52 protein-coding genes (2 of these 52 only partly in view) are annotated in these 54,820 nt (G+C 69.3%); 31 read left to right on the plus strand and 21 right to left on the minus strand.

Going from position 1 to position 54,820, the window contains the following annotated elements:
* Nucleotides 1–401 carry the 3' portion of a glutathione S-transferase N-terminal domain-containing protein gene (locus tag SGCZBJ_RS08785; RefSeq protein ID WP_101717624.1) on the plus strand. Its footprint begins 325 nt before the window's first position, so 401 of the gene's 726 nt are visible here — the last part of the coding sequence; the start codon falls outside the window, past its left edge; it ends in the stop codon at nucleotides 399–401.
* Nucleotides 402–575: 174 nt separating this feature from the next.
* Nucleotides 576–854: an SEL1-like repeat protein gene (locus SGCZBJ_RS08790; protein WP_101717625.1), complete on the plus strand. Its 279-nt coding sequence runs from the start codon at nucleotides 576–578 to the stop codon at nucleotides 852–854.
* A 65-nt stretch (nucleotides 855–919) separates the two neighbouring features.
* On the opposite strand, the gene SGCZBJ_RS08795 is transcribed toward SGCZBJ_RS08790, so the two are convergent.
* Nucleotides 920–1,660 carry a polysaccharide biosynthesis/export family protein gene (locus SGCZBJ_RS08795; protein ID WP_101717626.1) on the minus strand — a complete coding sequence of 247 codons (741 nt, stop codon included), beginning with the start codon at nucleotides 1,658–1,660 and terminating at the stop codon, nucleotides 920–922.
* 86 nt (nucleotides 1,661–1,746) lie between these two features.
* Here SGCZBJ_RS08795 and SGCZBJ_RS08800 point away from each other — a divergent pair, with 86 nt between their 5' ends.
* The 3 genes from SGCZBJ_RS08800 to SGCZBJ_RS08810 all read left to right on the plus strand — a co-directional run bounded on the left by SGCZBJ_RS08800 (nucleotide 1,747) and on the right by SGCZBJ_RS08810 (nucleotide 5,445).
* The gene (locus SGCZBJ_RS08800; RefSeq protein WP_101717627.1) at nucleotides 1,747–3,249 is read left to right on the plus strand and encodes a GumC family protein; all 1,503 of its coding nucleotides are present in this window, start codon (nucleotides 1,747–1,749) and stop codon (nucleotides 3,247–3,249) included.
* Nucleotides 3,250–3,484: 235 nt separating this feature from the next.
* A complete protein-coding gene (locus SGCZBJ_RS08805) occupies nucleotides 3,485–4,186 on the plus strand; it encodes a P-loop NTPase family protein (protein ID WP_101717628.1) in 702 nt (233 codons plus the stop codon).
* A 44-nt stretch (nucleotides 4,187–4,230) separates the two neighbouring features.
* Nucleotides 4,231–5,445 carry an O-antigen ligase family protein gene (locus tag SGCZBJ_RS08810; protein ID WP_101717680.1) on the plus strand — a complete coding sequence of 405 codons (1,215 nt, stop codon included), beginning with the start codon at nucleotides 4,231–4,233 and terminating at the stop codon, nucleotides 5,443–5,445.
* A gap of 107 nt (nucleotides 5,446–5,552) precedes the next feature.
* On the opposite strand, the gene SGCZBJ_RS08815 is transcribed toward SGCZBJ_RS08810, so the two are convergent.
* The 3 genes from SGCZBJ_RS08815 to crtY are packed head-to-tail and all read right to left on the minus strand — an operon-like array spanning nucleotide 5,553 to nucleotide 9,213.
* Nucleotides 5,553–6,509 (minus strand): phytoene/squalene synthase family protein, encoded by a 957-nt coding sequence (locus tag SGCZBJ_RS08815; protein ID WP_101717629.1) that lies wholly within the window; start codon nucleotides 6,507–6,509, stop codon nucleotides 5,553–5,555.
* Nucleotides 6,506–8,029: a phytoene desaturase gene (locus tag SGCZBJ_RS08820; protein WP_101717630.1), complete on the minus strand. Its 1,524-nt coding sequence runs from the start codon at nucleotides 8,027–8,029 to the stop codon at nucleotides 6,506–6,508. The genes SGCZBJ_RS08815 and SGCZBJ_RS08820 overlap by 4 nt, the downstream gene beginning before the upstream one ends.
* Nucleotides 8,026–9,213, minus strand: coding sequence for a lycopene beta-cyclase CrtY (gene crtY, locus SGCZBJ_RS08825; protein ID WP_101717631.1), 1,188 nt, complete (start codon nucleotides 9,211–9,213; stop codon nucleotides 8,026–8,028). Before crtY ends, SGCZBJ_RS08820 begins: the two co-directional genes overlap by 4 nt.
* Nucleotides 9,214–9,336: 123 nt before the next feature.
* Between crtY and folD the strand changes: the two genes are divergently transcribed.
* Complete coding sequence (folD, locus tag SGCZBJ_RS08830; RefSeq protein WP_101717632.1) at nucleotides 9,337–10,215, plus strand: bifunctional methylenetetrahydrofolate dehydrogenase/methenyltetrahydrofolate cyclohydrolase FolD; 879 nt, start codon at nucleotides 9,337–9,339, stop codon at nucleotides 10,213–10,215.
* 216 nt (nucleotides 10,216–10,431) lie between these two features.
* Here folD and SGCZBJ_RS08835 read toward each other — a convergent pair whose 3' ends face one another.
* From SGCZBJ_RS08835 to SGCZBJ_RS08850, 4 genes are all read right to left on the minus strand, one after another.
* Nucleotides 10,432–10,911 carry an Hpt domain-containing protein gene (locus SGCZBJ_RS08835; protein WP_101717633.1) on the minus strand — a complete coding sequence of 160 codons (480 nt, stop codon included), beginning with the start codon at nucleotides 10,909–10,911 and terminating at the stop codon, nucleotides 10,432–10,434.
* A 113-nt stretch (nucleotides 10,912–11,024) separates the two neighbouring features.
* Complete coding sequence (locus tag SGCZBJ_RS08840; RefSeq protein ID WP_101717634.1) at nucleotides 11,025–11,804, minus strand: NAD kinase; 780 nt, start codon at nucleotides 11,802–11,804, stop codon at nucleotides 11,025–11,027.
* A gap of 59 nt (nucleotides 11,805–11,863) precedes the next feature.
* Nucleotides 11,864–12,184 carry a hypothetical protein gene (locus tag SGCZBJ_RS08845; protein ID WP_101717635.1) on the minus strand — a complete coding sequence of 107 codons (321 nt, stop codon included), beginning with the start codon at nucleotides 12,182–12,184 and terminating at the stop codon, nucleotides 11,864–11,866.
* 2 nt (nucleotides 12,185–12,186) lie between these two features.
* Nucleotides 12,187–13,308 carry a DUF2336 domain-containing protein gene (locus SGCZBJ_RS08850; RefSeq protein ID WP_101717636.1) on the minus strand — a complete coding sequence of 374 codons (1,122 nt, stop codon included), beginning with the start codon at nucleotides 13,306–13,308 and terminating at the stop codon, nucleotides 12,187–12,189.
* Nucleotides 13,309–13,451: 143 nt separating this feature from the next.
* Here SGCZBJ_RS08850 and glpK point away from each other — a divergent pair, with 143 nt between their 5' ends.
* The 5 genes from glpK (at nucleotide 13,452) to SGCZBJ_RS08875 (ending at nucleotide 19,175) form a co-directional block, all read left to right on the plus strand.
* Nucleotides 13,452–14,945 carry a glycerol kinase GlpK gene (gene glpK, locus SGCZBJ_RS08855; protein ID WP_101717637.1) on the plus strand — a complete coding sequence of 498 codons (1,494 nt, stop codon included), beginning with the start codon at nucleotides 13,452–13,454 and terminating at the stop codon, nucleotides 14,943–14,945.
* 177 nt (nucleotides 14,946–15,122) lie between these two features.
* Nucleotides 15,123–16,085 (plus strand): SMP-30/gluconolactonase/LRE family protein, encoded by a 963-nt coding sequence (locus tag SGCZBJ_RS08860; RefSeq protein ID WP_101717682.1) that lies wholly within the window; start codon nucleotides 15,123–15,125, stop codon nucleotides 16,083–16,085.
* Complete coding sequence (locus SGCZBJ_RS08865) at nucleotides 15,992–17,212, plus strand: Gfo/Idh/MocA family protein (protein WP_101717681.1); 1,221 nt, start codon at nucleotides 15,992–15,994, stop codon at nucleotides 17,210–17,212. Before SGCZBJ_RS08860 ends, SGCZBJ_RS08865 begins: the two co-directional genes overlap by 94 nt.
* Nucleotides 17,212–18,054 carry an alpha/beta hydrolase gene (locus SGCZBJ_RS08870; protein ID WP_101717638.1) on the plus strand — a complete coding sequence of 281 codons (843 nt, stop codon included), beginning with the start codon at nucleotides 17,212–17,214 and terminating at the stop codon, nucleotides 18,052–18,054. Before SGCZBJ_RS08865 ends, SGCZBJ_RS08870 begins: the two co-directional genes overlap by 1 nt.
* Nucleotides 18,055–18,233: 179 nt before the next feature.
* The gene (locus tag SGCZBJ_RS08875; RefSeq protein ID WP_205685346.1) at nucleotides 18,234–19,175 is read left to right on the plus strand and encodes a hypothetical protein; all 942 of its coding nucleotides are present in this window, start codon (nucleotides 18,234–18,236) and stop codon (nucleotides 19,173–19,175) included.
* On the opposite strand, the gene SGCZBJ_RS08880 is transcribed toward SGCZBJ_RS08875, so the two are convergent.
* Both SGCZBJ_RS08880 and SGCZBJ_RS08885 read right to left on the minus strand, forming a co-directional pair.
* Nucleotides 19,172–19,846, minus strand: a complete 675-nt coding sequence (locus SGCZBJ_RS08880; RefSeq protein WP_101717640.1) for a uracil-DNA glycosylase — start codon at nucleotides 19,844–19,846, stop codon at nucleotides 19,172–19,174. The two genes, SGCZBJ_RS08875 and SGCZBJ_RS08880, sit on opposite strands and share 4 nt — an antisense overlap.
* Nucleotides 19,847–19,857: 11 nt before the next feature.
* Nucleotides 19,858–20,460, minus strand: a complete 603-nt coding sequence (locus tag SGCZBJ_RS08885) for a LabA-like NYN domain-containing protein (protein ID WP_101717641.1) — start codon at nucleotides 20,458–20,460, stop codon at nucleotides 19,858–19,860.
* Between the two features lie 51 nt (nucleotides 20,461–20,511).
* Here SGCZBJ_RS08885 and folK point away from each other — a divergent pair, with 51 nt between their 5' ends.
* From folK to SGCZBJ_RS08900, 3 genes are all read left to right on the plus strand, one after another.
* Nucleotides 20,512–20,994, plus strand: a complete 483-nt coding sequence (folK, locus tag SGCZBJ_RS08890) for a 2-amino-4-hydroxy-6-hydroxymethyldihydropteridine diphosphokinase (protein WP_101717642.1) — start codon at nucleotides 20,512–20,514, stop codon at nucleotides 20,992–20,994.
* A gap of 150 nt (nucleotides 20,995–21,144) precedes the next feature.
* Nucleotides 21,145–21,504, plus strand: coding sequence for a DNA-directed RNA polymerase subunit omega (gene rpoZ / locus SGCZBJ_RS08895; protein ID WP_058350513.1), 360 nt, complete (start codon nucleotides 21,145–21,147; stop codon nucleotides 21,502–21,504).
* Nucleotides 21,505–21,758: 254 nt separating this feature from the next.
* Nucleotides 21,759–23,837, plus strand: a complete 2,079-nt coding sequence (locus SGCZBJ_RS08900; RefSeq protein WP_240621458.1) for a RelA/SpoT family protein — start codon at nucleotides 21,759–21,761, stop codon at nucleotides 23,835–23,837.
* Nucleotides 23,838–23,952: 115 nt separating this feature from the next.
* On the opposite strand, the gene SGCZBJ_RS08905 is transcribed toward SGCZBJ_RS08900, so the two are convergent.
* On the minus strand, nucleotides 23,953–24,408 hold the full coding sequence (locus SGCZBJ_RS08905; protein WP_101717644.1) for a carboxymuconolactone decarboxylase family protein: 456 nt from the start codon (nucleotides 24,406–24,408) through the stop codon (nucleotides 23,953–23,955).
* Nucleotides 24,409–24,486: 78 nt separating this feature from the next.
* Nucleotides 24,487–24,897, minus strand: coding sequence for an NUDIX domain-containing protein (locus SGCZBJ_RS08910; RefSeq protein ID WP_101717645.1), 411 nt, complete (start codon nucleotides 24,895–24,897; stop codon nucleotides 24,487–24,489).
* Nucleotides 24,898–24,964: 67 nt separating this feature from the next.
* Here SGCZBJ_RS08910 and pyrE point away from each other — a divergent pair, with 67 nt between their 5' ends.
* The 3 genes from pyrE to acpS are packed head-to-tail and all read left to right on the plus strand — an operon-like array spanning nucleotide 24,965 to nucleotide 26,708.
* Nucleotides 24,965–25,549: an orotate phosphoribosyltransferase gene (gene pyrE / locus SGCZBJ_RS08915; RefSeq protein ID WP_101717646.1), complete on the plus strand. Its 585-nt coding sequence runs from the start codon at nucleotides 24,965–24,967 to the stop codon at nucleotides 25,547–25,549.
* Between the two features lie 5 nt (nucleotides 25,550–25,554).
* The gene (locus SGCZBJ_RS08920) at nucleotides 25,555–26,307 is read left to right on the plus strand and encodes a pyridoxine 5'-phosphate synthase (RefSeq protein WP_101717647.1); all 753 of its coding nucleotides are present in this window, start codon (nucleotides 25,555–25,557) and stop codon (nucleotides 26,305–26,307) included.
* A complete protein-coding gene (gene acpS / locus SGCZBJ_RS08925; RefSeq protein WP_101717648.1) occupies nucleotides 26,307–26,708 on the plus strand; it encodes a holo-ACP synthase in 402 nt (133 codons plus the stop codon). The genes SGCZBJ_RS08920 and acpS overlap by 1 nt, the downstream gene beginning before the upstream one ends.
* Here acpS and SGCZBJ_RS08930 read toward each other — a convergent pair.
* Complete coding sequence (locus tag SGCZBJ_RS08930) at nucleotides 26,705–28,018, minus strand: S41 family peptidase (protein ID WP_101717649.1); 1,314 nt, start codon at nucleotides 28,016–28,018, stop codon at nucleotides 26,705–26,707. The two genes, acpS and SGCZBJ_RS08930, sit on opposite strands and share 4 nt — an antisense overlap.
* A 210-nt stretch (nucleotides 28,019–28,228) precedes the next feature.
* On the opposite strand from SGCZBJ_RS08930, the gene lepB reads away from it, so the two are divergent.
* The 5 genes from lepB to recO all read left to right on the plus strand — a co-directional run bounded on the left by lepB (nucleotide 28,229) and on the right by recO (nucleotide 32,493).
* Nucleotides 28,229–29,086 carry a signal peptidase I gene (gene lepB / locus SGCZBJ_RS08935; RefSeq protein WP_101717650.1) on the plus strand — a complete coding sequence of 286 codons (858 nt, stop codon included), beginning with the start codon at nucleotides 28,229–28,231 and terminating at the stop codon, nucleotides 29,084–29,086.
* 3 nt (nucleotides 29,087–29,089) lie between these two features.
* Nucleotides 29,090–29,797 carry a ribonuclease III gene (gene rnc, locus SGCZBJ_RS08940; RefSeq protein WP_101717651.1) on the plus strand — a complete coding sequence of 236 codons (708 nt, stop codon included), beginning with the start codon at nucleotides 29,090–29,092 and terminating at the stop codon, nucleotides 29,795–29,797.
* 150 nt (nucleotides 29,798–29,947) lie between these two features.
* The gene (era, locus tag SGCZBJ_RS08945) at nucleotides 29,948–30,898 is read left to right on the plus strand and encodes a GTPase Era (RefSeq protein ID WP_101717652.1); all 951 of its coding nucleotides are present in this window, start codon (nucleotides 29,948–29,950) and stop codon (nucleotides 30,896–30,898) included.
* Nucleotides 30,891–31,745, plus strand: a complete 855-nt coding sequence (locus SGCZBJ_RS08950) for an arylamine N-acetyltransferase family protein (RefSeq protein ID WP_101717653.1) — start codon at nucleotides 30,891–30,893, stop codon at nucleotides 31,743–31,745. Before era ends, SGCZBJ_RS08950 begins: the two co-directional genes overlap by 8 nt.
* Before the next feature lie 13 nt (nucleotides 31,746–31,758).
* Nucleotides 31,759–32,493 (plus strand): DNA repair protein RecO, encoded by a 735-nt coding sequence (gene recO, locus SGCZBJ_RS08955; protein ID WP_101717654.1) that lies wholly within the window; start codon nucleotides 31,759–31,761, stop codon nucleotides 32,491–32,493.
* A 36-nt stretch (nucleotides 32,494–32,529) separates the two neighbouring features.
* On the opposite strand, the gene SGCZBJ_RS08960 is transcribed toward recO, so the two are convergent.
* Entirely contained in the window at nucleotides 32,530–35,364 is a 2,835-nt protein-coding gene (locus SGCZBJ_RS08960; RefSeq protein ID WP_133149216.1) for a TonB-dependent receptor, read from the minus strand.
* A 120-nt stretch (nucleotides 35,365–35,484) separates the two neighbouring features.
* On the opposite strand from SGCZBJ_RS08960, the gene SGCZBJ_RS08965 reads away from it, so the two are divergent.
* The 9 genes from SGCZBJ_RS08965 (at nucleotide 35,485) to SGCZBJ_RS09005 (ending at nucleotide 44,028) form a co-directional block, all read left to right on the plus strand.
* On the plus strand, nucleotides 35,485–36,150 hold the full coding sequence (locus SGCZBJ_RS08965; protein WP_058350497.1) for a response regulator transcription factor: 666 nt from the start codon (nucleotides 35,485–35,487) through the stop codon (nucleotides 36,148–36,150).
* Nucleotides 36,151–36,155: 5 nt separating this feature from the next.
* Nucleotides 36,156–37,568: an ATP-binding protein gene (locus tag SGCZBJ_RS08970; protein WP_205685348.1), complete on the plus strand. Its 1,413-nt coding sequence runs from the start codon at nucleotides 36,156–36,158 to the stop codon at nucleotides 37,566–37,568.
* A gap of 88 nt (nucleotides 37,569–37,656) precedes the next feature.
* A complete protein-coding gene (locus SGCZBJ_RS08975; RefSeq protein WP_133149217.1) occupies nucleotides 37,657–37,869 on the plus strand; it encodes a hypothetical protein in 213 nt (70 codons plus the stop codon).
* Between the two features lie 77 nt (nucleotides 37,870–37,946).
* Nucleotides 37,947–40,226 carry a DNA topoisomerase IV subunit A gene (gene parC / locus SGCZBJ_RS08980; RefSeq protein ID WP_101717658.1) on the plus strand — a complete coding sequence of 760 codons (2,280 nt, stop codon included), beginning with the start codon at nucleotides 37,947–37,949 and terminating at the stop codon, nucleotides 40,224–40,226.
* Nucleotides 40,227–40,295: 69 nt separating this feature from the next.
* Nucleotides 40,296–41,711: a serine hydrolase domain-containing protein gene (locus SGCZBJ_RS08985; protein ID WP_101717659.1), complete on the plus strand. Its 1,416-nt coding sequence runs from the start codon at nucleotides 40,296–40,298 to the stop codon at nucleotides 41,709–41,711.
* Between the two features lie 95 nt (nucleotides 41,712–41,806).
* Entirely contained in the window at nucleotides 41,807–42,061 is a 255-nt protein-coding gene (locus tag SGCZBJ_RS08990) for a DUF3297 family protein (RefSeq protein WP_101717660.1), read from the plus strand.
* A gap of 31 nt (nucleotides 42,062–42,092) precedes the next feature.
* On the plus strand, nucleotides 42,093–42,332 hold the full coding sequence (locus SGCZBJ_RS08995) for a hypothetical protein (RefSeq protein WP_101717683.1): 240 nt from the start codon (nucleotides 42,093–42,095) through the stop codon (nucleotides 42,330–42,332).
* A gap of 82 nt (nucleotides 42,333–42,414) precedes the next feature.
* A complete protein-coding gene (locus SGCZBJ_RS09000) occupies nucleotides 42,415–43,287 on the plus strand; it encodes a hypothetical protein (RefSeq protein ID WP_101717661.1) in 873 nt (290 codons plus the stop codon).
* 213 nt (nucleotides 43,288–43,500) lie between these two features.
* A complete protein-coding gene (locus tag SGCZBJ_RS09005) occupies nucleotides 43,501–44,028 on the plus strand; it encodes a MarR family winged helix-turn-helix transcriptional regulator (RefSeq protein WP_101717662.1) in 528 nt (175 codons plus the stop codon).
* On the opposite strand, the gene SGCZBJ_RS09010 is transcribed toward SGCZBJ_RS09005, so the two are convergent.
* The 7 genes from SGCZBJ_RS09010 to SGCZBJ_RS09040 form a co-directional block, all read right to left on the minus strand.
* Nucleotides 43,980–45,029, minus strand: coding sequence for a P1 family peptidase (locus SGCZBJ_RS09010; protein WP_101717663.1), 1,050 nt, complete (start codon nucleotides 45,027–45,029; stop codon nucleotides 43,980–43,982). The two genes, SGCZBJ_RS09005 and SGCZBJ_RS09010, sit on opposite strands and share 49 nt — an antisense overlap.
* Nucleotides 45,030–45,174: 145 nt before the next feature.
* A complete protein-coding gene (locus tag SGCZBJ_RS09015) occupies nucleotides 45,175–46,155 on the minus strand; it encodes a sensor histidine kinase (RefSeq protein WP_101717664.1) in 981 nt (326 codons plus the stop codon).
* 172 nt (nucleotides 46,156–46,327) lie between these two features.
* Nucleotides 46,328–49,618, minus strand: a complete 3,291-nt coding sequence (locus SGCZBJ_RS09020) for a TonB-dependent receptor (protein WP_101717665.1) — start codon at nucleotides 49,616–49,618, stop codon at nucleotides 46,328–46,330.
* 948 nt (nucleotides 49,619–50,566) lie between these two features.
* A complete protein-coding gene (locus SGCZBJ_RS09025) occupies nucleotides 50,567–51,526 on the minus strand; it encodes a FecR family protein (protein WP_240621459.1) in 960 nt (319 codons plus the stop codon).
* Entirely contained in the window at nucleotides 51,523–52,116 is a 594-nt protein-coding gene (locus tag SGCZBJ_RS09030; RefSeq protein WP_101717667.1) for an RNA polymerase sigma factor, read from the minus strand. Before SGCZBJ_RS09030 ends, SGCZBJ_RS09025 begins: the two co-directional genes overlap by 4 nt.
* Before the next feature lie 210 nt (nucleotides 52,117–52,326).
* A complete protein-coding gene (locus tag SGCZBJ_RS09035) occupies nucleotides 52,327–53,838 on the minus strand; it encodes a UdgX family uracil-DNA binding protein (protein WP_101717668.1) in 1,512 nt (503 codons plus the stop codon).
* Nucleotides 53,838–54,820, minus strand: the 3' portion of a protein-coding gene (locus tag SGCZBJ_RS09040) for a putative DNA modification/repair radical SAM protein (protein ID WP_101717669.1). The gene runs 238 nt beyond the window's last position; the window shows 983 of its 1,221 coding nt (coding positions 239–1,221); its start codon lies off the right edge, out of view — the gene reads right to left on this strand; the stop codon is at nucleotides 53,838–53,840. The genes SGCZBJ_RS09035 and SGCZBJ_RS09040 overlap by 1 nt, the downstream gene beginning before the upstream one ends.

Raw genomic sequence — 54,820 nt, forward strand, 5'->3', positions numbered from 1 at the left:
GCCTTGGCCCCATGGCCGGCCAGACGCACCACTTCCGCCAGTACGCGCCTGCGATCATCGCCGATCAGCGCCAGCTGGCCTACGGCGCGATCCGCTACACCAACGAGACCCATCGCCTCTACGGCGTGCTGGAAAAGCAGCTGGCGGGCAGGGATTTCGTCTGCGGCCAATTGTCCATCGCCGACTTCGCCATCTGGCCCTGGGTCGTGCCGTGGAAGAACCAGGGCATCCAGATCGAGGAGTTCCCGAACATCAAGGCCTGGTTCGAGCGGCTGAACGGGCGTGACGCCGTGCAAAAGGGCTTCAAGCTTGGGGCGGAGCTGCGTTCCAGCGGCCTGCAAGCGTCTGGAAAAGCTGCCGAAGAGGCGCGCAAGGTTCTGTTCGGCCAGCGCGCCCGTTAACCACCCGTATACCCGTGTTTATCGGGTGTTACTTCAATGATCGAGGCGTGTTGTCGCGCCTCGATTCATGATCTCTGCGCGCTTAACTATATGTTCAGCGAGCAAGGTTTTCTCTGTGTTCATGGCCGAGCTGGACCACTGGGGACCGGCCGGAAGGACTGGGGAATTGAAGTCATGATGATGAGCATCGAACCGCCCGCCGCCGTGATGGGCCTGCCGCTGCCTAGCGCCGAATCCACCGGCGACGAGCTGTTCCGCATGGGCATGCTGTATTCGACTGGCCAGGGCGGGGCGCCGCTGGACTACGTCTCGGCCCACATGCTGTTCAACCTGGCCGCCATGCGCGGTTCGGTCGAAGCCAAGGTCTATCGCAAGGAACTGTCGCAGGAGATGGCCAGCGAAGACGTCGCCGAAGCCCAGCGCCAGGCGCGCCAATGGCTGGCTCACGGCTGAACCACGGTTCAGCCGTTTCTACTCTCGGGCCGGACGCTCTCTGGATCCGGCCGTGACTTTCAGGGTCAGTTGCTGAAGCCGTTGATGGCGTAGCTGAAGCTGATCGGCAGCAGGTCTCGGAAGTACTGCTGCATGAACAGGCCCGTCTCCGCCGCCCCGCTGCGCGGCACGTAGACGATGTCGAAGCGGCGAAGCGGCACCAGGTCCGCGCCGCGCGGGTCGGTCAGGCCCTTCAGAAGATCCGCTGTCCGCATCATGGCCCGCCCGTCGGGGCCGCGCCGGATGATGATCACCTGGCTGCGCTTGGACGAGCTCTTGAAGCCCCCGGCCTGGATCACGGCCCGCAGGGCGTCGCCGTCGCCGGCCATGTCGTAGACGCCGGGATTGCCGACCTCGCCGCCGACGAACACCTTCAGAGGCGCCGTCGCCTTCACCGCCACCTGCACCTGAGGGCGCAGCAGCTGCTGGCCGTAGGCCTGGGTCAGCGAGTCCTCGAGTTCCTCGATCGTGCGGTCGGCGGCCATCACCGGCCCGACCAGCGGCAAAGCGACGCGGCCGTCGGGCTGAACCACCACCGACTTATTAAGCTCCGTGGCCGAAGGTACGGTCACCTCCAGCTCGTCGCCCGGATAGAAGCGATAGGCGGGCTCGCTCTCGCTCCAGTTGGCATAGCCGATATTGGGGAACTGGCCGGTAGGCCGGGGGGCGGGCGTCAGCGGCTCGCCGTCGACGTGGCCGCAGGCCGAGAGGCCGGTGCTCGCGAGCACCAGGGCCAGGGCGGTGGAGAGAGCGATGCGCCGATCCATGCGACGACTCTTACCAAACATAGGTAACCAAACCTTAAGCCCGGAAGCCCCAGGGTCGTGTGGAAGTTTGGACCCATTGGATTCGCATGTCGACGAGCGCCTGGACAAGCGTGCCGCACGACCCGCCGTCGCGACGCGACTGGGCGGCGCGGGCTCGCTATGCGCCGACGGACTTTATCACCCTGCTGTGGCGTGAACGCTGGCTGATGCTGGGCGTGTTCCTGGTGATCCTGTTCCTGGGGGCGGCCTTCGCCTTCACGCTCAAGAAGTCCTACACCGCCAGCTCCAGCCTGTTCGTCCGCCTGGGCCAGGAATATGTCTACGAGCCGCGCGCCGGCGACGCCGCCCGCGGCGCAGTGCCCGACGTCGACCAGGTGATCCAGTCGGAAAGCGAGATCCTGGGCAGCGGCGAGCTGCGCGAGCGGGTGATCCGCAAGCTGGGCTTCGCCACCGTGTTCCCGGAAGGCGCGGCCAAGTACGCCGCGGCCAATCCCGAGCAGAAGCGCAAGATGATCGCCCAGGGGCGCGACAGCGTCGGCCGCAGCCTGAAGATCGAGACCGCGCCCGACAACTCGATCATCCGCCTGTCATACCAGCACCAGGACCCGGAAACGGCCGAGAAGGTGCTCAATATGCTGCTGGAAGAGTACCTGATCTATCGCCGCAGCCTGCTGATCAACGACGACGACAAGGTGCTGTCGCGCCAGCGCGACAGCTTCGAGCAGCGCCTGGCCGAGACCGACACCGCCTATCAGGCCTTCCTGCAAACCAACGATATCGGCGACTTCACCGCCCAGAAGACCGCCCTGACCCAGCTGCAGGCCCAGGTCGAGGCCCAGAAGTATTCGATCGACGCCCAGCTTCAGGATCGCCAGGGACGCCTTGCCGCCGTTCAGGCCGAGCTGGCCCGCACCCCGTCCGAAGCCGTGCTCTATCGCGACCAGGACATGTCGGCCTCGACGAAGCTTGCCCAGCTGAAGCTCGACCGCGAGGGGCTCTTGGCCCGCTACCTGCCCAACGCCCAGCCGGTGCGCGACATCGACGCCCAGATCGCCCAGCTGGAGCAGGGCGTGGCCAGTGGTCGCACCAACGGCGAGGGCGCGCGCCGCAGCGGCCCCAACCCGATCTGGCAGACCCTGCAGTCGACCCGCAACGACCTGTCGGCGGAAGTCGCGGCCCTGCGCGAGTCGCAAGGCGCCTACGCCATGCAGGTGCAGGAAGTGAACGAGCGCCTGCTGCGCCTGGCTCAGCTGGAACCGCAGTTCAACCAGCTGACCCGTGACCGCGACGTGCTGTCGGCCAATGTCCGCGACTTCACCGTCAAGGAGCAGCAGGACGAGGCCCAGCGCCAGATGTCGGCCGAAAGCAGCGACAATATCCGCATCGTCCAGCGCGCCGTCGCGCCGTCGGAGGGCAAGAGCCTGAAGAAGCCGGTGCTGGTGCTGGCCTTCCTGTTCGCGGCCTTCACCGCCGCCTGCGCGGGCCTGGTGCGGATGCTGCTGCGTCCGGGCCTTCAGACCCCGGCCTCGGCCTCCCGCACGCTTGGCCTGCCGGTCCTGGCGACCGCCGGCGTCAAGCGCGCGGCTTGAGCGTTCATCATTGGAATTCTGAGACGAAAACCTCGTCCTTCGACAGGCTCAGGATGAGGTTTTTCTACTGAACGGGCCTGGGAAATGGGCCTCATCCTGAGCTTGTCGAAGGACGAGGGCCACGCACTGAGCTTGAATGCCCGACCCCATGCACAGTGGGCGATTTGGTCGCCTTTCGCGCGAACATGGTTAGGCATTAGTTTCAACGGTCTTCAACGCGCGGCGATTCGGGCGAATGGTGGATTTGAACGTGGAAATGGCGGAACTGTGGGGGTCGCTCGGCGCTCCTGCGGCCGGCCGTGCGCACGTCGTCCAGTTCGTGTCGGCCCGGCGCGGGGAGGGGACCTCGACGGTCGCCCGTGAGTTCGCCCGCTTCGCCTCCAGGCGCGCCGGTCGCCGGACCTGGCTGATCGACCTGGATCTCACCACCTCGCCGCAATACCAGGCCATCGCCGCCGACCCCGAACGCTACGGCCCGCTGGGCTCGGGCGCGGCGGCCAGCCCCGACGGCTCGATGTTCTTCACGGTGCAGCCGCCGGCTCCCCGTCCCGACGGCGGGGTGTGGCCCGACGCCAAGTATGTCGCCGCCCACAGCGTCGGCGGGCCGCGCCTGTGGGTCACCCGCTTCAAGCGCGAGGCCCTGCGCGGCCGCCAGAAGGCCCACATCCTGCCGGGTGTCGAATACTGGGCCGCCCTGCGCCGTCACGCCGAGATCATTGTCGTCGACTGCCCGTCGGCCGACAGCTCGCAGGCGGCCCTGACCATCGCCCAGCACATGGACCAGACTGTCCTCGTGGTCAGCGCCCAGGAGGCCGACGTGCGGCCGCCGGGCCTGCTGCGCGACGCCCTGGCCTCGGCGGGCGGCCGCTGCGCCGGGGTGTTCTTCAACCAGGCCTCGGTGACGCCGCCGAGCTTCCTGCGGGCCATCCTGCCGTGACCTCGTCCTACGGCGGACCGGTCAGCGTCGCGCCGCCGAGGCTCCTGTTTCCCCAGATCGCCATCTTCACCGCAGCGGTGTTCCTGCTGCTGCTCTACAGCGGCGGCTGGGAGCTGCCGCTGGTGGGCGAGAACGCCGACGAGGCCGGCTCGGCCATCCTGCGCGTCGCCTACCTGCCGGCCTATGCGGCGGGTTTCGGCCTGATCGCCCTGGACCCGCGCAACAGCTTCCGGGCCAGCATCCGCCAGCCGTTCCTGTTCGCCCTGATCGGCATCGTCTGCCTGTCGACCTTCTGGTCGATCGCGCCGGACGTCACCACCCGCCGCGCCTTCGCGGTGACCTGCACGACACTGGGCGGTGTCGCCCTGGCCGCGCGCTTCCGCTGGCGCGAACTGGCCGAGGTGTTCGCCGCCACCTTCGCTGTGCTGATCATCGCCTCCTACGTGGTCTGCATCGCCGTACCGCGCATCGGGGTGATGACCGAGCTGTTCCCTGGCGCCTGGCGCGGCCTGTGGCGCGAGAAGAACGGCCTCGGCGGCATGATGGCCTTCGGCTTCTGCATCGTCTCGGCCGCCGCCCTCCTTAACCCCAAGCGGGCCAGGCTGTGGTGGGGCTTCGCCGTGCTGGCGATCGGCCTGGTCCTGATGTCGACCTCCAAGACCTCGCTGGTGTCGCTGATGCTGGGCGTGGCGGCCCTGGGCTTCGTCCTGATCGCCCGGCGCGGACCGGCGGCGGGCACGGCGGCGACCTGGACGGCGGTGACGGGCTTTGGCCTGTTGATCGCCTTCGTCGTGCTGGCCTCGGACGTGTTCTTCGCCATCCTCGGCAAGGACGCCACGCTGACGGGGCGGACCAAGATCTGGAGCGCGGCCTTGGTCGAGATCCAGGAGCGGCCGTGGCTGGGCTTCGGCTACCACGCCATCTGGGGCGACAAGAGCGGCTGGGGGCCCTTCGCCTGGATCAGCAAGAACGCCGGCTTCCAGGCACAGCACGCGCACAATTCCTGGCTGGAGCAGTGGCTGGGCATGGGCCTGTTCGGCATGGCCGCCTGGGGCCTGTTCTACATCCAGACCATGACCCTGGCCCTGATCGCCGTGTTCCGCGACCGAGGCGCCTTGCTCGCCTTCCCGTTCCTGGTCGTCTACAGCCTCGTGGCCCTGACCGAGAGCATCGCGGTGGCCTATAACGACTTCCGCTGGGTGCTGTTCGTGGCCCTGGCGGTGAAGCTGGCGTTTCCGGACCGGGAGCTGGAGCGGTAGGGGCGTGGCCCTCGTCCTTCGACAGGCTCAGGATGAGGACCATTTCCGGCGCTGAGATTCAGTAGAAAGCCTCATCCTGAGCTTGTCGAAGGGCGAGGTTTCGCAGCTCAGATCTTCGACCACATCGCCGGCCGCTCAGGCACTGCGCCCAGCCGGTCCAGCGTCGCCGAGCGCAGGGCGACGATCCCGCCTTCCAGCGCGCGCCAGGCCTTCATCCGGCCGCTGACGACCACGCGTTCGTCCCAGGCCGCAGGGCCGGCCGAGACCACGTCCAGGCCGATCTGGCGATAGACGCCGCGCGCCGCCGCGATCGCCCAGGCCGAGCGGACGGGCAGGTCGCGCAGGCCCCAGCGGGCCGAGGCGTAGTAGGGCTCGGCGGCTTCCACCAGGCGGCGGGCGAGGGCGGCGACGTCGGCGCGGCGGGCCGGGTCGGTCAACTGCTCGACCGGCAGGTTCAGTTCGGCGAGCCAGGCGCGGGGGACGTAGACCCGGTCGTTGCGGGCGTCCTCGACGATGTCGCGGGCGATGTTGGTCAGCTGGAAGCCCAGGCCCAGATCCTGGGCGCGGCGCAGTGTGGCGAGATCCGAGGCCGGCACGCCCATGACGATGGCCATCATCGCGCCGACCACGCCCGCCACGCCCCAGCAGTAGGCCAGCAGGTCTTCCAGCGTTTCGTAGGTGCGGCCTTCGACGTCCATTGAGAAGCCGTCGATCATGTCGAGGGCGTAGCGCTCGGGTATGCCGCGCCGCAGGGCCACGGTTTGGAAGGCGGCGAATACCGGATCGGTTGGCGTCTCGCCGGCCAGGGCGCTGCGGGTCTGGGCGTAGAGGGCGGCCAGCCGCGCCGGCGCGTCGGCCACCGGGCTCATGCCGTGGCCCAGGGTCTGGCCGTCGATGACGTCGTCGCAGTGCCGGCACCAGGCGTAGAGCATCTCGGCGTCGGCCCGGGTCTGGGCGTCGAACAGGGCGGCGGCCGCGGCGAAGCTCTTGCTGCCCTTCTGGATCGCTTCCCGGCTTTGGGCCTCGAGATCGGGGGCCTCGATGTCGGCTTCCAGCGCGCTCATTCGGCGGCCGGGGCCAGGGTGGCGAAGTCGTCGATCATCAGCCCGGCCGTGGCCTTGGCGCTGCCGACCACGCCGGGAATGCCCGCGCCCGGATGGGTGCCGGCCCCGACGAAGTAGAGGTTGGGGATCACGTCGTCGCGGTTGTGGGTGCGGAAGAAGGCGCTTTGGGTGAGGATCGGCTCCAGCGAGAAGGCCGCGCCCTTCCAGGCGTTGAGGTCCTTCACGAAGTCGTCGGGCGTGATGAAGCGGCTGGTGACCAGGTCGGCGGTCAGGCCCGGAATGTAGTGCTTTTCCAGATAGGCTAGGATCCGGTCGCGGTACTTGGGCCCCTCGACCGACCAGTCGATGTCGGCGGTCTCGAGGTTGGGCACGGGCGACAGGGCGTAGAAGGTCGAGCAGCCTTCCGGGGCCATGGCCGGGTCGCTGGCGGTCGGATGGTGCAGGTAGAGCGAGAAGTCCTCGGCCAGGGCGTTCTTGCCGTAGATCTCGCCGATCAGCTCCCGGTATCGATTTCCGAAGCAGATGGTGTGGTGGCGGATCTCGGGATGCTGGGTCTTGAGGCCGAAATAGACCACGAATAGCGACGGGCTCCAGCGCTTGTTCTCCAGCGCCTTGCCGACCTTCTGGCCGCGCGGCTCCTCGCGCAGCAGGTGGCGGTAGGTGTGCATGACGTCGGCGTTGGAGGCGACGGTGTCGAAGGCCTCGAAGCCTTCCTTGGTCACCACGCCCGTGACCCGGCCCTCGCGCACGGCGATGCGCTCGACGGGGTGCGAGAGATGCAGCTTGCCGCCCAGGTCGGTGAACAGCTTGGCCAGGGCCCGCACCAGGGCGTGGGTGCCGCCGCGCGGGAACCAGACGCCGCCGCGGCGCTCCAGGGCGTGGATCAGCGCATAGATCGACGAGGTGGCGAACGGGCTGCCGCCGACCAGCAGGCTGTGGAACGACAGGGCCTGGCGGACGTGCTCGTCCTTCACGAAGCCGGCGACCTTGTCATAGACGCTGCGCCAGGCCTGAAGCTTCATCAGCGCCGGAGCCGAGGCGATCATCGAGCCGAAGTCGAGGAAAGGCACGGCGCCCAGCTCGACATAGCCCTTCTGGTACAGCTCTTCGGAGTAGGCGTGGAAGCGGCGGTAGCCGTCGACATCGGCCGGGTTGCGGGCGGCGATCTGGCGATCCAGGCCCTCCTGGTCGTTGACGTAGTCGAAGACGTCGCCGTCTTCCCACAGCAGACGGTAGAAGGGGTCGATCGGCAGCAGGTCGACATAGTCCTCGATGCGCTTGCCCGAGAGCTCGAACAGTTCCTTCAGGCAATCAGGGTCGGTGACGACGGTGGGGCCGGCGTCGAAGGTGAAGCCTTCCTGCTCCCAGACGTAGGCGCGACCGCCCGGCTTCTCGCGACCCTCGTAGAGCGTGACGTCGAAGCCCTGCGATTGCAGGCGCACCGCGAGCGACAGGCCGCCGAAGCCGGCGCCGATGACGGCCGCCTTGGGACGGGGCGGAACCGGGGCGTGGGCGTTCATGCGTCTTGTCCTCCGAACACGGAACTCTCGCTTATGCACTTCATGGCGGCCGGGATGGGCACCGGCGGCTTGCCGATCAACACCCGCGCCTTGTCGCGCCAGGTCAGGCGCGCCGCATAGAAGCGCTGAATGAGCGGGACCGATAGTCGGTAGAACCGCTCCAGCACCCGATAGCGCTCTTCCGGCGCGCAGGCGCGGAACAGCATGCGGTTGAGCAGGCGCAGGAAGCTACGCTTGCGCCAGGTCGCCTTGGAATGGGCCTCGACGCAGGCGCGGACGCTGGCGCTGGTGATGCGGGGCAGGGCGGCGATCTTGTCGGCCAGCCGGGCGGCGTCGGGCAGGGAATAGCCGGTGGTCGGCTGGAAGAGGGCGGCGCGCAGGCCAACCTCCGCCACCTGCGGACGGGCTTCGCGCCAATAGGCGTCGATGTCGCCGCCCAGGGCGATGGGCAGCACGCCGTGCTCCTCGCGCTCGACCGCCTCGATGGTCCAGCCCTGGGCCTTGGCGTAGTCGGCGATGGCCGCGCCCAGCGAGGCCCGGTCCAGGCCGGGGCCGTCGCTGTAGCGGGTGTCCTCGATCAGCAGGCGGTGGGCGTCCAGCGGCAGGACGTAGACGAAGCGGTAGCCGTCGGTCTGCGGCACCGTGGCGTCCATGATGATGGGCGCGGAAAGGCCGTGCGGCGCGGAAAGGCGCAGGTCCTGGCCGACGAACTTCTGCCAGCCCAGGGCCAGGCGCTTGCTGCGGCGGGCGCCGCGGCCGTCGATCACCGCGCCGGCGACGATGCGGCGGCCGTCGGCCAGGGTGACCTGGTGCGGATTGACGTCGACGACGGCGATGCTCGTCCATGCATCGGCGCCCAGGGTGCGGCTCACCACCTCGTGCAGGCGCTTGGAGGTGATTGCGAGGTAAGGCGTGGGCAGGCGGCGGCTGTGGGCGGGGAAGCGCACCTCGTAGCCGGTCCAGCGGTGCACGATCAGCGGCCGCAACCAGCCGCCGATGGCGGCGTCGACATCGGTCTCGAAGTGGCACCAGGTGTGCTCGCCGCCGATGGTGGCCTCGCGCTCCAGCAACAGCACCCGCAGGCCCGGCCGCAGCGCCTTGAGGCGCAGGGCGACCAGGCTGTTGGCCAGTCCGCCGCCCACCAGGACGACGTCGGCGCGAAGCGCGGCGGAAGCGGATTCCATCGTTCTGGCTCTAGCACGAAAGAACGGCGCTCACGCCAGCGCTATGACGCAAACCTCGCGCCCGTTTGGGCGTTGCACCCAGGCGGGCGAGACGTTAGGGGAGCGCGCACAGGAGCGCCCCACATGCCAGAAGCCGCCATCATCGACGGGAAGGCCTTCGCCGCCCGCCTGCGCCAGACCATCGCCGCCGAGGTCGCGGCCCTGAAGGCCGAGCACGGCCTGACGCCCGGCCTGGCCGTGGTGCTGGTGGGCGAGGATCCGGCCAGCCAGGTCTATGTGCGCAGCAAGGGCGAGCAGACCCTCGAAGCGGGCATGCACTCCGAAACCCATCGCCTGCCGGCCGACACCAGCCAGGCCGAGCTGCTGGCCCTGGTCGAGCGCCTGAACTCGGATCCCGCCGTGCACGGCGTGCTGGTGCAGTTCCCGGTGCCCGACCACATCAGCCAGGCCGCCGTGGTCGCCGCCATCTCGCCCGACAAGGACGTCGACGGCCTGACCGTGGCCAACGCCGGTCGCCTGGCCAGCGGCCTGCCGGCCCTGACGCCCTGCACCCCGACCGGCTGCATGATGCTGCTGCGCGACCAGTTGGGCGAACTGTCGGGCAAGAGCGCCGTGGTCATCGGTCGCTCTAATTTGATGGGCAAGCCGATGGCCCAGCTGCTGCTGGCCGCCGACTGCACCGTCACCATCGCCCACTCGCGCACCAAGGACCTGCCGGCGGTCGTGCGCGAAGCCGATATCGTCGTGGCCGCCGTCGGCCGTCCGCAGATGGTCAAGGCCGACTGGGTCAAGCCCGGCGCGGTGGTCATCGACGTGGGCATCAACCGCATCCCCAAGGATGACGGCAAGACGCGCCTGGTTGGCGACGTGGCCTTCGACGAGGTCAAGGCCGTGGCCTCGGCCATCACCCCGGTGCCCGGCGGCGTGGGTCCAATGACCATCGCCTGCCTGCTGGCCAACACCGTCCTGGCCGCCAAGCGCCTGAACGGGATCGGCGAGTAGTTCTCTTCCTCCCGTCATTCCCGCCCTTGTGGCGGGAACCCCTCTGTCAGCCGCAAGGGCGGAGGGGGCGGGGTGCTTGGCACGCCGAGGGCAGCTTACGTACAAGTGGACCCAGGGTTTCCCGCCACAAGGGCGGGAATGACGGGAGTGGGGGTAAACGAAGAAAGCCGGGGCGATGGCCCCGGCTTTCTTGTTTCCAGTTCTGATCGCAACCGATCAGCCGGCCAGGTACTCGGCCACGCGGCCTTCCAGCTCCAGCGCCAGGGCGCGGCCCACGGGGTGCTCGTCGGTCTTGATGTCGTCGCGGACGCAGGCCTTGATCGCGTCGATGTGACCGTCGACCAGGAACATCGGCGCCTGCAGGCGGGTGGCCGGATCGTCGATCAGCTTGCACAGCGATGCGGCCAGGCGCGTGATCAGCGGGAATTCGTAGGTGGCGCCCAGGCCCTTCAGGTCATGGGCGCGCAGGTAGAGGGTCTCGACCGTCTGGGCGTTGAGGCCGTCGGCGCGCACGCCCTGGCGGGCGGCTTCCAGCTTGACGATCTCGTCGTTGAGCCATTGGGCGAAATTGCCCGACAGGCTCTTGAGCGCGGCTTCGGCCTTGGCGATCGCGGCCATGTCGATGCCCCCGCGTCCGCCCACCTTGAGCTTGAGCATGTTCGGCACCTGGATCACCTCAGCGGTGGGCTTGTTCATCGGGTCGCCTCCCCGTCGGCGTTACTTAGGGAACGGTCACACGACAGGCGTTAACAATGAGTGAGACGAAGGTTTCACTCCACAGGCCCGTGTCGGGTTTCCGACGTTCCCGGCTAGGCCGAGAACTGTTCTGTCAGTACGCGCTCCTCAAGACTGCGGCCCGCGTCGAACAACATCGACAGGGTCGAACCCCGGTCCTCGGAGATATGCACCTCGACGACGTCGCGGACCTCGTAGTTATCGGCCACGGCGCTGACGGGTCTCTTATCGCATTCCAGGACCTCGAACGTCACCCTCGCGCTCTGCGGCAAAAGCGCGCCCCGCCACCTACGCGGGCGGAAGGCGCTGATCGGGGTCAGGGCCAGCACCCGGGCGTCCAGGGGAATGATCGGGCCGTGGGCCGAGAGATTGTAGGCGGTCGAGCCCGCCGGCGTGGCCACCAGGGCGCCGTCGCAGACCAGTTCGCCCATACGAACCTTGCCGTCGATCGAGATGCGCAGCTTGGCCGTCTGGCGGGTCTGGCGCAGCAGCGAGACCTCGTTGATCGCCAGGGCCCGGTGCTGGCGACGACGCGAGTCGATGGCGACCATGGCCAGCGGGTGGATGACGGCGCGCTCGGCGGCGTTGATGCGCCCCAGCAGGTCGTCCTCGCTGTACTCGTTCATCAGGAAGCCGACCGAGCCGCGGTTCATGCCGTAGATCGGCTTCTGGTTCAGGATCGTCTCGTGCAGCATTTCCAGCATGAAGCCGTCGCCGCCCAGCGCGACGACGATCTGGGCGTCATCGCCGGCGTCGCCGTAGCGGGCCGTCAGGCGCTCGCGGGCCTCCTGGGCTTCGGGGCGGTCGCTGGCCTTGAAGGTCAGGCGAGTCGAGTACGGCTGGGCTTGGAACATGCCGCCCCAAGTGGCGGGATCGCCGGTCGCTTGTCAAACGGCGGTCTGGAGAGCCTTCGTCAGGCGGCGTCTGCGGCGCGCGCAAGGCGTTGACGGAGGGCCTTCATCGTCGCCTTGGCGGGGTGGGCGAGCGACAGATAGCCCAGGCAGAATTCGTAATAGATCGAGATGGTCTCGCCCTCGACGATCAGCGAGCCTTCGACGAAGTCCTCGTCGGGCGTCCAGGCGGGGAGGTGCAGCGCGCCGCCCAGCCGGCCGGCGATCTCGGCCAGTCGCGGGCGGAATGGAATGGTGGGGTCGCAGGCCTCATCCCAGAAGCACGGCGTCCAGCCGTGCTGTTCGTTGTGTTTGACCGACGGCGGAAGCGGCAGGCGCGCCAAGGTCAGGCGGCGCTGACGGCCTGGCGGAAGGCCATGGCGGCGATGTCGGGGCGGAACGGGCCAAAGGCGCCGCTGGCCTTGCGGGCGGCTTCCGCGCCGCCGCCGGGGCGCCCGCCGTTCAGCTGGCGCACGTGCTCGAGGATGGTCGGAAAGACGCTGCGGTCGATGCCGACGGCCGAGCAGGCCAGGGCCAGCAGCTCCGGACGGTTGCTGTCGATGGCGCGGCGCACCTGGCGCACGTCGAAGCGGCCAAGGCGCGCCATGGCGAAGACGAAGAGCGGAAGGCGGCCTTCGCGCAGAACCCGCAGCAGGTAGCCGGGACGCAGCTGGCCGGCGGCGTCGAGCTTCTCGACCAGAGCCGCCTCCATCTCCTCGCGGTCGGCCTCGTCCTCGACGGCGAGGGCCGCGGGGGCGGAGGGCAGAAGGCCCAGGTGAGCCGCGTGGGTGGCTTCGTCGACGGCCGCCTGCATCTTTGCCGGATCCAGGTCGAAGCGACCGGTCAGGGCTTCACGCAGGGCGCGGCCGACCCACAGATAGAGCTGCTCGGCCAGCAGCGGCGACAGGCCGGGGTGACGGGCCAGGGGCGAGCGCAGGGCCACGACCTCCTTGGCCTGGGCCACGAGGCGGCCCATGGCGTCCTGGTTGATCTCGGCGCTGGCGTTGCCGGCCAGGGCGGTCAGCACGGCCGGTTCGCTCTGCGACAGGATGGCCTCGACCACCGGGGCGCGCAGGCCAGGACGGCGGGCGACCTCGATCTGGTGCTCAAGGGTGGCCTGCACCAAGAGGCGGATCAGGTCGTGGTCCTGCAGCACCGGGCTGCGGGCGATGATCGGACGGGCGATCTCGATCTCGTCGAGGGCCAGGATGTTGACCAGGGCCGACGGGGCCCAGCTCGCATCGGCCAGACGTTCGGCCAGGCGCTGGCGGATGTCGCGCTCGGCCTCGACCACCAGGGTCATGAAGATCGAATCGAGCAGGACCTGGATCTCGGGCGCGGCCGGCTTGCCTTGCGCCTCGCCGGTTTCACAAAGGTCGACGATGCCGGCGAGCAGGCGTTCGCGGTCTTCCGGCTCGCGGCTGCGGGCCAGGGCAAGAAGCTCGGCGGTCTGTGCGGCTTGGCTCACGACCCTCCTCGGGCGCCAAACGGAACTGTGGCTACCTTGGTGTTCCCAGATGAAAACATGCTTAAACAGGTCAAGCCACGGAACCCGGAGACTAGCGGCGCTCTGTCGCAGGTGAATCTGGGGATGTGAAAGAGGAAACGCGTATGGGGCGAGCACTGATCCTGGCTCTGGACCTGGGAACGACCAGCACCCGGGCCATCCTGTTCGACCACGAGGGCCGGCCTGTCGCCGAGGCCGGACGTCCGCTGCGCCAGAGCTATCCCCATGATGGATGGGTCGAGCACGACGCCGAGGAGATCGCCGCCGCCTGCGTGGCGGTTATCCGCGAGGCGGTCGAAAAGTCGGATGCGTCGCTCGAAGAAGTCGTCGCCCTGGGCATCACCAACCAGCGCGAGACGGTTGTGGTCTGGGACAAGGCCACCGGCCGCCCGATCCATCCGGCCATCGTCTGGCAGGACCGCCGCACCGCCGAGGCCTGCGAGAAGCTGCGCAAGGAAGGCAGGGAAGCGGAGGTGACGGCCGTCACCGGCCTCCTGCTTGATCCGTACTTCTCGGCCACCAAGATCGCCTGGCTGCTCGACAACGTGCCGGCCGCCCGCGCCCGGGCGCAGGCGGGCCAACTGCTGGCCGGCACCATGGACACGTGGACGATCTGGAAGCTGACCGGCGGCGCGCGCCACGTCACCGACGCCACCAACGCCTCGCGCACCCTGTTGTTCGACATCCAGGCCCAGGACTGGTCGGACGAGATGCTGGAGCTGTTCGGCGTGCCGCGCGCGCTGCTGCCGCAGGTGCTCGACTGCGCCGCCGACTTCGGCGAGGTCGGCGCCCAGGTGTTGGGCCGGCCTTTGCCGATCCGGGGCGTGGCCGGCGACCAGCAGGCGGCGCTGATGGGGCAGGGGTGCATCCGTCCCGGCGAGATGAAGGCCACCTACGGCACCGGCTGCTTCATGCTGCTCAACACCGGCGCGGCGCGTCCGGTCTCAGCCTCGCGCCTGCTGACCACGGTGGCGGCGCGGGTGGACGGCCAGGCGACCTACGCCCTGGAAGGCTCGATCTTCGTGGCCGGCGCGGCGATCCAGTGGCTGGGCGAGGGGCTTGGGATCACCGGCGGCCCGCGCGCGGCCGAGGCCCTGGCCCGAGCCGCCAAGGCAGACCACGGCGTGGTGGTGGTGCCGGCCTTCACCGGCCTCGGCGCGCCATGGTGGGACGCCAAGGCGCGGGGGGCGATCTTCGGCCTGACGCGCGACGCCGGACTGCCCGAGATCGCCGCGGCCACCTACGACGCCTGCGCCCTGCAGAGCCGCGACCTGATCGAGGCCATGCGCGCCGACGCGCCCGACGCCTTCCTGGGCGAGGCCCAGCTGCGCATCGACGGCGGCATGTCCAAGAGCGCCTGGTTCAGTCAGCGCCTGGCCGACCTGACCGGCCTGCCGGTGGCCCGCGCCAGCTACCAGGAGACCACGGCCCTGGGCGCAGCGCTGTTCGCGGGGCTGGGGGCGGGGCTCTACGACTCGCTGGAGGCGGCCGCCCGGGCCCGTCCATCCGCCGAGGACCTGAAGCCCGCCATGGCCGTCCATGCCCGCGAGGCGGCCTATGCCCGCTGGCTGGATGCGGTGCCGCGCGTCCGCTCCTGAAATCTCAAATCGCGTTGCACGTCGCCGAAGACGTCTCGCCAACCTGAGCGGGCATTGCTATGACATCGCTGTCATAAGCAAGAACCAAAAAGGGAGGCCTCACGCATGACCGCGACGCGCCGCACCGTCACGCTGGCTCTGGGAGCCGGCGCCGCACTCGCCGCCGGAGGCCTTTCCATGTCCGCTCAAGTCGCCGCCCCGACCCTGGGCTCCATCCGTCGCCTGTCGCCGGCGCTCGACGCCGTGGTCGCCCCCGACGCCAGGATCGAAAAGCTGGCCGACGGCTTTACCTGGTCGGAAGGGCCGGTCTGGGTGAAGGATGGCCAGTACCTCGTCTTCTCCGATGTGCCGGCCAACATCATGTACCGCTGGAGCGAGAAGGACGGCAAAAGCGTCTTCCTCTCGCCCTCCGGCTATGACGGCCCGCCGACCAAGGTCTTTCGCGAGCCGGGCTCGAACGGCATGGCCCTGGACGCCAAGGGCGACCTCTTGGTCTGCAACCACGGCTACCGGGCGATCACGAAACTCGATTTGAAGACCAAGGCCCGCTCGGTCGTCGTCGACCGCTACCAGGGCAAGCGCTTCAACAGCCCCAACGACCTGGCCGTCGCCAAGTCCGGCGCGATCTACTTCACCGACCCGCCCTATGGCCTGGAGGGGCTGGACGCCTCGCCGGTCAAGGAACTGGCCTTCAACGGCGTCTACCTGCTGGCCGCCGACGGTTCGCTGGCGGTGGTCGACGACAAACTGACCTTCCCCAACGGCGTGGCGCTGAGCCCCGACGAGAAGCGCCTGTACGTGGCGGTCTCCGATCCGAACGGGCCGGTGATCATGGCCTACGACCTGGGCGCCGACGGCCTGCCGACCTCGCGCAAGGTGTTCTTCGACGCGGCCGCCCTGCACAAGGCCGGCGGCCCGGGCCTGCCCGACGGCATGTGCCTGGACACCGAGGGGCGCCTCTACGCCACCGGGCCGGGCGGCGTGCTGGTGATCACCCCGGCGGGCGAGCTGATCGGCGTCATCGAGACGGGCGGCCCGATCGCCAACTGCGCTTTCGGCGAGGACGGCAAGACGCTGTTCCTGACCGCCGACAAGACCCTGGCGCGGGTGCGCCTGAAGACGACCGGACTGGTCTGGTAGCGATGCAAGGAGAGGCTGGGTTGATGAACAAGCGCACGTTCATGCAGGTCGGCCTCGCCGCCGGCGCCATGGCCGCCACGGCCCCGGCGGCCGCGCTGGCCCAGGCCAAGGCCGAGGGCCGCAAGCTCGGCTACGCCATGCTGGGCCTTGGCTACTACGCCACCCAGATCATCATGCCGCGCTTTGCCGAGTGCGAGCATTCCAAGCTTACCGCCCTGGTCAGCGGTACGCCGGACAAGCTGGCCAAGTACGGCGCCCAGTACGGCGTTCCGGAAAAGAGCCGCTATTCCTACGAGACCTTCGACCGGATCATCGACGATCCGACCGTCGACATCGTCTATGTGGTCACGCCCAACAGCCTGCATCGCACCTTCACCGAGCGGGCGGCCAAGGCCGGCAAGCACGTGATGTGCGAAAAGCCGATGGCGACCTCGGTTGCGGATTGCGAGGCGATGATCGCCGCCTGCAAGGCCGCCGGCCGAAAGCTGATGATCGGCTATCGCAGCCGCTTCGAGCCGCACAACCTCGACGCCATCGCCCTGGCGCGGGGCGGGGCGCTGGGGCCTGTGGCGACCATCGTCGCCGACCACGGCTGGACCGCCAGCGATCCGGGCATGTGGCGGGTGAAGAAGGCCCTGTCGGGCGGGGGCAGCCTGATGGACATCGGCATCTACAGCCTGAACGCCGCCCGCTACCTGACCGGCGAGGAGCCGATCGCGGTCAACGCCATGGAGTCGACCGATCGCTCCAATCCGGTGTTCGCCGAGGTCGAGGACACCATCAATTTCCAGCTGCTGTTCCCGTCGGGGGCGACGGCCAACTGCGTCTCGACCTACAGTGCCAACTGCAACCGCTATCGCGTGTCGGGCCCCAAGGGCTGGGTCGAGATCGATCCGGCCACCAGCTATGGCGGTCAGGCGATGCGGGCCAATCTCGACGGCCAGGCCAAGCCGCGTAACCCCCCGCCGGTCAAGAAGAGCCAGTTCGCCGGCCAACTCGACCACTTGTCGGAGTGCATCCTCACCGGCCGCGACCCGATCGTGCCGGGCGAGGAGGGGCTGAAGGACCTGCGGATCATCGAGGCCATCTACAAGGCGGCCCGCGAAGGCCGGACGGTGAAGCTGTGATGCGCCGCCTGATCCTCGCCGCCGGCTTCGCGCTGGCTCTGCCGGCCATGGCCTGCGCCCAGCAGCGCGTGGCGCTGTGGCCCAATGGCGCCCCGGGCTTCGAGGCCCGCAAGGCCATCCCCGAGCAGTCGGCGGAATACTGGGCCAAGTCGATCAACGACCCGTCGGTGATCGCCTACCTGCCGCCGGCCGACAAGGCCACGGGCGCGGCGGTGATCGTGCTGCCGGGCGGCGGTCACAAGATGCTGGTCATCCACCCGGAAGGAACCGACGTCGCCAAGGTGCTGAACCCCATGGGCGTGGCGGTGTTCGTGCTGAAGTACCGCCTAAGCCAGGAGGAAGGCTCGCCCTACACGATCGACCATGCCCGCCAGGACGCGGTGCGGGCGGTGCGGCTGGTGCGCTCGCGCGCCGCCGAGTTCGGGGTGGATCCGAAGAAGATCGGCCTGATGGGTTTTTCCGGCGGCGGCGAGGTGGTGGACCTGGCCGTCTATGGCTCGACCGCCAAGGACCCCAAGGTCGACGCCGTCGACCAGGTCAGCGGCCGGCCCGACTTCCAGGTGCTGATCTATCCCGGCCCCACCGGCATTCCCGACAAGATCCCGGCGGATACGCCGCCGGCGTTCATCCTGGCTGCCGACGACGACGAATGCTGCTCGGCCCCGCCGGTGGAGCTGCTTGCGAAGTTCCGAGCCGCCAAGGTTCCGGTCGAGTTCCACCTGTTCCAGAGCGGCGGCCACGCCTTCAACATGGGGTTCCGCACCGAGAAGGCGGCGATCCGAGCCTGGCCGGAGCGACTGCGCGACTGGCTGGCCGACAACGGTTGGCTGGGGAGGAGGTAGCGGCCACGCTAGTCACCTCTCGGTAGTGACCTTCGACGATAACTCCGGTTGTGAAGCGTCGCGGCGCCCGCTTGGTGCGAGGCGCGCAGTGCGCGGTAGGAGTTCGTCGCATGGTTCTTTCGGTGGGCGATCGTCTGTTTCGCGAGCCCGGGTCTCTCTCGGAGCGTTCCCAACTGGTCTTGAGCCTGATCCCGACGGGCCCCGAATGGCTGGCCTGGGCGATCAGCGACCGTAGCGCCCACTTCGCCTTCCCTGACGAAGAGGCGCTTCTTACCGAATTGCCGAACCTGCATGGCAGTGCGCTCGTCCTGTTGCCGGCCTTGGGGCTTCTGGCGCGTCCGGCGCAACTGATCACGCTGGAGATCGACGCGCTGAACGACCTGCTGGCGGCCGAACAGACGCGCACCGAAGAGGCGCTGGCCAAGGCGCGGGCGGTGCTGGCCGGGCTCGGACTGTTGACCCAGGACGACCTGGTGGCCGGTTGGTCGCTGCTGACGAGGCTGGGCGTCGCCGGCGCGCCGGTGTTTCAGGTCATGGACTATCCGGCGCATGAGGCCGTCCTGGCCCTGGTCGAGGTGCTGAACCACGTGGATGTCGAGTTGGCGAGAGAGGCGGCGGCCTTCGCCCTGACCGTTTCCAGTTCACCGGCCGAGTTCGCCGATCACGTGGAAATCTATGTCACGCTGGCCGACAAGCGCGAGGCGCCGGCGGCTCGCGCCACCAGGATCGCGGCGGTTCTGCGGGCCTTGAAGGTCAGGCTGTTCGGCTATCTGGGCGCCTTGCAGGTCACCGAATCCAACGCCGCCCCGGTGGTGGGACTGGCCGTCAGCCAGTTGATGATGCGCGGCGGCTTCCTGGGCTTCACCCGGCTGTCCTTGGCCGCGCGCGAAGTGGTGGCGGTCGGCAAGCCGATGGAGCCCGACGCCGTCGATGCGGCGGTGCGCGCCTGCGTCGAGCCTGTCCCCAGCCTGCTGGCGTCCAACCTCTGGCCCATGAAGCAGGGCCTGCTGCGACAGGACGGCGCCGTCGAGTTCCCGATCGAGGATCAAGGCCGGCGGCTGGTGATCCTGCTGGACGCCGGCGGCACGGTCAGTCTCGACCGCGCCCGCCTCGCGGCCTAGCCGGCCGCGTCCACGTAGGCGCGCACCCGCGCGAAAAGCTCCTCGAACATCGGCGTCGTCAGGCGTCCGGTGTTCGTGTTGAGCCGCGAGCAGTGATAGCTGTTGAAGATACGGTAGGGGCCGGCCTGGAACTCCGAGCCATGGCCGGGGATGCCGGCCGAGGCCTTCAGGCCCAGGGTCTTGAGCACATTGCGCCGCGAGACGTCGCCCAGGGTGACGATGGCCTTCAGGTTCGGGAACATGTCCAGCCGCGCCTTCAGGAAGGGGCGGCAGGCGTTCTCCTCGCTGGTCTCGGGCTTGTTGCCGGGCGGGGCGCAGCGCACGGCGTTGGTCACCGCGCTGCCGACCAGTTGCAGCGAGTCGTCGATGCGGGCCTCGAACTTGCCGGTGGCGAAGCCGTACTTGATCAGGGTCTCGTAGAGCAGCGTGCCGGCGTAGTCGCCGGTGAAGGGCCGGCCGGTGCGGTTGGCGCCCTTGCGGCCAGGGGCCAGGCCCACGACCAGCAGGCGGGCGTCCTTGTCGCCGAACGACGGGGCGGGGCCGTTGAAATAGTCCGGATAGAGCTCCTGGTTCTCGCGGCGATAGGCCACCAGGCGCGGGCACAGCGGGCAGTCGCGCGGCGGCTCGGCCGGGGAGGGGACGACCTCGCCGGCGATGTTGGAATGCTGCATGTCGTCGGCCCTTAGTATTCGTCTTCGGCTTCGCGCTCGGCCGGGGTGCGCTGGTCGGCCGAGGTGTAGCGCTGTTGCGGCGCGCGTTGCGGGCGGCCGATGATGTTTCCGAGGTCGCTGAGGTCGACGAAGTTGTCGGCCTGGCGACGCAGGTCGTCGCTGGTCATCGGCGGTTGGCTCTTCATGGTCGAGACCACGGTGACCCGGCGACCCTTGCGCTGCACGGCCTCGACCAGGGCGCGGAAATCGCCGTCGCCCGAGAACAGCACCAGGTGGTCGACGGTCTCGGCCATCGCCAGCATGTCGACCGCGATCTCGATGTCCATGTCCCCGCGCCAGCGCTTGCGGCCCTGGCTGTCGGTGTATTCGCGGGCCGGCTTGGTCACCAGGGCGAAGCCGTTGTAGTCGAGCCAGTCCACCAGCGGACGGATCGGCGAGTAGTCGTCGTTCTCGGCGATGGCGGTGTAGTAGTAGGCGCGCACGAGCAGGCCGCGCTTCTTGAACTCGTCGAGGAGCTTTCGATAGTCGATGTCGAAGCCCAGCGCCTTGGCGGCGGAATAGAGGTTGGCTCCGTCGATGAACAGCGCCAGCCGCTCGGTCGGATAGAAGGTCACGGGTCAAATTCCTTGAAAAATCGGCTGGATAAAAATCGTCCGGACGCGACCGTGGTCGTCGCCCTCGGCTGTAATCTGCCCGGAGCCTACACGAGTCGCGAGGCTCTGTTGGAGGCGGCCGTGGCGGCCCTGGCGGGTGAGGGGATGGCGGTGGTCGCCCGGTCGGGCTGGTGGACCTCGGCCGCCTGGCCTGATCCGACCGGACCGGCCTATCTGAACGGCGTCGTGCTGGTGGAGACGGACCTGTCGCCCGCCGAGGCCCTGGCGGCCCTCCACCGTGTCGAGGCCGCGTTCGGCCGCGCCCGCTCCGAGCGCAACGCCGCGCGCACCCTGGATCTCGACCTGATCGCCCACGGGCGCACGGTGACGGACGGCAATCTCGTCCTGCCCCATCCCCGCGCCCATGAGCGCCTGTTCGTCATGGGGCCGCTGGCGCAGGTGGCGCCGGACTGGGTCCATCCGGTGCTGGGAGAGCGTGCGGGCGATCTCGCGGCGAAGGCGAGCGTGGGGGCGGACGCCCGTCCGGTCAGCTGATATTCGGGAAATCTGCGGCCACGCTGGACTTTGCTTTTCGGAAAAGGCATACACGCCGCCTCGCGAAAGCTGGGCGACAACCGAAGCGGCGTTGCGTGACGCCGCACGGAGCCCTATTTTGAGAGACCTTACGGTCAGCCCGAGGAATTCATGGCCCGCGTCACCGTCGAAGATTGCGTCGAGAAGGTTCCGAACCGCTTCGCGCTCGTCCTGCTGTCGGCGCACCGCGCCCGCGGCATCTCGGCCGGTGCGGCCCTGATGGTCGACCGCGACAACGACAAGAACCCGGTCGTCGCCCTGCGCGAGATCGCTGACGACGTGATCGATCACGAGGGGCTCAAGGAGCACCTGATCACCACGCTGCAGCGCGTCGACGAGCATTCGGAAGCCGAGGAAGAGGCCGAAACCCTCGCCCTGCTGGCCGATCCGACTCACATGCAGATGAGCGAACTGGAACTCGTTCGCGCGCTGCAAAGCGACCGCGACGGCGGTCAGGAGGAGCGGTACTGAGCCCCGACGGCGCAGACCCTCTGATCATCGAAGCGGCGCCCGCCGCCGCTCCGTCCGAACGCGCGCCCGAAGCTGTCTCGTCAGAGGCGGAGTCGGGCGCGTCTTCGTCTGAGCCCGCCGCCGCTCCGGCGCCCGAGGCTCCGCCGGCCCCCAAGCCGCGCAAGTTCCTTCGCCAATACGAGCTGATCGAGCGGGTCCACGCCTACGACCCGACGGCCGACGAGGCCCTGCTCAACCGCGCCTACGTCTTCGCCATGCGCATGCACGGCAGCCAGACGCGCGCCAGCGGCGACCCCTATTACGCCCACCCGATCGAGGTGGCGGGCATCCTCACCGAGTATCGGCTCGACACCGCGACCATCGTCACGGCGCTGCTGCATGACGTGATCGAGGACACGCCGGTCACCAAGGAAGAGATCGGCAAGCTGTTCGGCGAGGAGATCGCCGAACTGGTCGAGGGCGTCACCAAGCTCTCGAAGCTGGAGCTCCAGGCCGAGCACACCCGCCAGGCCGAGAACCTGCGCAAGTTCATCCTGGCCATCTCCAAGGACGTGCGCGTCCTGCTGGTCAAGCTCGCCGACCGTCTGCACAACATGCGGACGCTGCACTTTATCAAGAACCAGGCCAAGCGCGAGCGCATCGCCCGCGAGACGCGCGACATCTACGCGCCGCTGGCCCGCAACATCGGCTGTCACCGGATCTGCACCGAGCTGGAGGAGCTGTCCTTCCAGCACACCAACCCGGTCGCCCGTGACGCCATCGTCCGCCGGCTGGAAAAGCTGCGTGAAGAGCAGGGCGGGGCGGTTCAGCTGGTCAGCCAGGAAATCCTGGCCCGCCTGGAGTCGGCCAACCTGCCGGCCCGCGTCTTCGGCCGTGAAAAGGCTCCCTATTCGATCTGGCGCAAGCTGCAGCGCAAGTCGATCGGCTTCTCGCAGATGTCCGACATCTACGCCTTCCGCGTGATCGTCGACAGCGAGGAAGACTGCTACCGCGCCCTGGGCGTCGTGCACCGGGCCTGGTCCAGCGTGCCCGATCGCTTCAAGGACTTCATCTCGACGCCCAAGCGCAACAACTACCGCTCGCTGCACACCACCGTGGTGGGGCCGCGCGGCATGCGCATCGAGATGCAGATCCGCACCGAGTCGATGGACCGGGTGAACGAAGAGGGCGTGGCCGCCCACTTCCGCTACAAGGACGCCTCGTACGGGCTCGACCTGGAAGGCATGGAAGCGGCCGGCGGCCGCGACCCGCTGGCCAACCTGCGCCAGCTGGTGCAGGTGCTCGAGCATGGCGGCGACAGCGAGGAGCTGGTCGAGCACGCCAAGCTCGAGATGTTCCTCGACCAGGTGTTCGTGTTCACCCCGAAGGGCAAGCTGGTGAGTTTGCCCCGAGGCGCCATGCCGCTGGACTTCGCCTACGCCGTCCACACCAGCGTCGGCGACACCTGCATCGGCGTGAAGATCAACGGCGAGCTGAAGCCCCTGCGCACCATCCTGACCAACGGCGACGTGGTCGAGGTGATCCGCGGCTCAAAGCCCGTGGTGCCGCCGGACTGGCGCTCGCTGACGGTGACCGGCCGGGCCCGCTCGGCCATTCGTCGCCATATCCGCCAGACCGAGAAGGAAGAGTTCCTGCGCCTGGGCCGGGTTTCGGTGGAACAGACCTTCGAGCGCGCCGGCAAGAACCTCAAGGACGTGTCGCTGCGCCCGATCCTCGAACGCTTCGCGCTGGAGAGCGAGGAGGCCCTGTTCGACGCCGTCGGCCGCGGCCGGGTCACGCCCAGCCAGGTGCTGGAGACCGCGTTCCCCGGCATGGTCGACGCCGATCGCGAGGCCGCCACCGCCCGTCGCAAGATCGAAGGCGGCAAGGGCGCGCGGCTCTATGTGCGCGGCGGCGGCCTGACCCCCGGCGTCTCGCTGCACTTCGCCCACTGCTGTAGCCCGGTGCCTGGCGACCGCATCGTCGGCATCCTGCGGGAAGATGGAGAGGGGCTGGACGTCCACACCATCGACTGCCCCAAGCTGGCCGAATACGAGGACCGCGAGGACCTCTGGCGCGATCTCAACTGGACGCCCGAGGCCGAGCGCGACACCGTCTCGCTGGCCCGCCTGCACGCCACCATCGGCAATGCGCCGGGCGTGCTGGGCCAGGTCTGCACGATCATCGGCGAGGCGGGCGGCAACATCGTCAACCTGCGCATGCACCACCGGCAGAGCGACTTCTTCGACACCGACATCGATGTCGAGGTGCGCGACGCCAAGCACCTGACCAACATCTCGGCGGCGCTGCGCACCTGTCCGTCGGTCGAGACGGTGGACCGGACGCGGGGCTGAAGCCCAGTGTGGTCCTCGTCCTTCGACAAGCTCAGGATGAGGACCATTTCAGGCGCCGCGGGCCCAGGAAAAGCCTCACCCTGAGCTCGTCGAAGGGCGAGGTTTTCGCCCTGGGCTAGGCCGCGGCCTTCACCGGCTGCTCGATCCAGAGCCCGAAGCCCACGGCCAGGCGGTTCCAGCCGTTGATGACGTTGATCATCAGGGTCAGCTTGACCTGCTCTTCTTCACTGAACCGAGCCGCGAGGTCGCCGTGGGCGGCCTCCTGCGTGTGGCCTTCCGACAGGCGGGTCAGCGCCTCGGTCCAGGCCAGGGCGGCGCGTTCGCGCGGGGTGTAGCAGGGCGCTTCGCGCCAGGCCGACAGCAGGTAGATGCGCTGCTCGGTCTCGCCCTGTGCGCGGGCCTCCACCGTATGCATGTTGATGCAGTTGGCGCAGGCGTTGATCTGCGAGGCGCGGATCTTGACCAGTTCGATCAGGCTGGGCTCCAGGCTGGCGGCGATGACGGTCGAGGCGGTGAACCACGACTTCATCACGGCGGGAGCGGCGGCGAAGGGATCGAGCTTGGCGGTCATGGCGGGTCTCCTTTGAGAGGGTTGCGCCGCCATGACGAGGCGAGGGCCGCGCGCGTGACGCGGCCCGCCGAAAAAAATTCAGTCCGCGCCGCGCAGGGCCGTCACGGCGTCCTGCGTCGCCTGGGTCAGGGGCGAGGGCAGGGCGTCCAGCGCAAACCAGCCCCAGTCGGCGATGGCGTCCGGCTCCTGGATCGCCGGCTCGCCCACGCAGCCGTCGGCGCGATAGGTCACGGCCAGCCAGTGGCTGTCGGCCGTGATCATGTCGGTGACGGCCAGCACCGGACCGGCGACGATCTCGATGCCCAGTTCCTCGCGGATCTCGCGCTCGGCGCAGGTCCGGCCGGGTTCGCCCCAGTCGAGCTTGCCGCCCGGCTGACCCCAATGGCCGGCTTCCGGCTGGCGGCGGCGCTGGACCAGCAGGATGCGGCCCTGTCCGTCGATGATGGCCGCGCCGCAGCCGACACGAGGGCGGGGAGGGGAGTCGTTCATGGCCGCTGTCCTACGCCCCTTTGAGAGCGGTTTGTAGACTCGCCGCGCTGGTCTATATCCACGCCTCATGACCAACGACGACGTCCTCGAAGAATTCCGCGCCGCCGGCGCCCTGCGCGAAGGCCACTTCGTGCTCTCCAGCGGCCTGCACAGCCCGGTCTTCCTGCAGAAGAACCTGGTGTTCATGCGGCCCGAGCGCTGCGAGCGCCTGTGCAAGGCCCTGGCCGACAAGATCGTGGCCACGGTGGGCCATGTCGACGTCGCGGTTTCGCCCGCCGTCGGCGGCATCATCCCCGGCTACGAGACCGCCCGTCACCTGAACGTGCCGTCGATCTATGTCGAGCGCGAGGGCGGCGGCTTCAAGTTCCGTCGCGGCTTCCACATCGAGCCGGGCCAGAAGGTCGTGATGGTCGAGGACATCGTCACCACCGGCCTGTCGTCGCGCGAGTGCATCCAGGCGATCAAGGACGCCGGCGGCGACGTCGTGGCCGCGGCCTGCATCGTCGACCGCTCGGGCGGCAAGGCCGATGTCGGCGTGCCGCTGATCGCGCTGGCCAGCCTCGAAGTCCCGGCCTATCCGGCCGACGCCCTGCCGCCCGAACTGGCCGCGATCCCGATCGAGGATCCGGGCAGCCGCCGGCTGAAGGGCTGAGCCCCATGCTCCGGCTCGGCGTCAACATCGACCACGTGGCCACGATCCGCAACGCGCGCGGGTCGAGCTATCCCGAGCCGGTGCGCGCCGCCGAGCTGGCGCTCGCGGCCGGCGCCGACGGCATCACCGCGCACCTGCGCGAGGATCGCCGCCACATCAGCGACGCCGACATTGCCGTCCTCACCGACCTCTGTCTCAAGCGCGGCAAGCCGCTGAACTTCGAGATGGCGGTCACCGACGAGATGGTCGGCATCGCGATGAACGCCAAGCCGCACGCGGCCTGCCTGGTGCCCGAGCGGCGCGAGGAAGTGACCACCGAGGGCGGCCTCGACGTCGTGAAGGGCGCCAATCGCATCGCCGACGCCACGGGCCGCCTGCGCACCGTCGGCGCGCGGGTCTCGCTGTTCATCGAGCCGGACCACGCCCAGATCCAGGCCTCGGCCGATGTCGGGGCGCAGGTGGTGGAGCTGCACACCGGCGCCTATTGCGACGCCGCCCGCGCCGGCCAGACCGAGCGCGCCGCCGCCATCCTTGAGCGCCTGAAGTCGGGCGCGGCCTTCGCCGCCTCGCTGGGCCTGGAAGTCCACGCCGGCCACGGCATCGACTACGCGACGGTCAAGCCGATCGCCGCCATCCCGCAGATCGTCGAGCTGAACATCGGCCACTTCCTGATCGGCGAGGCGATCTTCGTCGGCCTGCCGCAAGCCATTCTTCGGATGCGGACCCTGATGGACGCGGCGAGGCTGGAGCAAGCCTGATGATCATCGGCATCGGTTCGGACCTCAGCGACATCCGCCGGATCGAGAAGACCCTCGAACGGTTCGGCGAGCGCTTCACCAACAAGGTCTTCACCGAGATCGAGCGCAAGCGGTCCGAGCGCAAGCCCGACCGCGCCTCCAGCTACGCAAAGCGCTTCGCCGCCAAGGAGGCCTGCTCCAAGGCCCTAGGCACGGGTCTCAAGCAGGGCGTGCACCTGGGCGACATGGGCGTGGTCAACCTGCCGTCGGGCAAGCCGACCATGGCCCTGACCGGCGGTGCGGCCGCCAAGCTGGCGCAGCTGATCCCCGAGGGCATGGTCCCGGTGATCCACCTGTCGCTGACCGACGACCACCCTTACGCCCAGGCCTTCGTGATCATCGAGGCCGTACCGGCGGCTTAGGCTCCTGGAGCGTCCCGCCGAAAGCGCGAGCCGCCGCCTTCGTACCCGGTCGCCTCGAAGGCGCTGACGGCGCCCTTGGCGTCGCGCTCGAACACCACCCGGCGTCCCGACTCGCCGGCCACGGTGAAGGTCTCGCCGCCCAGGGGCAGCAGCACGGTCAGCGGCCGGCGGCCGCGCTTCATGGCCAGGCGGCCGTCGACCTGCACGATCTCGACCGCGCCATAGGCGCCGACATAGTCGGCCAGCGGCTTGGTCGTCGGCGGCGCTTCTTCGGCGCGCAGGGCCTCCAGCGCCCAGCGGGCGTCCTGGGCGGCCGGGCCGGTCGCGGTCTTCAGCAGGTTTTCCAGCGCCAGGGCGCGAGCGGCGTCCAGCGCCTTGGCCGCGGGAACGGGCACGTCGGGCTGCACGCCGTCGCCCTCCCAGTTGGTTTTGGTGATTGGACTGACCGGAGAGCCGTTGGAGACGAAGATCGAGAAGCCGCCGGCCACCGGCACGGGACCGCCCGGATTGGCCGCGCCACCGCTGGCCTCGCCGACGATCACCGCGCGCTTGGCGTTCTTCAGCGTGTAGGCCAGGGCCTCTGCCGCCGAACCGGTGCGCCCGCTGATCAGCACGTAGAGCGGCGTCTCCAGGCGCGGGGCGGGGTGCCAGTCCTTGGGGGCCTCGCTCTCGGTCCCTTCGCGATACTTGAAGGTGTTGTAGATGTCGGCGCCCCTAGGCGTGAAGGCGCTGGCCAGATAGCCGACCATTGCGGGCGAGCCGCCGCCGTTGTCGCGCAGGTCGATGATCACTGCGTCCGTATTGGCCACGGTCTGCAACGCCGCCTCGATGGCCTTGCGGGCCGGCGCGTCGGGTTGGCCGAACTCGAAGTGGGCGAACATCCGCATGTCGATATAGCCGAGATTGCCGTTCAGGATCTCGACCCGGCGGATCCCGTAGTTGGCGCGCCTGATCGGGTCGACGCGCGGTGGGCCGGGCGCGGAGGCGGCCGAAGGACCGGGCGCTGGGCGCGGGGCGGGCGGCGGCTCGGCCGACCACGAGACGTTGAAGTGGTGGTCCAGCGGCCGCAGGCGCTCGCTCAGCGTGGTGGCCAGGTCGCGCGGGTCGGTGAGGCGGTCGTAGGTTCCCTTGGCGGCCTCGGCGCGCAGCTGCGCCGCGACGGCCGCGCCCTTGGCGGCGTCGTAGTAGTTGTCGGCGATGGCCTGGGCCACGCCCTCGACCACCGGGCGGGGCGCGACCTCGGCGGACTTGGCCTGCCAGGCCGCCATCAGGCCTACGGTGAGGATGAACAGCGGGGCGAGCGAGCGCATCGGCGGGTCCTGGGCGAAATCAGCGCCGGGAGAACATCATTCGCCAAACGCGGCGGCCAATGAATAATCTTTAAGGCGAGCTGGCGGCGCGGCGCCAAACGGGCACCACGAAGCGTCACTATCGCCGGCGGTGCTTGCCCGCGACGACAACCGCGTCTAGCAAGACCTGTCGGGCTCGCCCGACCCCCATTCGCAAAGAGCCCCGCGCGCATGACCGAAGCCGTCGAGACCACGCCCCCCGAAGAAGAAAAGGGCGGCGCCGTCAACGAATTCATCGAGATCATCAAGACCGTGGCCTACGCCCTGGGCATCGCCCTGGTGCTGCGGGTTCTGCTGTTCCAGCCGTTCACGATCCCGTCGGCCTCGATGGAGCCCAACCTCTATCAAGGCGACTACATCATCGTCTCGAAGTTCTCGTACGGCTATTCGAAGCACTCGATCCCGTTCAGCCCGCCGCTGTTCAAGGGCCGCATCCTGGGTTCGGCGCCCAAGCGCGGCGACATCATCGTCTTCAAGCTGCCGCGCGACGGCCACGTCGACTACATCAAGCGCCTGGTCGGCCTGCCGGGCGACAAGATCCAGGTCCGCGGCGGCGCGCTCTACATCAACGGCAAGGCGATCAAGCGCCAGGAGCAGGCCGACGTGCTGGTCGACAGCGGCTACGGCTTCACCCAGCCGATGAAGCGCATCCAGGAAACCACGCCCGAGGGCCGCACCTACCTGACCCAGGCCGACGCGGGCCCGGACACGCAGGGCGACAACACCGGCGTCTACGAGGTTCCGGAAGGCTGCTACTTCTTCATGGGCGACAACCGCGACAACTCGGCCGACAGCCGCTTCAACCCGGGCATCTCGCCGTTCAAGACGGACTCGGGGACCTGCAAGTGGAACTACGAGAACGACCAGTTCACCGGCGACGCCATCGGCGTGGGCTTCGTCCCGGCCGAGAACCTGGTCGGCAAGGCGCAGATCATCCTGCTGTCGTGGAACGCCGACGCGCACCTTTTCAAGCCGTGGACCTGGTTCATGGACGCGCGTCCGAGCCGCTTCTTCCGCGTGCTGAAGTAAGTCATGGCCGAGAAGGACAGACGGGGCGCCGCCGTCGGCGACCTGGAGCGCCGGATCGGTCATCGCTTCGAGGATCGCGAACTGCTCGAGCAGGCCCTGACCCACGCCAGCGTCGGCGACGGCGCCAAGGCCAAGGTCCGCGACAACGAGGTGCTGGAGTTCATCGGCGACCGGGTGCTGGGGCTCCTGGCCGCCGAGGCCCTGGCCGAGCGCTTCCCCAAGGCCAAGGAGGGCGAACTCGCCCCCCGCCTGAACGCCCTGGTCAGCCGCGAGACCTGCGCCCGCGTGGCCAAGGCCGCCGACCTGGGTCCGGCCCTGCGCCTGTCGGCCTCGTCGAGCAAGATCGGCGGTCGCGAGACGGAATCGATCCTGGCCGGCGCCTGCGAGGCCTTGATGGCCGCCCTCTACCAGGACGGCGGGCTGGAGCTGGCCCGCAAGGTGTTCCTCGACCTGTGGTCGGAGGAGTTCGACAGGGCCGCGCAGGGGCGTCCGCGCGACCCCAAGACCGCCCTGCAGGAGTGGGCCCAGAGCAAGGGGCGGCCTTTGCCATCCTATCGCGTGCTCGACCGCACCGGTCCCGACCACGCGCCGGAGTTCACCGTCGAGGTCAGCGTCAAGGACGTCGATCCGGCCATCGCCAAGGGCAAGTCCCGGCAGGAGGCCGAGAAGGCCGCCGCCAAGGCGCTGCTGGAGCGGGTGCAAGGCGATTGAGGAGACTTCTCCCTTCCCCCTTGATGGGGGAAGGGCGGGGATGGGGGTGATGCGGCGGTTCAGCCGGCAAGGCCCGACGCCACCCCCGCCCAACCCTTCCCCCATCAAGGGGGAGGGCTTTTGCAGTGCTCTGTGCTACACGCACGCCCAATGACTGAAAACACCTCCAACACCCGCGCCGGGTTCGCCGCCATCATCGGCGCGCCGAACGCCGGCAAGTCCACCCTGGTCAACCGCATGGTCGGGGCCAAGGTCTCGATCGTCACCCAGAAGGTGCAGACGACGCGCTTCCCCGTGCGCGGCGTCGCCCTGGCCGGGAACACCCAGATCGTTCTCGTCGACACCCCCGGGATCTTCAGCCCGCGCCGCCGCCTCGACCGCGCCATGGTGCGCTCGGCCTGGGCCGGCTCGGAAGAAGCCGAGGTCACCGTCCACCTCGTCGACGTGCAGGCCGAACTGGCCGACCGCGCCCGCAACGCCACCCCGGCCGAGCACCGCGCGGTGCAGGATGTCCAGACCATCATCGAGGCCCTCAAGGAGAGCGGCCGCAAGGTGATCCTGGCGCTCAACAAGATCGACGGCATCAAGCGCGACACCCTGCTGGCCGTGGCCAAGGACTTCTTCGACACCGGCGTCTACACCGACGTCTTCATGATCAGCGCCGAGACCGGCGCGGGCGTCGACGACCTGACCGCCAAGCTGGCCTCGATGATGCCGGAAAGCCCCTGGCTCTATCCGGAAGACCAGACGGCCGACCTGCCGGCCCGCCTGCTGGCCGCCGAGATCACCCGCGAGAAGATCTATCTGCGCGTCCACGAGGAGCTGCCCTACGCGGCCTCGGTCGAGACCACCGCGTTCGAGGAGCGCGCCGACGGCAGCGCCCGCATCGAGCAGACCATCTATGTCGAGCGCGAGGGCCAGCGCGCCATCGTGCTGGGCAAGGGCGGCCAGGTGCTGAAGTGGATCGGCCAGGCCTCGCGCGAGGAGCTTCAGGACATCCTGGATCGCAAGGTGCACCTCTTCCTGCACGTGAAGGTCAAGGAGAACTGGGCCGAGGAACGCGGCCTGTTCAGCGACATGGGCCTCGACTTCGATGTTTGACGCTCCGGCGGTCGCTTCCGTGGACCTCGACGCCTACTTCGCGCGGATCGGCTATGCCGGCCCGCGCGAGCCGACGCTTCAGACCCTGCGGGCGATCTGCCAGAAGCACCCCGACGCCATCCCGTTCGAGAACCTCGACGTGCTGCTGGGCCGGGGGATCAGCATCGTTCCCGCGGAGGTGGACGCCAAGCTGATCGCCGCCGGTCGCGGCGGTTACTGCTACGAGCAGAACAGCCTGCTCAAGCGGGTGCTGGCCGCGCTTGGCTTCCAGGTCGAGGGCCTGATGGCCCGGGTGCTGTGGATGGCGCCGGAAGGCGCCCCGCCGCGTCCGCGCTCGCACCAGGTGCTGGGCGTGACGATCGACGGCGAGACCTGGCTGGCCGACGCCGGCTTCGGCGGATGCGTGCTGACCGCGCCGCTGCGCCTGTTCGCCGACGGCGACCAGGCCAGCCCCAACGGCGCCTTCCGCATCGTCGACGCCGAATGCGACGGCGTGGTCGAGCGCCAGGTGCAGGCCGATCTGTCGGGCCGCTGGGCGCCGCTCTACCAGGTCGCCCGGGGCGCCTGGGCTCCGGTCGACTACGAACAGGCCAACTTCTTCACCTACACTCACCCCAGCTCGCATTTCACCTGGAGCATGACGGTGGGCCGCACGACGCCGACCGCTCGCTACGCGCTGAAGAACAATCGCCTGACCCACCGCGACGCCGCCGGCGCCCTGGTCGAGCAGCGCGACCTTCCGGTCGACGAGCTGGAAGCGATCCTGCGCGACGTCATCGGCCTGCCGGTCGAGGCCGACTGGCGTCCGGTGCTGGAGAAGGTCGTGGCCTGGGGAACGCCGTCGTAGTGGAGACGCCGCGATGACGGAGTGGGAGGACGACGCCTTCTTACTGTCGGCGCGGGCGCACGGCGAGACCGGCGCCATTGTCGAGCTGCTGACCCAGGACCGGGGCAAGTTCGTCGCCCACGTGGCCGGCGCGGCCTCGCGGCGGATGAAGCCATTTCTACAGGCGGGCGCGCGGGTCATCGCCCGCTATCGCGCCCGGGTCGTCGACCAGATGGGCTCGGCCCAGCTGGAGCCGATGGGCGAGGGGCCTTCATCGCTGTTCGACGACCGCCTGGCCCTGGCCGGCCTGCAATCGGCCGCCGCCGTCGCCGCCGGGGCCTTGCCCGAGCGTGAACCGCATCCCGGCGCGTTCCTGGCGCTGGAGACCCTGATCCGGGTGCTGGAGATTCCCGACATCTGGCCGGCGGTCTATGTGCGCTACGAGGCGGGGCTGTTGCAGGACCTGGGTTTCGGCCTGGACCTGTCCAAGTGCGCGGCCACCGGCGACGTCGACGATCTGGTCTATGTCAGCCCGCGCACGGGGCGGGCGGTCAGCCGCAAGGCCGGCGCGCCCTACCAGGACAAGCTCTTGCCATTGCCGCCGTTCCTGCTGTCGTCGCAGGGAGGGCTTTCCGAGGGCGACGTGAAGGCCGGCCTCGATATCACGGGCCACTTTCTCGAGCAGTTCGTGTTCGGCCCGCTGAACCGCCCGCTGCCGCCGGCCCGCATGTGGCTGCTGGACCGGCTGGGCGAGGCGGGGCGGCTTTAGAGGCCGCCCCGGTCAGGTTTAGAAGAACACCCAGTCCTAGAAGAACACCTTGCGCACGCTCAGGCGAACGCTGCGGCCCAGCGGATCCAGGTAGTCTTCCTGGTAGGTGATCGGCGTGCCGCCGGCGGCGTTGCGCACCTGCTGCTTCTCGTCGAACAGGTTGGTGACGCCGAAGGTCACCCGCGTGCCGCGCAGCACCGGATACTTGGCCACCAACTCGCGCCGGGCGCCCAGGTTGGCGAACAGGCGCAGGTTCACCGTCGTCAGGTCGGAGAACTTCAGCGTGCCCGTCGAGCTGCCGGTGGTTCCGCCGGTGACCTCGGTGCCTTCCTTCCAGTTGGCGGTCAGGCGCGCGCCCATCCCCTGCTTGGTGAAGCCGAGCTGGGCCTCGAGTTCGTTGCGGGGCGAGCCGCCGCTGTTGCCCAAGGCGTCGCCGTCCAGCAGGTCGAGCGGGTTTCCGCCGTCTGTGATGTAGATCCGGTCGCGCAGGCGCACGGTGTGGAACAGCGCCAGCTGCAGGCGCGCCGCGCCGAAGCCGGGGGGCGGGCCGCCGAAGCCGCCGCCGGGACCACGACCGCCGAAGCCGCCTCCCGGACCGCCGGGACCGCCAAAGCCGCCGCCGGGACCGCCCTGGTCGCCGCCCGGACGCGGGGCGTCGGAGGACGGCTGGGCGTTGTCGCCGCCGGCGCGCTGCTCGCCGCCGCGGTCGCCGCCCTGGCGCATGGCGCCTTGCAGCAGCTCCATGCCGGGAGGCTGGGCGCCCTCGGTGGCCTGGGCCTGACCTTGAGCCGTCTGGCCCTGGGCCGTCTGAGCTTGAGCCTGCTGGCCGCTGGCCTGGCCTTCCTGGCTGCGGCGACCTTCGCCCCGGCCTTCACCGCCCTGGCCCTGGCCCTGGCGTTCGCGCCAGCGCTGCATTTCCTCGGGCGTCGGGGTGGGGCGGGGCGGCGTCTTGCCGATCTGGCGGCTGTAGTTGAGGCCCCAGCGGATCTGGTCGCTTTCGCGCTTGGCGAAGTTCACCGGGCGGGCGTCGATGCGGACCAGGCGGCCATCCTCGTCACGCACGAAGCGGTCGGGGAAGGCTTCCTCGGTGGCGGCCGTGGCGCTGGGGAAGGACGAGATCGGATTGTCGGTGCGGGTGCGCATGTAGCTGGCGTTGATCGACAGCCCTTCGACGACCGGCGGCTTGAGGGTGAAGCCAAGCCTGACGACGTTCTTTTCCTCGGCCTTCAGGTCCGGGTTGCCGCCGGTCAGGCGCGAGATCAGCACGCTTTCGCCGCGGACGTAGTCGAACGTGGTCACGTCCAGGGTCGTGACCTGGGCCCCGCCCAGCTGCGACATGCTGGGCGCGGTCTCCTGGTTGTTCACCGAGACGATGAAGCTGATCGGCTTGAGCGGCGACCAGTTGAGCCCGTAGCCCACCGAGGTCAGCGTCCCGAAGTCCGACAGCTGGTTGGCCGACAGGTTGAGATTGGCCGACAGGTCGCCGACCTTGGCCATGAAGTTGTTCTTGCGGCTGGTGATCGGCACGTCGAAGCTGACCTGGCCGTTGGCCGTGCCGCGCGACAGGTCCGCGCTGCTTTCCGTGACGCCCTGGGCGCCGTTGCGGCGCGACCAGGAGTCGACCCAGGCGCCTTCGGCGCCCAGCTTGATGCTGGTGGAGATGTCGCCCGCCGGCAGGCGCGTCAGCGCGCCGTTCATCACCAGCTGGGTGTTGAGCGTGTCGCTGGTCGAGCTGGCGCGGTCCTTGAGGAAGCTGCCGGTGGGCAGGCCCGCGCGCGGATCGAAGGTGGGGTCCAGATCGTCGAGCCGGTCTTGCAGTTCGTCGAGACGGGGGGCGCGATCGGTGCTGGTGCGGCTTTCGTCGTGATCGTAGTTGCCGGTCAGGTTCCAGCGCCACGACTTCATCGAGCCGTCGAGGCTGAAGCCGCCATGGGCGTTCCAGGACCGGCTCCACTGCTCCATGGCGCCCAGGTCGGTCAGGTAGCGATAGACGCTCTCGTCACCGTCCGACAGCGAGAACGGGCTGGCGGCCGGCACGTCCAGCTGCGCCCGCGCCAGGCCCGACAGCGACTGGCTCTGGTCGTAGGACAGGCTGCCGTTGACCGTGGCCGAAATCCCGTTCTCGAGAATGCGGTTGTAGACGCCGTTGTACGACAGGCTGTCGGTGCGCGGGCGCAGCGTGCGGTACGGCGTCAGGTCGCCGACATAGTTGTCGCTGGCCCCGCGCGAGATGATGTCGCGGTCGCTTTCGAGCAGCTTGTCGCTGTGGGCGTACTTGAAGGCGGTGTTCAGGCGGCCCTGGCGGTTGAGGCGCAGGGTGCTGGAGTCGAACTGTTCGGTGGTCTGGCCGCCGTCGGTGGGCGAGGCGACGCTGATCTCGCCGGTGCGCGCGCGGAAGCGCTGGCGCAGCACGATGTTCACCACCTTCTGGTCGGCCGAGTAGCCGTACTTCAGCGCCACTTCCTCGGGCAGGATCTCGACCCGCTGGATGGCTTCGGTGGGGATGTCGCGGATCTCGCCCATGCCCGAGATGCGGCGGCCGTTCAGCAGGGTGACGGGCGCGCCGCCGCCGGCGCTGGCGGTCTGGGCCGACAGCTCCGACAGGAGCTCGGTCACCGAGCTGACGCCCAGCGAGCGCACGTCGGCGGCATTGAAGGTGGTTTCCGGCTGGATGTCGCCCAGCACCGCGCCGTACTGGCGCTGGCCGGTGACGACGATGCCCTCGACCTCGGTGTCGAGGTCGGCGTCGGACGGGACTTGCTGGGCGGGCTGGCGCGGGGCCTGGGCCGGCGCGGCTGTTTCCTGGGCATGCAGCATCGTCGGCGTGATGCAGCCCAGCAGACCCGCCAGGAGGGCCATCTTCCTCGTCATTCCAATCCCCAAATCTCGAACCGAATCCCTCGATTGCAGCCTCTGTAACGCACACAACCTCGACGTAGCCTGAACGAACTGGTTCAGGTTCGGTTTGGGTTCGTCGGCTAAGGATGGGGGATGCGCATCCTGTTGGTCGAAGACGACGCGCCGTTGGCCGAAAGCATCGCCCAGGCCCTGCGCGAAGAGCAGTTCGCGGTGGATATCGCCGCCGACGGCGAGACCGGCGCGCATCTGGGCGCCACCGAAACCTACGCCGCCGCCGTGCTGGACCTCGGCTTGCCCAAGCAGGACGGCCTGAGCGTGCTGCGCGGCTGGCGCGCCCAGAACCGGCCGCTGCCGGTGCTGATCCTCACCGCCCGCTATGGCTGGACCGAGAAGGTCGAGGGCTTCAAGGCCGGCGCCGACGACTATCTGACCAAGCCGTTTCGGGTAGAGGAGCTGGTGATGCGCCTGCGGGCGCTGGTGCGGCGTTCGGCCGGCCATCACGGCCCTCGCATCGTCTGCGGCCGCCTGACCTTCGACGCCCAGATGGGCGGCTTCGAGTTCGACGGCATGCCCCTGAAGCTGACCAGCTTCGAGTGGCGGGTGCTGTCGTGCCTGATCCTGCGCAAGGAGGTGGTGGTCGAGCGTATGGACATCCTGGAGCAGGCCTATGAGGGCGATGCGGGCGGGGATTCCAACTCGCTGGAGGTCATCGTCGGCCGGCTTCGGCGCAAGATCGGCCACGAGATGATCGAGACCGTGCGCGGCCGCGGCTATCGCCTGACGGCGGGTGCGGCGTGAAGGGCGTGCTGAACTCCATCCGGGCCCGGCTGCTGATCAGCGGCGTGCTGTTCACCATCGTGGCGGTGGTGCTGGCGGCCCTGACCATCCGTCCGTCCCTGGACCAGTTCGTGCGCCGCAATGTCGACGCCAGCCTGGAGTCACAGATCTCGGTGCTGGCGCGGGCGGTGAAGTCCGACGGCACGCTCGACCAGGATCGCATCCAGTCGGTGGGACCGTTCATCCGCCGCGGCGCGGGCTGGGCCTGGGTGGTGCGGGGACCGGCGGGCGTGCTGCGCTCGCAGACCGTGGCCTCGGTCGAGCCCCGGCAGGGCGAGGGGCCGCCGCCCTGGCCTCGTCCCGAGCGTGACCGCGACCGGGACCGCATGCCCCAGCGCGAGATGCGACCCGACAAGCCGCCGACCGCCCCGCTGAAGGAATCCCGCCGCTGGCGCTCGCGCAGCGGCTGGAACGAGAGCTTCTACTTCCGCACCCTGACCATCAGCACCAGCCGCGGGCCGGTGACGGTCACCGCCGGCGCGCCGCGCTACATCCGCGACCGCATGCGCGACGAGGGCCTGCGGCCGCTGCTGCTGTCGCTGGGCGTGCTGGGCGTCGGCTTGCTGGCGGCGATGATCGGCCAGCTGGAGCTGGGCCTAAGGCCGCTGCGCAAGCTGGGCGCCTCGCTGGCCGCCGTGCGCGGGGGCGAGCAGCGCCGGATCGACGACAAGCAGCCGCGCGAGCTGGAGCCGGTCGTCGCCGAGCTCAACGCGCTGCTGGATCATAACGAGCAGGCGCTGGCGAAGGCCCGCAGCCATGTCTCCAACCTGGCCCATGGCCTGAAGACCCCGCTGGCCACCCTGGCCGTGCGCCTGGCCGAGCCGGGACGCGATCCCGACGGCAGCCTGGCCAGCCTGATCGCCCAGATCGACGGGGCGATCGGCCATCACCTGGGCCGGGCCCGCGCCGCCTCGCCGGGCGCGCCGGGGCGTCCCGCGCTGCCCGTGCGATCGCGCCTGGACGACCTGGTGGCGGCCCTCTCGCGTATCCATGCCGCCGCCGGCGTGCGGGCCGAGCTGGACGTGGCCGACGACCTCTATGTGGCCTGCGACCCGCAGGACTTCGACGAGATGACCGGGAACCTGCTCGACAACGCCTGGAAGTTCGCCGAGCGCACGGTGCGGGTCACCGGCCGCCGCGAGGGCGCACGCGTGGTGCTCGACATCGACGACGATGGCCCCGGCCTGACCGACGAGGCCGCCGCCGCCGCCCTGGTGCCGGGCAGCCGCCTCGACGAGCGCGGGGCTGGACATGGCTTCGGCCTGCCGATCGCCCTGGAACTGGCCGAACTGCACGATGGCGCCCTGACCTTGGGCCGCGCCCCGATCGGCGGCCTGCGCGTGACCCTGGCCCTGCCGGCCCGCAGCGCCGAGGCCTAAGCAAGCACGGCCGTTCCCAATGCCGTGATCGGTCGGGCAGGCGACCAACGGCCGCGCTTGGCGTGGTATGGTCACGGTGAGGACCGTGATGAAAACCTACACCTTCGTCTGCTTGGCCGGAAACCAGGTCGCCACCGCAGTCGATATCCAGGACCTGGCCGAGGACGGCTACCGGCGCCACGCCTTGTCGCTGCTGCGTGATCACGCCAGCGCCGAGACGATCGAGGTGTGGCGTGACGAGGCCGTGATCGCCCTTGTCGAGCGGGCGGGGGCCTTTCTTGGGGCGCCCGCGGCCGGATAAGCCGCAAAAACCCCGTCGCCGCCTCGAATCGAGCGCCGCATATCTGCTAGGCTGCCGGGCCGAAACGAATCTGATTGATGAACAAGCCCGTCACTCCTCCCCCCGGCGGTCCCGGCGACGGCGACCGCATCCTCGAAGAGCCGCTGACCGAAGCGCTGTCCAAGCGCTATCTGGCCTATGCGCTGTCGACCATCGGCTCGCGGGCGCTGCCCGACGTCCGCGACGGCATGAAGCCGGTGCACCGTCGCGTGCTCTACGCCATGAGCAACATGCGCCTGAACCCCGAGTCCGCCGCGCGCAAGTGCGCCAAGGTGGTCGGCGAGGTGATGGGTAACTTCCACCCGCACGGCGACCAGTCGATCTACGACGCCCTGGTGCGCCTGGCCCAGGACTTCTCCCAGCGCATCCCGCTGGTCGAGGGGCAGGGCAACTTCGGCAACATCGACGGCGATAACGCCGCGGCCATGCGTTACACCGAATGCAAGATGACGGAGGCGGCGACGCTTCTGCTCGACGGCATCGACGAGGACGCGGTCGACTTCCGCCCGACCTATGACGGCCAGGACGAGGAGCCGGTGGTCCTGCCGTCGGGCTTCCCCAACCTCCTGGCCAACGGCTCGGCCGGCATCGCCGTCGGCATGGCCACCTCGATCCCGCCGCACAATCCGGCCGAGCTGATCGACGCCTGCCTGCTGCTGCTGAGCAACCCCGAAGCCACGACCGCCGACATCCTCGAACGCGTGCCGGGGCCGGACTTCCCGACCGGCGGCGTCATCGTCGAACCGGCCGCGTCCCTGCTCGAAACCTACGAGACCGGTCGTGGCGGCATCCGCACCCGCGCCAAGTGGGAACGCGAGGAAACCGGTCGCGGGACCTACCAGATCGTCGTCACCGAGATCCCGTATCAGGTGAAGAAGTCGGATCTGGTCGAGCAGCTGGCCGACCTGATCGAGAGCAAGAAGGCCGCCCTCCTGGGCGACGTCCGCGACGAGAGCGCCGAGGACATCCGCCTGGTGCTCGAGCCGAAGTCCAAGAACGTCGAGCCTGAAGTGCTGATGGAGAGCCTGTTCAAGCTCTCGGCGCTGGAGAGCCGCTTCTCGGTCAACATCAACGTGCTGGACGCGCGCGGCACGCCGGGCGTCATGGGCATCAAGTCGGCGCTGATGGCCTTCCTGGCCCACCGCCGCGAGGTGCTGACCCGCCGGGCCCGCCACCGCCTGGCCAAGATCGAAGCCCGCCTGCACATCCTCGACGGCCTGCTGATCGCCTACCTCAATCTCGACGAGGTGATCCGCATCGTCCGCTACGAGGACAAGCCGAAGGAAAAGCTGATGGCGGCCTTCGCCCTCAGCGACATCCAGGCCGACGCCATCCTCAACACCCGGCTGCGCCAACTGGCCAAGCTTGAGGAGATGGAGATCCGCCGCGAGCACGCCGAACTGGTGGAGGAGCGCGACGGCATCCTGGCCATGCTGGCCAGCGACAAGAAGCAGTGGGAGCTGGTCGGCACGGGCCTGCGCCAGGTGCGCGCCAGCCTCATCAAGATCAAGCACCCGCTGGACAAGCCGCGCCCGACGGGCGTGACCGGCCGCTCGGTGTTCGACGTGGCGCCGGTGGTCGACGCCGAGGCCGCCATCGAGGCGATGATCGTGCGCGAGCCGATCACGATCATCCTGTCCGAGCGCGGCTGGATCCGCGCCGCCAAGGGCAAGATTGAAGACCCGTCGGAATTGAAGTTCAAGGAAGGCGACAAGCTGGGCTTCCTGGTCCCGGCCGAGACCACCGACAAGCTCTTGCTGTTCACCTCGGACGGCCGCTTCTTCACGCTGGGCTGCGCCAACTTGCCTTCCGCCCGGGGGCATGGCGAGCCGGTGCGGATGATGATCGAGCTCGACGACAAGGTGAAGATCATCGACGTCTTCCCGTTCAAGGCTGGCCGCAAGCGCATCCTGGCCTCCAAGCAGGGCTATGGCTTCCTGCTGCCGGAAGAGGAGGCCTTGGCCAACCGCAAGGCGGGCAAGCAGGTGCTGACCGTCGACTCCGCCGGCGCGGCCTTCTGCCTGGAAGCCGTCGGCGACCAGCTGGCCGTGGTGGGCGACAACGGCAAGATCCTGATCTTTCCGCTGGAAGAGCTGCCGGAAATGCCGCGCGGCAAGGGCGTCAAGTTGCAGGCCTACCGCGAGGGCGGTCTGCGCGACGGCCTGTCGTTCAACGCCGAGACCGGCGGTTACTGGATCGACACGGCCATGCGCCGTCGCGAATGGACCGACTGGCAGACCTTCGTCGGCCGCCGGGCCGGCGCCGGCAAGCTGGCGCCCAAAGGCTTCCCGACCCAGAAGCGCTTCCGTCCCAAGTGATGTGATATGGCGAGGGCCGGCGTCTTCGGCGCCATGCTCTCGCCAACCCTCTGAGAGAAAAGTCGACTTATGAGCTTGTGGCGCAAGTCCGTCGGGGCCCTGGCCGGGTTCCTGGGCCTGACCGCCGCCCATCCGGGTGTGGCGAGCGCCTTACCGCGCGCCAAGCCCGAGGCGGTGGGCTTCTCGTCCGAAAAGCTCAAGCGCGTTGACGAGACCATGCAGCGCCTGGTCGACCAGGGCCAGATCGCCGGCGGCGTGACGCTGCTGGCCCGCCACGGCAAGGTCGTCAGCCAGGCGACCTACGGCAAGCGGGCGCTGGACCTGCCCGAGGCCATGCCCGCTGACGCCATCTTCCGCATCCGGTCGGAAACCAAGCCGGTCACCGGCGTGGCCATGCTGATCCTCTATGACGAGGGCCGCTGGAAGCTCGACGACCCGGTCACCAAGTTCATCCCCGAGTTCGAGAGCCTGCGCGTCGCCAACGGCGTCGACGCTTCGGGCCGGCCGATCCTGTCGCCGATCAGCCGTCCGCCGACCATGCGCGAGCTGATGACCCATACGGCGGGCTTCGCCTACGGCATCGCCGACGACCCGGGCAGCCAGGCCGACCAGGCCTATTACCGGGCGGGCGTGCTGCAGTCGGACTCGCTGTTCTCGATGGTGCAGAAGATCGCCGGCCTGCCGATGTACGCCGAGCCCGGCAAGCTGTGGCGCTACAGCGTCGCGGCCGACATCCAGGGCCTGATCGTCGAGCGCCTGTCGGGCCAGGCCCTGCCGGTGTTCATGCAGCAGCGGATCTTCAAGCCGCTGAAGATGAAGGACACCGCCTTCTGGGTCCCGGCCGACAAGGCCGCGCGGCTGGCGGCGATCTACGACGCCGATCCCGTCACCGGAAAGCTCGTGCCCGCCGTCGAGGGCGGCTGGCGCGACGTCACCAAGCCCCCCCCGGCGCCGTCCGGCGGCGGCGGCCTGCTGTCGACGGCCGGCGACTTCGCCCGCTTCGCCCAGATGATCCTCAACGGCGGCGATCTCGAGGGCGTGCGCATCCTCGAACCGGAAACGGTGGCGATGATGCGGCTCAATCACCTGCCGCCCAGCTTCCAGGTCACCACCGACGGAACCTCCGGCGTGCTCAAGCCCGGCCAGCAGAAGGCGTTCCCCTTCGCGCTGGGCATGGGCTACGGGATCGACGTGGCGGTGGCCGTGGATCCGGCCGCCTCGGGCGCGCCGGTCGGCCCCGGCACGATCAGCTGGGGCGGCAGCGCCGGCACCTGGTTCTGGATCGACCCGGCCAATGACCTGTTCTTCGTCGGCATGATCCAGCGCCTGGGCGGCGTGGGGCCCGGCCTCGACGCCGAGACCCGCAAGTGGGTCTACCAGGCGCTCGAAAGGCCGCCGGTCCGCCAGGCCGCCAACACGCCGGCTCATGCCCCGCCGGCGCCCGCCAAGGGCGGCTCCAGCGGTCGCGCGCCTTCCATCCGCTGAGGCTTTGGCCCCAAGCGCTTGGATTTCCCGTCTTTCCTCGCTATCACGCCCGCTTCGGCGGGCCGTCCCGCCCCAAGATCTCGAAAGCCGACCCGATGAGCGATACGCCTCCCGACCGCCTGTCCGCCAACCCCGACAGCCCGTACTACGACGCCGAAGCGCTCGAGCGCGGCGTCGGCATCCGCTTCAAGGGCGTCGAGAAGACCAATGTCGACGAATACTGCGTCAGCGAAGGCTGGGTGCGCGTGACCGCCGGCAAGACCGTCGACCGCAAGGGCAACGCCATGACCATCAAGCTGCAAGGCGAGGTCGTGCCGTACTTCCGCGACGCCGAAACCTCGGCCGAGTAAGACGCGCGTGAGCGATCCCGACCTGCAGGCCATGGCCGACGACGAGCTGTCGCGGGCCATGACCCTGTCCTGGCGCGAGCTGTCGAAGGTGATTCCCTGGGGAGACACCTTCGACGGCATCTCGCCCGCCGGCCGCAATGTCGAGGTCGAGCGCAACTACCTGTGGGCCGCCCAGGAAGGCGGCGACATCCTGTGCGAAGTCGCCGTCTATGGCGGCGAGACCCGCTATGACCAGGGCGCCCGGGCCCGCGGGGTGATTTCCCGCCGCTGATCCCAACCTTGGCCGTGCAAGCGTCGCGAGCATGCGTTAACCATAACGCTGCTCGTCGAACGGCGCATGCGGGAGGGGTGGGGTGTATCAATCCGAGTTTCCGGTCGAGACGCCGGTGCCGATCTTCGATCCGACCTTGCTGGCCGGCATCGCCCTGATCACCCTGGCCGTCGCGGCCCTGGCCTTCTGCGCGGGGCGCTTCACGGGCCGCAAGGGAAGGGACGAGCGCTGGCGCGACGTGCCCAAGGCCATTCACAAGGCGATCCTCGCCCGCTGCGTGGCCGCCACCAGCGCGCCGACGGGCGAGCTGCTGCGTCGCGCCGAGGAGCTGGTCGCCGAGGTCGAGGCCCGGGTCGGGGCGCTGATCGAGTTCGCCGTCTGCGGCAAGGCGCTCAAGAGCCTGGAGAAGGCCTGCCTGGGCCAGTTCCCCAAGCCCGAGGCCAGGCACGAGCCCAAGGCTTCCAAGCCCTGCACCTGCGGCCACCAGGCCAGGGAGGAAGGCAAGCATGGTCACGAGGCCGCGCCGGCGTCCGCGCCGTCCTCCACCTGCAAGGCCCCGGCGCCGTGCCAATGCGTGATCTGCTGCGTGCCGGTCACCGTCGGCGGCCTGGCCCTGGCTACGCCGCAGGTGAAGATCAGCAGCAAGCAGACCGTCATCGTCAACGCGAACTGCGCGCCCGCCCAGGCTCCGGCGCCGACCTCCCGCGTTTGCACCTGCGGAGCCGCCGCCCACGGCAAGAGCCAGGAGGACGAGCACAAGCCCGAGCCGCCGCTGGAGTGGAGCGAGCACATGCGCCGCCTGCGGCTGGCCGTGGTCGAGTTCGCCGACGTCTGGAACAGCCCGGACAACCTGCGCCTGCTGGAGCGCTGCCAGAAGCAGTTGACCCATACCGAGGCCGCGCCGAGGGCCGGCCATGGGCGCGACGACGGCCATGGCGGCGGCCACGGCCACTAAAGGCGCCGCTTGGTTGGGCGCGGTTAGGTGCGTATGCTCATGCGGCGGGCGAAACGCCCGCTTTCCGCCACGGTCGCTGGCGGTCGATTGAGAGCGTTTTCATCGCGGCGCCAGATCGAGGTGCGCCTGCGGTGGGTTGCCAGGGCGTGATTCGGCGTAGAGACGGCTCCGTCTTCGCGGGCCGCGGGCCGGAGCAGGAGGAAAGGAACAGGCATGGCCGCGACGGTCTCATCCCTGACGCCGGGTACGCCGGACGTCGCCAGTGAACAGCTGTCGCTTTCGGACTATGTGCCGTATCGCCTGGCGACGGCCTCCAGCGCCGTCAGCCGGCTGATCGCCCGCGCCTACGAGGACCGCTTCGGTCTGTCGATCCCGCAATGGCGTCTGATGTCGATCCTGATCGAGGGGCCGCTGACCCAGCACCAGGCCGTGGCCCGCACCGCCATGGACAAGGTGCGCGTCAGCCGCGCCGCCCAGGACCTGGTCGAGCGCCGCCTGGTGGCGCGGATCACCAACCGCACCGACCGCCGCTCGCACACGCTGGAACTGACCGCCGCCGGTCGTCGCCTGTTCGCCGAGATCCGTCCGCTCGCCCTGGCCTATGAGGCAGCGCTGCTGGCTGGCCTGGCGCCGGGCGAGGTGGCGACCCTCAAGCGCCTGATGGGCCGCCTGGAAGCCGCCGCCGTCCAGCTCTACGGGGCCGACGCGCCGCCGGAAGTCCCCCCGGTCTCCGAGGACTGAGCTTCGGAACGCTGGGCTTCGTACGCTCCGCGAGCAATGGCCCGCGCCAGGGTGTCGGCCGCCGCCGAGCCCAGCCGCGCCAGAGCAATGGCTCGGCCCGGACCCTCGCCCAGACTCTGAGCGCCCGAAGCCAGGGCGAAAACGATGTCGCCGTCGAAGGGCGTGTGGACCGGTCGGATAGCCCGCGCCAGGCCGTCCTGGGCCATCATCGCCAGCCGCGTGCATTCGGCCGTCGTCAGGTCGGCGGTGACGGCGACCACGGCCAGGGTCGTGTTGGCGCCCGCCTGCAGGCGTCCCAGCGCCGCCAGCTTCGAATCTTCGGGGATCGGCTCGACCTGCGTCGCCGCGTCCGGGGCGGGCCGCTTGCCGCCGAACTCTCCGTCGATTTCCCAGGGCCAGGCCCAGAAAGTCTCGCCGTCGGCCATGCGCACCGAGCCGACCGGATTGACCGCCGCTAGCGCGCCGACGACCAGGCCCTCTCCGAGGTCGAGCGAGGCGCTGCCAATGCCGCCCTTGGCCAGGCCCGCCATGGCCCCCAGGCCCGCGCCGAACGATCCGAGAGCGAAGTCCTTGTCGGCGGCCGCCGCGGCCTCGATGCCCAGCCAGCGGTAGGGCGGGTCCAGGCCCCAGTCCTTGTCGCCGCCGTTGCCCAGGTCGTGCAGAACGGCGGCCGGCACGATCGGGATGGCGGGCGAGGTCGGGGCCAGGCGGATACCGCGTCCCGAGGCCGACAGGGCCGCCACGACGCCGTCGGCCGCGCCCAGGCCGAACACCGAGCCGCCCGACAGGCAGATCGCATGGGCCTTGCTGAAGTTGTTCTCGGGCCGCAGCACGTCGGTCTCGCGGGTGCCGGGGCCGCCGCCGCGCACGTCGACGCCGGCGGTCCAGGCGTCGGGGCAGAGCAGGGCGGTGACGCCCGAGGCCACCGCCTCGTCCTGGGCGTGGCCGACCAGCAGGCCCTCGACGTCGGTGATCAGGTTGCGGGGACCAGGACGGGGCATGGCGGGGCTCCGATGAAAGCGCCCCCGTGTTTGAGACGAAAACCTCGTCCTTCGACAAGCTCAGGATGAGGTTTTTTGAGCCGGCTCGGCTCCCGGCTCTCCGCTTCGCTGCGGCCGGGATGACGACGAGGGGAGGTAGGCGCCCCTAGACCGCCGGCGCGTAGCTCAGGCGGCAGACGGTCCAGCCGTCGACGCGGGCCATGGTGAAGGCGCCGCCCAACTGGCGGGCCATGGCGTGGACGATGCGCAGGCCAAGGCTGGGCGAGGCGGCGGGCTCGAACCCGGCCGGGGGGCCTGCGCCGTTGTCGCGGATGGTCAGCACGTGGCTGTCGCCTTCCTGCTCCAGCGCCACGACGATGCGGCCGTCGCTCCCGGCCGCGAAGGCGTGCTCCAGGGCGTTGTTGAAGCACTCGAGCATAACGAGGGTCACGGGCGTGGCCTGCTCGGGATGCAGCGGGTCCTCGCCGCCCTCGACGCGGATGGCGTGGCGGGCGCCGAAGGCCTGGCCCGCGTCGTCCAGCAGGGCTTCGGCGAAGGCCCGGAACGGGGTCGGCTCGCCGGTCTGGTCGTGCAACTGGCGCTGGATCTTGGCGATGGTCTCGATGCGGCCGCCGGCCTCGACGAGGGCGTGGCGGGCGTCCTCGTCCTTCATGCCCGACGACTGCAGGCGCAGCAGGGCGCCGACCATCTGCAGGTTGTTGCTCACCCGGTGGTGCATTTCGCGATAGAGGAGGTCGCGGCTGCGGGCGAGCTCCGCCTGGGCCTCGCGCTCTCTCGACAGGTGGCGCATGGCCTTGCGCATGCCGTCGATGAAGAAGATGTCGACCGCCGCCACGAAGACGTAGAACGTGATCGCCACCGTCGTGGCGAAGTCGACGTGGAAGCTGTCGTACGGCGGGATGAAGAAGTACCAGGCGCACAGGCCCGACAGGGCGGCGCACAGGATGCCCGGCCCGCGTCCCGCGAAATAGGCGGTCAGCACGATGGCGGGAAAGAAGGTCAGGTAGGGAAAGCCGGGCGGGAACCAGCCGTTGAGCAGCAGGCGCACGCCGAAGGCGCCGCCGGCCGCGGCGGCCGCCAGGGCATAGCCCCACGCGCCAGGAAGAGGCGTGCTCGCCCGCGACATGATCTTCGAAAGAGCCCCGACTCGTCCGGCGTCGAACCTTCCGCCGCCGTGGGGAGAATATTTCCCAAAAAGACTTTCGGGTCACGGCAAATCCCCGTGTCCCGCTCCGGACACGGAAAAGCCCGCCCGTCATGCGACGGGCGGGCTTCCCAAGTCATCATCCGATCGCGGATTAGAACCGCTTGGAGATGTTCATGTACCAGTAGCGACCGGTCGAGTTGTGCAGGGCGCCCGAGTAACCGAAGTTGCTCGAGGTGACCGGCGGCTCCTTGTCGGCGATGTTGCGCACGCCGACCCGCAGGGTCGAGCCGTCGAACTGGCCGCTCTTGAACGCGTACTGGCCGTACAGGCTGACCGTGGTCCAGTCCGAGATCGGGAAGTACTGGCCGTTCACCTGGGCGGGACCGGTGTCGTAGGTCTCGCCGACATAGTTCACGAAGGCGCCCGCGCCCCAGCCGTCCTTGCGCCAGGTGAAGCTGGCCGTGCCGCGGAATTCCGGGAAGCCGTCCATCTTGATCTGGCTGCCGGCCGACGAGACGGTCAGGCCCGCCAGGGCGCCGCTGGCGATCGCCTCTTGCAGGATCTGCTCGATCGGGCTGGCCGACTGGTCGTACTTGGTCAGCTTGGCCACGTTCAGGTTGAAGCCGAAGTCGCCCCAGGGGGTGTCGTCCAGGTCGTAGGCCAGCGAGAAGTCCACGCCCTGAACCACGCGCGGTTGCAGGTTCATGTAGGTGTCGCTGATGTACGAGATGGCGCCGACGGTGTTCGTGCCGACAGGGGCGTCACGCACGACGTTGGGGTTGTAGCTGCCCTGTTGGCGCAGCAGCAGGTCGTAGGCGATCTGGTTGTAGCCGCCCAGGATGCCGATGACGTTCTTTTCCCGGATCGACCAGAAGTCGGTCGTCAGGGTCAGGCGGCCGTATTCCACCGGGATGAACTTGGGCTGGTAGACGAAGCCGATCGAGGCGTTGTCGGCGTCTTCCGGCTTCAGGTCCTTGTTGCCCTGGCGCACTTCCAGCGTCGAGGTGCTGGCGCAGGTCGTGGCCGTCGGGTTGTTGATCCGGCAGAAGGCGTAGTCGGGACGGCCGTTCGAGACGGTCGAGCCCTCGCTGTAGAACTGCGGCAGGTTCGGCGCGCGGAAGCTCTGCGAGACCGAGGTGCGCAGCGACAGGCCCTGGCCGACCTTCCACAGCAGGGCGCCCTTCGGCTTCAGCACGTTGCCGAAGTCCGAATAGTACTCGTCGCGGGCGGCCAGTTGCAGGGTCACTTCCTCGACGAACGGGATGTTCATCTCGGGCGAGATGATCGGCACGGCCAGTTCGGCGAAGGCCGAGCTGATGACGCGGTCGCCCTTGATGTCCGGCGAGCCGGAGGCCCCCAGGACGTCGCTGTTGTAGGTCACGCCGGTGACGCTGTTGGTGTAGGTCGTCGTGCCGTCCAGTCGGTCGTCACGGTCGTCCTTGTAGGTCTCGCGGCGCACTTCCACGCCCGAGGCGAAGCCGACGTCGCCGCCCGGCAGGGTGAAGAGGTCCTTCTTGGAGACCTTGAAGTCCCACATCGCCAGCGAGGTTTCGCTGATGCGGTAGACGTCGATCAGGAACGAGTTGATCGTCGCCTGGCTGTTGCGGGTGGTGTCGTCGCCCGACCAGTTGGTCAGCGAGCCGCCGTTGAACGGGTTGTAGGCCGTCTGGTCCGTGCGGTTCACGGCCTGCTGGAAGAGCGTGTTGCTGATGGCGTTGTGCGTCTTGTCCTTCGTGCGGGCGAAGGAGTAGAGGCCGGCCGACTCCCACTTCCAGCCGTCGCCGAACGAGCCTTTCAGGCCGCCCAGCAGGCGGTAGCTGTCGTCGGTGACGGTGTAGGTGCGCGGACCCGCATCCACCGGACGATAGGTGGTGATGTTCATCGCCACGCCCGAGGCGCCCACGCCGGTCAGGCCCGACAGGCGGTTGGGGTTTACGCTGCCGTCGGCCAGGGTGGTGGCGCCGAAGGGGTTCCAGTAGGCGTTGGCCGCGATGCTGATCGGGGCCGACGAGATCGGCGCCGACTGCTCGCGCTGGCCGGTGAACAGGGCGTGGTAGTAGCCGGCTTCACCGAAGAAGGTCATGCCGTTGTCGAGGTCGCGCTCGACGGTGCTGAAGAGGTTGGTCCGCTCCAGGCCGCCCTTGAGGGTGCGCTGGGGGTTTTCGTCATAGCGCAGGTCGCGGTCGGCGGCGCCGGTGATGGTGCCCGACTTGATGCAGAGGCCGCCGGCCAGGACGGCGCTGCTGCAGCCGGCGGCGGTGTTGGCCGTCGGCTCGATGTGGAACACGCCCGAGGTGGTCAGGGCCACGCCGTTCTGGCGGGGCGCGGTCGACGACGGGATCAGCGTGAACGAACCCCAGGGGCTGGAGGTCGAGCGGTTGTCGAAGCTGGTGTTGCCGGCCCAGGGCGTGCCGGCGACGCGGTCGCGGTGGTCTTCGCTGGCGGCGTAGTCGCGCTCGTCGGCCATCATGCGGCTGTGGGCGGTGTATGAGCCGAAGAAGGTTAGGCGGGTGCCGTCTTCCAGGCGCGTGCCGGCCTTAAGGTTGACGGTGCCTTCGCGATAGCCGGTGCCTTCCGAGCCGCCGACCTGGGCCTCGACGCGCAGGCCCTGGAACTTGGTGTCGAGCACGGTGTTGACCACGCCGGCCACGGCGTCCGAGCCGTAGAGGGCGCCGGCGCCGTCACGCAGCACTTCGACCCGCTTCACGCCGGCCACGGGCAGGGCGTTGGTGTTGACGGTCTGCACCGGCACCAGGTTTTCGGTCTGGGTGCCCGGGTGCAGCACGGCGCGGCGGCCGTTCAGCAGGGCCAGGGTGTTGCCGGTACCCAGGCTGCGCAGGTTCAGCGACGAGACGTCGCCGCGAGCGTCGTTGAGGTTGCCGGTGGTGCGGGCTTCCTGGAACTGGACGTCGCCGGCCTGCGGGATCGAGCGGAACAGCTCGTCGCCCGAGACGGCGCCGGTGGCGATGATGTCCTTCTCGGTCACGACCGAGACGGGGAGGGCTTCGGTCGTACGGGCGCCTTCGATCTGGCTGCCGACCACGATGATGGCTTCGACTTCGGCGACTTCTTCGGGAGCCGCGTTAGTCGCGGCGGCTTCCGACTGGGGGCGGGCGGCCGGCGCGGCGCGCAGGGTGATGGTCTTGCCGTCGTCCGAGGCGACGACAAGGCCGGCGGCGTCGGCCAGGCGCTTGAGGGCCTCGGCGTCCGACAGGTCGCCGGTCACGGCGGGCGTGGTGCGGCCGGTGGCGGCCTCGTACGGGAACAGCACCTGCTTGCCGGTCTGCTTGGCGTAGGTCTGCAGCGCCGACACCGCGTCCTGCGGCGGGATGTTGAAGGTGTGGCGCGAGCCCTGGGCGGCGGCCTGACCGGCGATGGTCAGAACGGCGGCCGAGGCCAGCAGCAGGCCGCGGACGGTCCGGCGGCGTTGGTTCGTACGCATGGACAAGTTCGAATTACCCCTTTGTCCGCCGCGCCCCCTCGACGCGGCGTTCTTATCGCCTTCGACGGGGGAGGGTGGGGAAACCTCCAGTCGGCGACCGAAATTTTGTGGCGGCGGTGTGACGAGTGTGGCGCCGGCGCCACTTTCGGAGGAGCCTCCCCCTGTGGGGGAGGCGATCGCGTCAGCGATCGGTGGGGGGGAGCTGGCGATGAGTTCCCGACGCCTTGAGAGCTGAGAACGGCCCCCCTCCGTCCGCTTCGCGGACACCTCCCCCAGAGGGGGAGGATCTTGGGGCGCGGGTTTGCGGCCTCGCGCTTTCGCTGCGAGTTGGTCGAAGGGGTGCGGGGCGCCCGGGCGACGCCCGGAAGCTGTTTTCAGCAAGTTACCGTTTCGACGAAGCCGAGCGCTCCGCGCCGCCGTTTTCCGTCCGCCTCCGGCCGGCGGCGCTGTTGACGCCTTGCCGGAGCACGCCCGCCGGTTTCCCGAAAGGCGCGCCGCGGGGCGGGGATGTCCTGGGTAGGAGCGTCTCTCCCGTCTGTCCCCGACGAAGCCGACGGCGGGCGGGCCTGGCCAGCGCCAGGTCCCCGAGCGTCCGGTTTTCCCGACCGGACTCGTTCCCGCTCGACTGCATCCCGCCGCCGCATGGTCGCTGGCCTTGCGCCCCTTCGGTGCGGCGAGACGGGGTTTATTGTGCGGGTGTTTTCAGCGCGTCTGATCCAGGGGCGTGAGAAAGTTATAAGCTGTTGGATTGGTTCAGGAGTTTTCGGCGAACGCCGGGGATGGACGGGGCTCTATCCCCATCCGCGCGTCTTCTCCCTTCCCCCTCGATGGGGGAAGGGCTTTGAGTGGCGGGTGGGCGTGGGGGGGAGGTCGGTCAGCGCCTCGGCAGCTGAAAACGCCCCCCTCCGGCCCTTTGGGCCACCTCCCCCAGAGGGGGAGGATCTTCGGCTAGCCCTTGCGGGCGAGGCGGATCACGCCGTCTTCGCCTTCGCTGGCCCGCACCGGGAAGGTGTGGGTGACGGCGGTGACGAAGGCCATGGGTTCGGTGCTCTGGAAGTAGCCGGCCAGGCGCAGGTCGGCGATCGACGGGTCGGCGATGCGGACCTTGCGGCGGTTGTAGCGGTTGAACTCGGCCACGGCCTGGCTCAGCGACTGGCCGTTCAGGGCGATGGCGCCCTGGCGCCAGGCCAGGGCCCGCTCGATCTCGGCGTCCGACAGCGGCTGGGCGTGGCTGCCCGCGGGGCCGTAGACCATGGCCGTGCCGGCCGCGATCTTCGTTTCCTTCGCCGGCCCTTTGCCATCGGGCTCCACTTCGACCGCGCCGCGACGCACGGTGACGGCGGCGTTTTCGGCGCCCAGGCGGACGGAAAGCTCGCCGCCGGTGGTTTCGATGCGGGAGTCGCGGGCCTTGACCACGAAGGGGCGCTTGTCGGCGGCGGCCTCGAACAGGGCCTCGCCCTTGACCAGCTTCACCTCGCGTACGCCGCCGCGATAACGCACGACGACCTTGCTGTCGGTGTTGAGCTCGATGCGGCTGTTGTCGGCCAGGACCACCACGCGGCGCTCGCCGATGTCGGTGGCGTAGGCGGTGGAGGCCGTGGCGGTCATCACGCCGGTTCCGACCACGCCCGAAATGGCGGCCACGGCGGCCATCAGCGTCCAGGGCGAGCGGCGGTCGAAGGTGCGGCGCGGAGCCTCTTGCGGCGCGAACAGGTCGGCGTCGGGTTTCGCGAGGCCCGGCTTGAAGGCGCGCAGGCGCTCGGTCCGCTCCCAGGCGGCGTGGGCGCGCTCGAACGCGGCCTCGTTCTCGAAGCTCTCGGCGCGCCAGGCCTCGAAGGCCGCGCGCGTATCAGCCGCGCAGGCGGGATCGGACAGCCGCACCGCCCATTCGGCGGCGGCCGCTCTCACCGCTTCGCGTCGCGATCCCGCTTCCCGGCCCATGAACGCCCTTCGTCGATACGCACTGGTTGGGTCGCGCCCGCGCGGCCCAGCTTTTCGGAACAATAGCGAAGCCCCTTGATCAGGTGCTTCTCGACTGTTGAGACGGACAGACCCATCCGGACCGCTATCTCGCCCGGCGACAGGCTATAAACTTTCCGAAGGGTGAATACACGCCGACATTGTGTCGGCAGTTCCGATATCGCCTCGCGGAGCTGGCGCAGCTCGTCGCGCGACACCAGCGTGGCTTCGGGGCCGGGCGTCTCGTCCATGCCGCCGATCAGCTCGAAGTCGGCGACGGCGGTGATGGTCAGCACCTTGCGGCGGCGCAGGCCGTCGAAGGCCACGTTGCGCAGGGTGCGCGAGGCGAAGGCGGCCGGATTGGTGATCTCGCGCCAGGTCTTGCAGGCGATCACGCGGGTGAAGGCGTCGTGGACCAGATCCTCCGGATCGGTCTCGCCGTCGCGGCAGAACTTGCGCGCATAGGCCAGAAGCCTGGGCTCCAGGGGCAGGATCTCCCTCCGGAACCAGGCGCGCCGCTCTTCGTCGTCTGCTGTCATCGCCCTCTTCCCCGGCCGGGAACCAACCCCGGCAGCGCCGTCGTGGCAAGAGGCGAAGGAGCGCCCCGGGCGGCGGGGAGGGCTTATGCGCCCCGTTCCCGCGCCAAGTATTACGAGGCGGGGCAAGGGATTGCGTGCGAACAGGCGTCGCCGAAAGATTGAGCAGATTTTTTGCGCGGAGCGCTCGCCGGGTGGGCGGCTTTGCTCGCTTCAGTCGATCAGTCTTGCAAGCTCGCCCGCAAGGCGCAGGTCGTCGACGAATTCGGCCCGGGCCCGCTCGCGCGCGTCGGCGTCGGGCAGCCGCAGCAGGAACGACGGGTGATAGGTGACGATCAGCTGGGCCTGGCCATTGCCTTGATTGGGCAGTTGCAGCGGCCGGCCGCGGTTGTCGCCGACGGCTGTCGCCTTGCCTGTCACCGCCAGGGCCGCCGTCGCGCCCAGGGCCACGATCACCTGGGGGCGCACCAGCCGCCGCTCGGCGTCCAGCCACCAGCGGCAGGCCTGCACCTCGCCGCGATCGGGGGTCTTGTGGATGCGCCGCTTGCCGCGCGGCTCGTGCTTGAAGTGCTTGACGGCGTTGGTGACGAAGGCGCGATCGCGCGGCGCGCCGGCCTCTTGCAGCGCCGCGTCGAACACCTGGCCGGCGGGGCCGACGAAGGGCAGGCCGGCCAGGTCTTCCTGGTCGCCGGGCTGCTCGCCGACGAACATCAGCGGCGCATGGGCCGCGCCCTGGCCCGGCACGGCCTGGGTGCAGTTGCGCCAGAGGTCGCAGCGGCGGCAGAGCTGGACGGCCGCGGCGACCTCGTCGAGGCTGGTCGGCAGGTCGCCATTGTAGGATCCGTCGCGAGCGTGGCGCAGGGCGGCCTTCAGCACCCGGTCGGGCGGCGGCGAGGGCGCGGCGGCGACCATGGCGGCGGCGCGCGCCTGGGCGGTCTCGACCAGCTGCGGGATCAGCCGGGCCTCGGGCAGGTTGCGCCAGTACCGCTTGGGCATTTCCTGGCGCATCATCCTCTCGTTCAGCCGGGCGGGGTTGAAGATCGAGGCGTAGTAGGTGCGCCAGAGCTCTTCCTGGGCGTCTTCGGAAGGCGCGTCGGCCGGATCTGCGCCGTCCGACACCCTCAGGCTCGCGCCGTCCCAGGCCACGCAGGCGTCGGGCGTCAGGATCGTCCAGGTCATGTTGGTGAAGCGGCGGGCGAAGAACGGGGCTGCGGCCTCGGTGACGCGATGGGCCGGCTCGAACCAGGCGGCGTAGGTCTCCGGCTCGGTCTCGACCAGGCGAAAGCGCACGAAGGCGTGCATCTTGTGGATCGCCCGGGCGACGGCCTTCTGCATGTCGCGGGCCCTGGCGACGTCGGGATCGGCCGGATTGTCGATCAGCCGGGGTTCGCGCTCCAGCCGCCACAGCAGCCGATAGAGCAGGGCGAAACGCTCGCCGGAGCGGTGAAGCACCACCGAGCGGGCGAGTTCCACGAAGGCGGGCGGCACGGTGAAGTCCCTCCCCCTTGCGGGGAGGGGTTGGGGTGGGGGAGCTGGCTCTGAATCGGCCATCTCCGCGCCCACACCCCCACCCCCTGACCCCTCCCCGCAAGGGGGAGGGGAGAAGAGGTCTCTTTCCGTCGTCCAAGCGACGGTTTCAGGCGCCGCGCCCTCTGCGCGCAGCCGGCGGGCCGCGAGCCGCCAGCCGTCGAAGTCGATCTCCGACGAAAGCCGCACCACCCGCATCAGAACAGGCTCAGCTGGGCGGGTTCGACGAGGCGGGCCTTCAGGTGCTCGCCGTCAGTGGCCGCGCCCGGCGTCCAGCCCTCGGCGACGACGAAGGCCCTGGCGCGCTTGACCACCGCGCCCACGCGCTTGAGGTCGTCGACGGTCAGCCGCGCCTGCCTGCGGGCCGCAAGGATGCGGTCGACCGCCTTGGCGCCCAGGCCCGGCACGCGCAGCAGGGTCTCGCGGTCGGCGGCGTTGACGTCGACCGGGAACCTGTCGCGGTTTCGCAGCGCCCAGGCGGTCTTGGGATCGACCGACAGGTCCAGGTCCTGGCCCTGTCCGATGATCTCAGGCTGGGCGAAGCCGTAGAACCGCATCAGCCAGTCGGCCTGGTATAGGCGGTGTTCGCGCAGCAGGGGCGGGCGGGCCGAGGGCAGGCGGTGGCTGGCGTCCGGGATCGGGCTGAAGGCCGAATAGTAGACGCGGCTGAGGCGATAGGCGCCGTACAGCGAGGCGCTGCGGGCCAGGATGTCGCCGTCCTTGGCCGCGTCGGCGCCGACGATCAGCTGGGTCGACTGGCTGCGGGCGAAGCTCTTGCGCGGCGCCTTGCGGGCCGGCTCGGCCTTGTCCTCGATCGCCAGCCGCATGCGGCCCATGGCCCGCTTGATGTCGCCGACGTCCTTTTCCGGGGCCAGGGATTTCAGGCTGTCGTCACGCGGCAGTTCGATGTTGATCGACACCCGATCGGCATAGAGGCCGGCCTGTGTCGCCAGTTCCGGCGAGGCCTCGGGGATGAGTTTCAGGTGGATGTAGCCTCGAAAGTCGTGGTCCAGCCGCAGGCTTTTGGCGATGCGGACCATCTCTTCCATGGTGTAGTCGCCGCTCTGGATCACCCCCGACGAGAGGAACAGGCCCTCGATGTAGTTGCGCTTGTAGAAGTTGAGGGTGAGGTCGACGACCTCCTTGACCGAAAACCGCGCCCGGGGCGTGTTCGACGACA

It is taken from the genome of Caulobacter zeae (assembly GCF_002858925.1).
Classification (GTDB): Bacteria; Pseudomonadota; Alphaproteobacteria; order Caulobacterales; family Caulobacteraceae; genus Caulobacter; species Caulobacter zeae.

What these genes read in the sequence shown, in the direction of transcription:
- SGCZBJ_RS08815 (WP_101717629.1), bottom strand. Translation starts at nt 6,509, where the DNA reads ATGAGCGCGCTGGAAGCCGACATCGAGGCCCCCGATCTCGAGGCCCAA.
- SGCZBJ_RS08795 (WP_101717626.1), bottom strand. Translation starts at nt 1,660, where the DNA reads ATGGATCGGCGCATCGCTCTCTCCACCGCCCTGGCCCTGGTGCTCGCG.
- SGCZBJ_RS09030 (WP_101717667.1), bottom strand. Translation starts at nt 52,116, where the DNA reads ATGACAGCAGACGACGAAGAGCGGCGCGCCTGGTTCCGGAGGGAGATC.
- recO (WP_101717654.1), top strand. Translation starts at nt 31,759, where the DNA reads ATGACGGAGTGGGAGGACGACGCCTTCTTACTGTCGGCGCGGGCGCAC.
- SGCZBJ_RS08905 (WP_101717644.1), bottom strand. Translation starts at nt 24,408, where the DNA reads ATGACCGCCAAGCTCGATCCCTTCGCCGCCGCTCCCGCCGTGATGAAG.
- SGCZBJ_RS08975 (WP_133149217.1), top strand. Translation starts at nt 37,657, where the DNA reads ATGAAAACCTACACCTTCGTCTGCTTGGCCGGAAACCAGGTCGCCACC.
- pyrE (WP_101717646.1), top strand. Translation starts at nt 24,965, where the DNA reads ATGACCAACGACGACGTCCTCGAAGAATTCCGCGCCGCCGGCGCCCTG.
- acpS (WP_101717648.1), top strand. Translation starts at nt 26,307, where the DNA reads ATGATCATCGGCATCGGTTCGGACCTCAGCGACATCCGCCGGATCGAG.
- SGCZBJ_RS08900 (WP_240621458.1), top strand. Translation starts at nt 21,759, where the DNA reads ATGCGCATGCACGGCAGCCAGACGCGCGCCAGCGGCGACCCCTATTAC.
- rnc (WP_101717651.1), top strand. Translation starts at nt 29,090, where the DNA reads ATGGCCGAGAAGGACAGACGGGGCGCCGCCGTCGGCGACCTGGAGCGC.
- SGCZBJ_RS08910 (WP_101717645.1), bottom strand. Translation starts at nt 24,897, where the DNA reads ATGAACGACTCCCCTCCCCGCCCTCGTGTCGGCTGCGGCGCGGCCATC.
- SGCZBJ_RS08960 (WP_133149216.1), bottom strand. Translation starts at nt 35,364, where the DNA reads ATGACGAGGAAGATGGCCCTCCTGGCGGGTCTGCTGGGCTGCATCACG.
- SGCZBJ_RS09015 (WP_101717664.1), bottom strand. Translation starts at nt 46,155, where the DNA reads ATGTCGCGGGCGAGCACGCCTCTTCCTGGCGCGTGGGGCTATGCCCTG.
- SGCZBJ_RS08920 (WP_101717647.1), top strand. Translation starts at nt 25,555, where the DNA reads ATGCTCCGGCTCGGCGTCAACATCGACCACGTGGCCACGATCCGCAAC.
- parC (WP_101717658.1), top strand. Translation starts at nt 37,947, where the DNA reads ATGAACAAGCCCGTCACTCCTCCCCCCGGCGGTCCCGGCGACGGCGAC.
- SGCZBJ_RS08930 (WP_101717649.1), bottom strand. Translation starts at nt 28,018, where the DNA reads ATGCGCTCGCTCGCCCCGCTGTTCATCCTCACCGTAGGCCTGATGGCG.
- SGCZBJ_RS08880 (WP_101717640.1), bottom strand. Translation starts at nt 19,846, where the DNA reads ATGCAGCATTCCAACATCGCCGGCGAGGTCGTCCCCTCCCCGGCCGAG.
- SGCZBJ_RS08835 (WP_101717633.1), bottom strand. Translation starts at nt 10,911, where the DNA reads ATGAACAAGCCCACCGCTGAGGTGATCCAGGTGCCGAACATGCTCAAG.
- rpoZ (WP_058350513.1), top strand. Translation starts at nt 21,145, where the DNA reads ATGGCCCGCGTCACCGTCGAAGATTGCGTCGAGAAGGTTCCGAACCGC.
- era (WP_101717652.1), top strand. Translation starts at nt 29,948, where the DNA reads ATGACTGAAAACACCTCCAACACCCGCGCCGGGTTCGCCGCCATCATC.
- SGCZBJ_RS08985 (WP_101717659.1), top strand. Translation starts at nt 40,296, where the DNA reads ATGAGCTTGTGGCGCAAGTCCGTCGGGGCCCTGGCCGGGTTCCTGGGC.
- SGCZBJ_RS08990 (WP_101717660.1), top strand. Translation starts at nt 41,807, where the DNA reads ATGAGCGATACGCCTCCCGACCGCCTGTCCGCCAACCCCGACAGCCCG.
- crtY (WP_101717631.1), bottom strand. Translation starts at nt 9,213, where the DNA reads ATGGAATCCGCTTCCGCCGCGCTTCGCGCCGACGTCGTCCTGGTGGGC.
- SGCZBJ_RS08840 (WP_101717634.1), bottom strand. Translation starts at nt 11,804, where the DNA reads ATGTTCCAAGCCCAGCCGTACTCGACTCGCCTGACCTTCAAGGCCAGC.
- SGCZBJ_RS08805 (WP_101717628.1), top strand. Translation starts at nt 3,485, where the DNA reads ATGGTGGATTTGAACGTGGAAATGGCGGAACTGTGGGGGTCGCTCGGC.
- SGCZBJ_RS08820 (WP_101717630.1), bottom strand. Translation starts at nt 8,029, where the DNA reads ATGAACGCCCACGCCCCGGTTCCGCCCCGTCCCAAGGCGGCCGTCATC.
- SGCZBJ_RS09005 (WP_101717662.1), top strand. Translation starts at nt 43,501, where the DNA reads ATGGCCGCGACGGTCTCATCCCTGACGCCGGGTACGCCGGACGTCGCC.
- SGCZBJ_RS09035 (WP_101717668.1), bottom strand. Translation starts at nt 53,838, where the DNA reads ATGCGGGTGGTGCGGCTTTCGTCGGAGATCGACTTCGACGGCTGGCGG.
- SGCZBJ_RS08790 (WP_101717625.1), top strand. Translation starts at nt 576, where the DNA reads ATGATGATGAGCATCGAACCGCCCGCCGCCGTGATGGGCCTGCCGCTG.
- SGCZBJ_RS08995 (WP_101717683.1), top strand. Translation starts at nt 42,093, where the DNA reads ATGGCCGACGACGAGCTGTCGCGGGCCATGACCCTGTCCTGGCGCGAG.
- folD (WP_101717632.1), top strand. Translation starts at nt 9,337, where the DNA reads ATGCCAGAAGCCGCCATCATCGACGGGAAGGCCTTCGCCGCCCGCCTG.
- SGCZBJ_RS09020 (WP_101717665.1), bottom strand. Translation starts at nt 49,618, where the DNA reads ATGCGTACGAACCAACGCCGCCGGACCGTCCGCGGCCTGCTGCTGGCC.
- SGCZBJ_RS08860 (WP_101717682.1), top strand. Translation starts at nt 15,123, where the DNA reads ATGTCCGCTCAAGTCGCCGCCCCGACCCTGGGCTCCATCCGTCGCCTG.
- SGCZBJ_RS08965 (WP_058350497.1), top strand. Translation starts at nt 35,485, where the DNA reads ATGCGCATCCTGTTGGTCGAAGACGACGCGCCGTTGGCCGAAAGCATC.
- SGCZBJ_RS09010 (WP_101717663.1), bottom strand. Translation starts at nt 45,029, where the DNA reads ATGCCCCGTCCTGGTCCCCGCAACCTGATCACCGACGTCGAGGGCCTG.
- SGCZBJ_RS08870 (WP_101717638.1), top strand. Translation starts at nt 17,212, where the DNA reads ATGCGCCGCCTGATCCTCGCCGCCGGCTTCGCGCTGGCTCTGCCGGCC.
- SGCZBJ_RS08950 (WP_101717653.1), top strand. Translation starts at nt 30,891, where the DNA reads ATGTTTGACGCTCCGGCGGTCGCTTCCGTGGACCTCGACGCCTACTTC.
- SGCZBJ_RS08800 (WP_101717627.1), top strand. Translation starts at nt 1,747, where the DNA reads ATGTCGACGAGCGCCTGGACAAGCGTGCCGCACGACCCGCCGTCGCGA.
- glpK (WP_101717637.1), top strand. Translation starts at nt 13,452, where the DNA reads ATGGGGCGAGCACTGATCCTGGCTCTGGACCTGGGAACGACCAGCACC.
- lepB (WP_101717650.1), top strand. Translation starts at nt 28,229, where the DNA reads ATGACCGAAGCCGTCGAGACCACGCCCCCCGAAGAAGAAAAGGGCGGC.